Source organism: Tateyamaria omphalii, from assembly GCF_019802125.1.
Taxonomy (GTDB): domain Bacteria; phylum Pseudomonadota; class Alphaproteobacteria; order Rhodobacterales; family Rhodobacteraceae; genus Tateyamaria; species Tateyamaria omphalii_B.
The window spans coordinates 1-57,054 of the sequence record NZ_JAHVHT010000010.1 but is presented as its reverse complement, the minus strand read 5'-3'; the positions used below and the strand labels follow the sequence as shown (position 1 = coordinate 57,054).

57 protein-coding genes (1 of these 57 only partly in view) are annotated in these 57,054 nt (G+C 61.4%); 32 read left to right on the top strand and 25 right to left on the bottom strand.

Annotated features, from left to right (window positions below; all coding sequences use genetic code 11):
* The 13 genes from KUV51_RS22045 to KUV51_RS21990 form a co-directional block, all read left to right on the top strand.
* Positions 1–1,361, top strand: the 3' portion of a protein-coding gene (locus KUV51_RS22045; RefSeq protein WP_222523617.1) for a formate dehydrogenase subunit alpha. Its footprint begins 1,537 nt before the window's first position; 1,361 of the gene's 2,898 nt are visible here — the last part of the coding sequence; its start codon lies beyond the left edge, outside the window; the stop codon is at positions 1,359–1,361.
* Positions 1,362–1,373: 12 nt separating this feature from the next.
* Positions 1,374–1,982: a formate dehydrogenase FDH3 subunit beta gene (gene fdh3B / locus KUV51_RS22040; protein WP_039689579.1), complete on the top strand. Its 609-nt coding sequence runs from the start codon at positions 1,374–1,376 to the stop codon at positions 1,980–1,982.
* A 269-nt stretch (positions 1,983–2,251) separates the two neighbouring features.
* Positions 2,252–2,878: an FKBP-type peptidyl-prolyl cis-trans isomerase gene (locus KUV51_RS22035; protein ID WP_410001091.1), complete on the top strand. Its 627-nt coding sequence runs from the start codon at positions 2,252–2,254 to the stop codon at positions 2,876–2,878.
* A 36-nt stretch (positions 2,879–2,914) separates the two neighbouring features.
* On the top strand, positions 2,915–4,114 hold the full coding sequence (locus tag KUV51_RS22030) for a formate dehydrogenase subunit gamma (RefSeq protein WP_222523615.1): 1,200 nt from the start codon (positions 2,915–2,917) through the stop codon (positions 4,112–4,114).
* Complete coding sequence (locus KUV51_RS22025; RefSeq protein WP_222523614.1) at positions 4,095–5,408, top strand: c-type cytochrome; 1,314 nt, start codon at positions 4,095–4,097, stop codon at positions 5,406–5,408. The genes KUV51_RS22030 and KUV51_RS22025 overlap by 20 nt, the downstream gene beginning before the upstream one ends.
* On the top strand, positions 5,405–5,530 hold the full coding sequence (locus tag KUV51_RS22210) for a hypothetical protein (protein WP_261386007.1): 126 nt from the start codon (positions 5,405–5,407) through the stop codon (positions 5,528–5,530). Before KUV51_RS22025 ends, KUV51_RS22210 begins: the two co-directional genes overlap by 4 nt.
* Before the next feature lie 4 nt (positions 5,531–5,534).
* Positions 5,535–6,881 (top strand): sigma-54-dependent transcriptional regulator, encoded by a 1,347-nt coding sequence (locus tag KUV51_RS22020; RefSeq protein WP_222523613.1) that lies wholly within the window; start codon positions 5,535–5,537, stop codon positions 6,879–6,881.
* A gap of 84 nt (positions 6,882–6,965) precedes the next feature.
* Positions 6,966–7,073, top strand: a complete 108-nt coding sequence (gene pqqA / locus KUV51_RS22015; RefSeq protein WP_076630733.1) for a pyrroloquinoline quinone precursor peptide PqqA — start codon at positions 6,966–6,968, stop codon at positions 7,071–7,073.
* Between the two features lie 15 nt (positions 7,074–7,088).
* The gene (gene pqqB, locus KUV51_RS22010) at positions 7,089–7,976 is read left to right on the top strand and encodes a pyrroloquinoline quinone biosynthesis protein PqqB (RefSeq protein WP_222523612.1); all 888 of its coding nucleotides are present in this window, start codon (positions 7,089–7,091) and stop codon (positions 7,974–7,976) included.
* Positions 7,973–8,719 (top strand): pyrroloquinoline-quinone synthase PqqC, encoded by a 747-nt coding sequence (gene pqqC, locus KUV51_RS22005; protein WP_222523611.1) that lies wholly within the window; start codon positions 7,973–7,975, stop codon positions 8,717–8,719. Before pqqB ends, pqqC begins: the two co-directional genes overlap by 4 nt.
* Positions 8,716–8,994 carry a pyrroloquinoline quinone biosynthesis peptide chaperone PqqD gene (pqqD, locus tag KUV51_RS22000; RefSeq protein ID WP_315898865.1) on the top strand — a complete coding sequence of 93 codons (279 nt, stop codon included), beginning with the start codon at positions 8,716–8,718 and terminating at the stop codon, positions 8,992–8,994. Before pqqC ends, pqqD begins: the two co-directional genes overlap by 4 nt.
* Positions 8,978–10,063 carry a pyrroloquinoline quinone biosynthesis protein PqqE gene (gene pqqE, locus KUV51_RS21995; RefSeq protein ID WP_222523610.1) on the top strand — a complete coding sequence of 362 codons (1,086 nt, stop codon included), beginning with the start codon at positions 8,978–8,980 and terminating at the stop codon, positions 10,061–10,063. The genes pqqD and pqqE overlap by 17 nt, the downstream gene beginning before the upstream one ends.
* Positions 10,064–10,072: 9 nt before the next feature.
* On the top strand, positions 10,073–10,765 hold the full coding sequence (locus KUV51_RS21990) for a vWA domain-containing protein (RefSeq protein WP_261386006.1): 693 nt from the start codon (positions 10,073–10,075) through the stop codon (positions 10,763–10,765).
* On the opposite strand, the gene KUV51_RS21985 is transcribed toward KUV51_RS21990, so the two are convergent.
* Positions 10,762–11,526: an ABC transporter permease gene (locus KUV51_RS21985; protein WP_222523609.1), complete on the bottom strand. Its 765-nt coding sequence runs from the start codon at positions 11,524–11,526 to the stop codon at positions 10,762–10,764. The two genes, KUV51_RS21990 and KUV51_RS21985, sit on opposite strands and share 4 nt — an antisense overlap.
* A gap of 104 nt (positions 11,527–11,630) precedes the next feature.
* Between KUV51_RS21985 and KUV51_RS21980 the strand changes: the two genes are divergently transcribed.
* Both KUV51_RS21980 and KUV51_RS21975 read left to right on the top strand, forming a co-directional pair.
* Positions 11,631–13,739 (top strand): 4Fe-4S binding protein, encoded by a 2,109-nt coding sequence (locus tag KUV51_RS21980; RefSeq protein WP_222523608.1) that lies wholly within the window; start codon positions 11,631–11,633, stop codon positions 13,737–13,739.
* Entirely contained in the window at positions 13,736–14,605 is an 870-nt protein-coding gene (locus KUV51_RS21975) for an FAD:protein FMN transferase (RefSeq protein ID WP_222523607.1), read from the top strand. Before KUV51_RS21980 ends, KUV51_RS21975 begins: the two co-directional genes overlap by 4 nt.
* A 53-nt stretch (positions 14,606–14,658) precedes the next feature.
* Here the strand turns inward: KUV51_RS21975 and KUV51_RS21970 are convergent, their stop codons facing one another.
* From KUV51_RS21970 to pedF, 6 genes are all read right to left on the bottom strand, one after another.
* Positions 14,659–15,441: an FAD binding domain-containing protein gene (locus KUV51_RS21970; RefSeq protein ID WP_222523606.1), complete on the bottom strand. Its 783-nt coding sequence runs from the start codon at positions 15,439–15,441 to the stop codon at positions 14,659–14,661.
* Positions 15,442–15,540: 99 nt separating this feature from the next.
* Positions 15,541–17,904: a xanthine dehydrogenase family protein molybdopterin-binding subunit gene (locus KUV51_RS21965; RefSeq protein WP_222523605.1), complete on the bottom strand. Its 2,364-nt coding sequence runs from the start codon at positions 17,902–17,904 to the stop codon at positions 15,541–15,543.
* Positions 17,905–17,918: 14 nt separating this feature from the next.
* The gene (locus KUV51_RS21960) at positions 17,919–18,404 is read right to left on the bottom strand and encodes a (2Fe-2S)-binding protein (protein ID WP_222523604.1); all 486 of its coding nucleotides are present in this window, start codon (positions 18,402–18,404) and stop codon (positions 17,919–17,921) included.
* Positions 18,405–18,443: 39 nt separating this feature from the next.
* Positions 18,444–18,962: a CoxG family protein gene (locus tag KUV51_RS21955; protein ID WP_222523603.1), complete on the bottom strand. Its 519-nt coding sequence runs from the start codon at positions 18,960–18,962 to the stop codon at positions 18,444–18,446.
* Positions 18,963–19,049: 87 nt separating this feature from the next.
* On the bottom strand, positions 19,050–19,949 hold the full coding sequence (locus KUV51_RS21950; RefSeq protein WP_222523602.1) for a substrate-binding periplasmic protein: 900 nt from the start codon (positions 19,947–19,949) through the stop codon (positions 19,050–19,052).
* 4 nt (positions 19,950–19,953) lie between these two features.
* Positions 19,954–20,652: a cytochrome c-550 PedF gene (gene pedF / locus KUV51_RS21945; protein ID WP_222523601.1), complete on the bottom strand. Its 699-nt coding sequence runs from the start codon at positions 20,650–20,652 to the stop codon at positions 19,954–19,956.
* Positions 20,653–20,814: 162 nt separating this feature from the next.
* Here pedF and KUV51_RS21940 point away from each other — a divergent pair, with 162 nt between their 5' ends.
* The 5 genes from KUV51_RS21940 to KUV51_RS21920 are packed head-to-tail and all read left to right on the top strand — an operon-like array spanning position 20,815 to position 24,912.
* On the top strand, positions 20,815–21,978 hold the full coding sequence (locus tag KUV51_RS21940; RefSeq protein WP_315898864.1) for an ABC transporter substrate-binding protein: 1,164 nt from the start codon (positions 20,815–20,817) through the stop codon (positions 21,976–21,978).
* Positions 21,975–22,937 (top strand): YVTN family beta-propeller repeat protein, encoded by a 963-nt coding sequence (locus KUV51_RS21935; protein WP_222523600.1) that lies wholly within the window; start codon positions 21,975–21,977, stop codon positions 22,935–22,937. Before KUV51_RS21940 ends, KUV51_RS21935 begins: the two co-directional genes overlap by 4 nt.
* Before the next feature lie 24 nt (positions 22,938–22,961).
* Positions 22,962–23,411: a hypothetical protein gene (locus KUV51_RS21930; protein WP_222523599.1), complete on the top strand. Its 450-nt coding sequence runs from the start codon at positions 22,962–22,964 to the stop codon at positions 23,409–23,411.
* Positions 23,408–24,124, top strand: a complete 717-nt coding sequence (locus KUV51_RS21925) for an ABC transporter ATP-binding protein (protein ID WP_222523598.1) — start codon at positions 23,408–23,410, stop codon at positions 24,122–24,124. Before KUV51_RS21930 ends, KUV51_RS21925 begins: the two co-directional genes overlap by 4 nt.
* Positions 24,121–24,912, top strand: coding sequence for an ABC transporter permease (locus tag KUV51_RS21920; protein WP_315898863.1), 792 nt, complete (start codon positions 24,121–24,123; stop codon positions 24,910–24,912). Before KUV51_RS21925 ends, KUV51_RS21920 begins: the two co-directional genes overlap by 4 nt.
* 12 nt (positions 24,913–24,924) lie before the next feature.
* On the opposite strand, the gene KUV51_RS21915 is transcribed toward KUV51_RS21920, so the two are convergent.
* On the bottom strand, positions 24,925–25,548 hold the full coding sequence (locus KUV51_RS21915) for an ABC transporter ATP-binding protein (protein ID WP_315898862.1): 624 nt from the start codon (positions 25,546–25,548) through the stop codon (positions 24,925–24,927).
* Positions 25,549–26,517, bottom strand: coding sequence for an ABC transporter substrate-binding protein (locus KUV51_RS21910; RefSeq protein WP_222523597.1), 969 nt, complete (start codon positions 26,515–26,517; stop codon positions 25,549–25,551).
* 333 nt (positions 26,518–26,850) lie between these two features.
* Here KUV51_RS21910 and KUV51_RS21905 point away from each other — a divergent pair, with 333 nt between their 5' ends.
* The 4 genes from KUV51_RS21905 (at position 26,851) to KUV51_RS21890 (ending at position 32,875) form a co-directional block, all read left to right on the top strand.
* Positions 26,851–28,620 (top strand): PQQ-dependent methanol/ethanol family dehydrogenase, encoded by a 1,770-nt coding sequence (locus tag KUV51_RS21905; RefSeq protein WP_222523596.1) that lies wholly within the window; start codon positions 26,851–26,853, stop codon positions 28,618–28,620.
* A 109-nt stretch (positions 28,621–28,729) separates the two neighbouring features.
* Positions 28,730–29,431 (top strand): response regulator, encoded by a 702-nt coding sequence (locus KUV51_RS21900; protein WP_222523595.1) that lies wholly within the window; start codon positions 28,730–28,732, stop codon positions 29,429–29,431.
* A 31-nt stretch (positions 29,432–29,462) separates the two neighbouring features.
* Positions 29,463–30,659, top strand: coding sequence for an FIST N-terminal domain-containing protein (locus KUV51_RS21895; RefSeq protein ID WP_222523594.1), 1,197 nt, complete (start codon positions 29,463–29,465; stop codon positions 30,657–30,659).
* Positions 30,659–32,875 carry a PAS-domain containing protein gene (locus KUV51_RS21890; RefSeq protein WP_315898861.1) on the top strand — a complete coding sequence of 739 codons (2,217 nt, stop codon included), beginning with the start codon at positions 30,659–30,661 and terminating at the stop codon, positions 32,873–32,875. The genes KUV51_RS21895 and KUV51_RS21890 overlap by 1 nt, the downstream gene beginning before the upstream one ends.
* A 6-nt stretch (positions 32,876–32,881) precedes the next feature.
* Here the strand turns inward: KUV51_RS21890 and KUV51_RS21885 are convergent, their stop codons facing one another.
* The 11 genes from KUV51_RS21885 to KUV51_RS21835 all read right to left on the bottom strand — a co-directional run bounded on the left by KUV51_RS21885 (position 32,882) and on the right by KUV51_RS21835 (position 45,314).
* Complete coding sequence (locus KUV51_RS21885) at positions 32,882–33,241, bottom strand: type II toxin-antitoxin system RelE/ParE family toxin (RefSeq protein ID WP_222523593.1); 360 nt, start codon at positions 33,239–33,241, stop codon at positions 32,882–32,884.
* Positions 33,225–33,494, bottom strand: a complete 270-nt coding sequence (locus KUV51_RS21880; RefSeq protein ID WP_222523592.1) for a type II toxin-antitoxin system ParD family antitoxin — start codon at positions 33,492–33,494, stop codon at positions 33,225–33,227. The genes KUV51_RS21885 and KUV51_RS21880 overlap by 17 nt, the downstream gene beginning before the upstream one ends.
* 55 nt (positions 33,495–33,549) lie before the next feature.
* The gene (locus KUV51_RS21875; RefSeq protein WP_222523591.1) at positions 33,550–34,959 is read right to left on the bottom strand and encodes a PolC-type DNA polymerase III; all 1,410 of its coding nucleotides are present in this window, start codon (positions 34,957–34,959) and stop codon (positions 33,550–33,552) included.
* Position 34,960: 1 nt separating this feature from the next.
* Positions 34,961–35,479: a hypothetical protein gene (locus tag KUV51_RS21870; protein ID WP_222523590.1), complete on the bottom strand. Its 519-nt coding sequence runs from the start codon at positions 35,477–35,479 to the stop codon at positions 34,961–34,963.
* Positions 35,480–35,482: 3 nt separating this feature from the next.
* The gene (locus KUV51_RS21865) at positions 35,483–36,886 is read right to left on the bottom strand and encodes a DUF294 nucleotidyltransferase-like domain-containing protein (protein ID WP_222523589.1); all 1,404 of its coding nucleotides are present in this window, start codon (positions 36,884–36,886) and stop codon (positions 35,483–35,485) included.
* 107 nt (positions 36,887–36,993) lie between these two features.
* Entirely contained in the window at positions 36,994–38,778 is a 1,785-nt protein-coding gene (locus tag KUV51_RS21860) for a sodium:solute symporter family protein (protein WP_222523588.1), read from the bottom strand.
* Positions 38,779–38,783: 5 nt separating this feature from the next.
* Positions 38,784–39,068: a DUF4212 domain-containing protein gene (locus KUV51_RS21855; protein ID WP_222523587.1), complete on the bottom strand. Its 285-nt coding sequence runs from the start codon at positions 39,066–39,068 to the stop codon at positions 38,784–38,786.
* A gap of 249 nt (positions 39,069–39,317) precedes the next feature.
* The gene (locus tag KUV51_RS21850; protein WP_222523586.1) at positions 39,318–40,004 is read right to left on the bottom strand and encodes an adenylate kinase; all 687 of its coding nucleotides are present in this window, start codon (positions 40,002–40,004) and stop codon (positions 39,318–39,320) included.
* Positions 40,004–41,977, bottom strand: coding sequence for an acetate--CoA ligase (gene acs / locus KUV51_RS21845; protein ID WP_222523585.1), 1,974 nt, complete (start codon positions 41,975–41,977; stop codon positions 40,004–40,006). The genes KUV51_RS21850 and acs overlap by 1 nt, the downstream gene beginning before the upstream one ends.
* A gap of 370 nt (positions 41,978–42,347) precedes the next feature.
* Complete coding sequence (locus KUV51_RS21840; RefSeq protein ID WP_222523584.1) at positions 42,348–44,288, bottom strand: cache domain-containing protein; 1,941 nt, start codon at positions 44,286–44,288, stop codon at positions 42,348–42,350.
* Positions 44,289–44,297: 9 nt separating this feature from the next.
* Positions 44,298–45,314 carry a replication initiation protein gene (locus KUV51_RS21835; RefSeq protein ID WP_222523583.1) on the bottom strand — a complete coding sequence of 339 codons (1,017 nt, stop codon included), beginning with the start codon at positions 45,312–45,314 and terminating at the stop codon, positions 44,298–44,300.
* Positions 45,315–45,933: 619 nt separating this feature from the next.
* On the opposite strand from KUV51_RS21835, the gene KUV51_RS21830 reads away from it, so the two are divergent.
* From KUV51_RS21830 to KUV51_RS21810, 5 genes are all read left to right on the top strand, one after another.
* The gene (locus KUV51_RS21830) at positions 45,934–47,136 is read left to right on the top strand and encodes an AAA family ATPase (RefSeq protein WP_039689608.1); all 1,203 of its coding nucleotides are present in this window, start codon (positions 45,934–45,936) and stop codon (positions 47,134–47,136) included.
* Entirely contained in the window at positions 47,133–48,122 is a 990-nt protein-coding gene (locus tag KUV51_RS21825; protein WP_222523582.1) for a ParB/RepB/Spo0J family partition protein, read from the top strand. The genes KUV51_RS21830 and KUV51_RS21825 overlap by 4 nt, the downstream gene beginning before the upstream one ends.
* A 202-nt stretch (positions 48,123–48,324) precedes the next feature.
* Positions 48,325–49,029: an ABC transporter permease gene (locus KUV51_RS21820; protein WP_222523620.1), complete on the top strand. Its 705-nt coding sequence runs from the start codon at positions 48,325–48,327 to the stop codon at positions 49,027–49,029.
* Positions 49,023–49,739: an ATP-binding cassette domain-containing protein gene (locus KUV51_RS21815; RefSeq protein ID WP_222523581.1), complete on the top strand. Its 717-nt coding sequence runs from the start codon at positions 49,023–49,025 to the stop codon at positions 49,737–49,739. The genes KUV51_RS21820 and KUV51_RS21815 overlap by 7 nt, the downstream gene beginning before the upstream one ends.
* Complete coding sequence (locus KUV51_RS21810; RefSeq protein WP_222523580.1) at positions 49,736–50,551, top strand: substrate-binding domain-containing protein; 816 nt, start codon at positions 49,736–49,738, stop codon at positions 50,549–50,551. The genes KUV51_RS21815 and KUV51_RS21810 overlap by 4 nt, the downstream gene beginning before the upstream one ends.
* A gap of 96 nt (positions 50,552–50,647) precedes the next feature.
* Here the strand turns inward: KUV51_RS21810 and KUV51_RS21805 are convergent, their stop codons facing one another.
* From KUV51_RS21805 to KUV51_RS21790, 4 genes are read right to left on the bottom strand one after another with little or no spacing between them, the layout of a single operon-like run.
* Positions 50,648–51,133 (bottom strand): DUF6505 family protein, encoded by a 486-nt coding sequence (locus tag KUV51_RS21805; protein WP_222523579.1) that lies wholly within the window; start codon positions 51,131–51,133, stop codon positions 50,648–50,650.
* Entirely contained in the window at positions 51,130–51,837 is a 708-nt protein-coding gene (locus KUV51_RS21800) for a biotin/lipoate--protein ligase family protein (RefSeq protein WP_222523578.1), read from the bottom strand. Before KUV51_RS21800 ends, KUV51_RS21805 begins: the two co-directional genes overlap by 4 nt.
* Positions 51,834–52,895: an Mrp/NBP35 family ATP-binding protein gene (locus KUV51_RS21795; RefSeq protein WP_222523577.1), complete on the bottom strand. Its 1,062-nt coding sequence runs from the start codon at positions 52,893–52,895 to the stop codon at positions 51,834–51,836. The genes KUV51_RS21800 and KUV51_RS21795 overlap by 4 nt, the downstream gene beginning before the upstream one ends.
* A 3-nt stretch (positions 52,896–52,898) precedes the next feature.
* Complete coding sequence (locus KUV51_RS21790) at positions 52,899–53,090, bottom strand: DUF6494 family protein (protein ID WP_222523576.1); 192 nt, start codon at positions 53,088–53,090, stop codon at positions 52,899–52,901.
* Positions 53,091–53,153: 63 nt separating this feature from the next.
* Here KUV51_RS21790 and KUV51_RS21785 point away from each other — a divergent pair, with 63 nt between their 5' ends.
* A complete protein-coding gene (locus KUV51_RS21785; RefSeq protein WP_222523575.1) occupies positions 53,154–53,879 on the top strand; it encodes a hypothetical protein in 726 nt (241 codons plus the stop codon).
* Here the strand turns inward: KUV51_RS21785 and KUV51_RS21780 are convergent.
* Positions 53,873–55,819, bottom strand: a complete 1,947-nt coding sequence (locus KUV51_RS21780; protein ID WP_222523574.1) for a 4Fe-4S binding protein — start codon at positions 55,817–55,819, stop codon at positions 53,873–53,875. The genes KUV51_RS21785 and KUV51_RS21780 overlap by 7 nt on opposite strands.
* A 359-nt stretch (positions 55,820–56,178) precedes the next feature.
* Here KUV51_RS21780 and KUV51_RS21775 point away from each other — a divergent pair, with 359 nt between their 5' ends.
* Complete coding sequence (locus KUV51_RS21775; RefSeq protein ID WP_222523619.1) at positions 56,179–56,712, top strand: DUF3305 domain-containing protein; 534 nt, start codon at positions 56,179–56,181, stop codon at positions 56,710–56,712.
* On the top strand, positions 56,709–57,054 hold a 346-nt coding region (locus tag KUV51_RS21770), incomplete at its 3' end, for a DUF3306 domain-containing protein (RefSeq protein ID WP_222523573.1). The genes KUV51_RS21775 and KUV51_RS21770, both read left to right, overlap by 4 nt.

The following is a 57,054-nucleotide window of genomic DNA, read 5'->3' as shown; positions in this document are numbered from 1 at the left end:
ACCCCTTCCCGACCGTTTCCGCCGTGCTGCATGACCGCACAGATGGGGTGTACCTGCTGCCTGCCTCGACCCAGTTCGAGACGCGCGGGTCGGTGACCGCATCCAACCGGTCCATTCAGTGGCGTGAGCAGATCATCGAGCCGCTCTTTGAATCCAAGCCCGATCACGAGATCATCGCGCTGTTTGCGAAGAAGTTCGGGTATCACGACCGGATGTTCCGCAACATCCAGTTGGAAGAGGATGGTCTGACCCCGAACCCGGAAGATACGCTGCGCGAGATCAACCGCGGCATGTGGACCATCGGGTACACCGGTCAGTCACCTGAGCGGATCAAGACCCACATGGCCAACCAGCACACGTTCGACCGAACGACGCTGCAAGCCGTGGGCGGCCCTGCCGACGGGGATTACTACGGGATGCCATGGCCCAGCTGGGGCACGCCCGAGATGAACCACCCGGGTACGCCGAACCTGTATGATATGTCGAAGCCTGTGGCTGAGGGTGGTCTCACCTTCCGCGCGCGTTTCGGTGTTGAGCGGGACGGTGACAACCTGCTGGCCGAAGGGGTCTATAGCGTGGGCTCGGAAATTCAGGACGGATACCCTGAATTCACGATGCAGATGCTCATGGACCTTGGCTGGGAGGGTGATCTCACGGACGAGGAACGCGCGGCAATCGATGCCGTGGCGGGACCCAAGACCAACTGGAAGACCGACCTGTCGGGCGGCATCCAGCGGGTGGCGATCAAGCATGGCTGTGCGCCCTTCGGGAACGCCAAGGCCCGCGCGGTCGTGTGGACCTTCCCCGATCCGGTGCCGCTGCACCGCGAGCCGCTCTATACCAACCGCAGGGATCTTGTTGCGGATTATCCCACATACGAGGACCGTCACGCCTACCGGCTGCCGACCTTGTATGCGTCAATCCAGAAACAGGACTTTTCGAAGGACTACCCGATCATCCTCACCTCCGGCCGTCTGGTCGAGTACGAGGGTGGCGGGGACGAGACCCGTTCGAACCCGTGGCTGGCCGAGTTGCAGCAGGACATGTTTGTCGAGATCAACCCGCGTGACGCCAACAATCTTGGTGTGCGGGACGGCAGCCAGGTCTGGGTCGAAGGGCCCGAAGGCGGCAAGGTCAAGGTGATGGCGATGGTCACCAACCGGGTGGGCGAAGGCGTGGCCTTCATGCCCTTCCACTTTGGCGGTCATTTCCAGGGTGAGGATCAACGCTCGAAGTATCCCGAGGGTGCCGATCCATATGTGTTGGGCGAAAGCACCAACACCGCCCAGACCTATGGCTATGACAGTGTAACCCAGATGCAGGAGACCAAAGCGACTCTCTGCAAAATCTGGACAGCGTAAGGAGGAGACGACATGGCATTAGGAGGACAGGCGAGAGCCAAGTTCCTATGCGACGCCGAGCGCTGCATTGAATGCAACGCCTGTGTCACGGCTTGTAAGAACGAGCATGAAGTGCCCTGGGGCATCAACCGCCGCCGCGTGGTCACCATCAATGATGGTGATCCCGGTGAACGGTCGATCTCCGTGGCCTGCATGCACTGTTCCGATGCACCCTGTATGGCGGTCTGCCCGGTAGACTGCTTTTACCAGAACGAGGAAGGGGTGGTTCTGCACTCCAAGGACCTCTGCATCGGGTGTGGTTATTGCTTCTATGCGTGCCCCTTCGGCGCGCCGCAATTCCCGCAGGCCGGCAACTTTGGCAGCCGCGGCAAGATGGACAAATGTACCTTCTGCGCCGGTGGTCCCGAAGAGACCCACTCGACCGCCGAGTTCGCCAAGTATGGGCGCAACCGGATCGCCGAGGGCAAGCTGCCCATCTGCGCCGAGATGTGTTCGACCAAGGCGCTGCTGGCGGGTGATGGCGACGTTGTGTCCGCTATCTACCGCGAGCGTGTCGTGGCGCGTGGCTTCGGCTCGGGCGCTTGGGGCTGGGGCTCTGCCTACGGCCGTCAGGACGGCTAAGCGACGGGGGACCACTGGCCAGTGTGCTTAGCCAGCCGCGGTGATCCCCTCTGGCCCGGACGACGGCAAGGTCGTCCGGGCACTCACACACACAAAGGCGGGCACATGCCCGTTTCCGCACCGGCGTGCAGCGAGGTTTCGCGCGCTCCGCTTCTGTTGATTTGGGTTCGACCCCCGCAGGCACTAGCAACGGCGTCATGATGTTTTCTTATCCTGAAAGGTTCACCATGCCTCGTTTCATGTCCGCGCTGACTGTCAGCGCCCTGCTTATGTCTGCTGCACCTGTGCTGGCACAGGACGGCCCGCCGCTGGAGTCGGTGGATTCCCGTGTCAGCTACGGCTTGGGTCTGCAGATTGGCGAAAACCTTGCCCAGAATGACGAGTTGGAGTTTGACCTCGACGCCTTTGTGCAGGGCATCGCCGATATCGAGGCGGGGGCCGATCCGCGTCTGGACCAAGAAACGATTGTCGCAGCCTTTGAGGCGCTGAATGCCCGCGCGTCCGAAGCCAAGCTATCCGAAAACACGGAGTTTCTGGAGGAAAACGGCGCACGCGACGGCGTCACCACCACTGATAGTGGCCTGCAATATCAGGTGGTCGAGGAAGGCACCGGGGAAACCCCAGCCGAGACCGACACCGTGACCGTGCACTACGAAGGCCGCCTGTTGGACGACACAGTCTTTGACAGCTCGATCGAGCGTGGCGAGCCAGCGAGCTTCCCTGTCAATGGCGTCATCCAGGGCTGGCAGGAGGCTCTGCAACTGATGAAACCGGGTGCCAAGTGGGAGGTCTGGATTCCTTCCGAGCTTGCCTATGGCACCCAAGGCGCGGGTCAGGCGATTGGCCCCAACGAAGTGCTGAATTTCACCATCGAGTTGATCAGCATCGACAGTTAACGCCGCGTCCTCCCGCGGCAAATGGAGAGACATGACATGCTACGTGCATTTCTGATTTTTGTGCTTTGCCTGGGGCTTATGCCCCTGGCCGCACCTCATGCCGCGGCGCAAGATGCGCAACAAACCATCGACCGCTCCGCCACTGGCGGGGCGCAAACACTCGAAGATATTCTGGCCCGCCAACGCGGCGAGGAAGTCGCACCGAAGACCGGCGATGCCACGAGCAACGCGCGCGATCTGTCCGGTCAGCTTGGTACCCTCGGCGGCGCGTCCGACCCTGACCTGTGGCGCGCGCTGCGCTATGGGTCGGCCGACATCACCGTGTCAGCAGGGGGCGAGGTGGCCACCGTGCTGGTGCAGGATGGCGGTATGGCGTGGCTGGAGTTCCGTCAGGGGCCGCTGGCCAAATATGGTGGCTATCTGCTGCTTGGGACGCTTGCCCTGTTGCTCGTATTCTTTGTTCTGCGCGGCAAGGTGAGGCTGGACTATGAAAAGACCGGGCGCACCGTGACGCGCTTCAAGTCATTCGAACGGGCCGCGCATTGGCTGCTGGCGGGGTCGTTCATTTTGCTGGGCATCACCGGTTTGCTGACCTTGTTCGGGCGCATGTTCATCGCGCCATATATCTCCAAGGAATTCAACGCGACGCTGCTGATGGCGTCGAAGTATATCCATAACAACGTGGCCTGGGCTTTTATGGTCGCGCTGGTCGCGATCTTCATCATGTGGGTCTGGCACAACATCCCGAACCGCACCGACATCACGTGGTTTGCCCAGGCCGGCGGTATCGTCGGGTCCAAGCACCCACCCGCCAAGAAGTTCAACGGCGGGCAGAAGATCATCTTCTGGTCAGTGATCCTGCTGGGTGGGTCGATCTCCCTGTCCGGGGTGTCGCTGCTCTTCCCCTTCGAATTTCCGATGTTCATGAAAACCTTTGACCTGATGCGCAGCGTCGGGATCGAGAGCTTGCCGATCTACGGGCCACTGCCCACCGCAATGGCTCCGCATGAAGAGATGCAGTACGCGCAGGCCTGGCACGCCATCGTTGCCTTTGTCCTGATGGCGATCATCATCGCGCACATCTACATCGGCTCGGTGGGCATGGAGGGTGCCTATGACGCGATGGGGTCGGGCGAGGTGGACGAGGCTTGGGCCCGTCAGCACCATTCGCTGTGGCTGGAGGAACTGCAGGCAAAGGACAAGGCCGCGCCCAAAGATGCAACGCCTGCTGAGTAGCCTGTTTCTGTGTCTTGCCCTGCCGGTCGGGGCGCAGGAGTTCACCACATATAAGGGCCACGGCGGTCCCGTGATGGGGTTGGTCGTAACCGATGACGGCACGCTTGCGTCGGCCAGCTTCGATAATTCGGTCGGGCTGTGGGACGGTGTCGAGCCGTTGTGGCTTGAGGGCCATGACGCGGCCGTGACCACGGTTGAGCCGTTTCAGCCGGGCATCCTGTTATCGGGCGGCGACGACTTTGCGCTGTGGTTGTGGGAGGGCAACACGGGCCATCTGCTTGGCAAGCACAAGGGCAAGATACAGGACATTGCGACTGCCATGGCCCCAGATGGTCCGACCATCGCGACGGCATCATGGGACGGCAGCATTGGTGTCTGGAATGTTGGAAAGGTCGACGATGACGGGTCCTGGACCGCTGTGCGTCGGGACCTTTTAGGCCATGATGCAGGGGTCAATGCGGTGGCCTTTTCAGAGGATGGAACGCGCATCTACTCTGCGTCGAGCGATGGAACCGTGCGTGTCTGGGCGACCGATGGCGTGCCCCGCGTGCTCGCGTCCAACGGCTTTGCCGTCAACGAGATCGTCGTGAACGAGCCGCAGGGCTGGTTGGCCTACGGTGCGGTCGATGGGGTCACGCGCGTGATTGACGTCGAGACGGGTGAGCAGATCGCGGATTTCACCCTCGACCGCCGCCCGATCCTGTCAATGGAGCATCATGTCCCCACCGGTCAGCTTGCCATCGGCGATGGCGAGGGCCACATAATGATGGTGGATACGAACGAGTGGCGCATCACCCGCGATTTTCGCGCCATGCGGCAGGGGCCGGTTTGGGCGCTGGCGTTTTCCACTGACGGTACCGTGATCCATGCCGGGGGCATCGACGATGTGATCTATGCCTGGCCGGTGGCGCTGCTCGATACATATGATCCCGCAGGGGGCGACACGCGCAGCTTCCTGCGCGATGCCGAGACGATGAGCAATGGCGAACGGCAGTTCATGCGCAAATGCTCGATCTGCCATAGTCTTGAGAACGGGCCGTCGCGCAAGGCGGGGCCGACATTGCACGGGGTGTTCGGGCGGAAGGCGGGGGTGGTGCCAGGCTATCGCTACTCGCCAACGCTGGATGGGTCGGACATAGTGTGGGACGACACCACCATTGACGCGCTGTTTGACGAGGGGCCGGATCATTATATCCCCGGCTCGAAAATGCCGATGCAGGTGATTGCCGCACCGCAGGACCGCGCCGATCTGATCGCGTATCTGCGCACGGCAACCAAGGAGGAGAGACAATGAAGGCCATGATGATGGGCTTTGCCGCGTTGATCGTGATTTCTGTGGGGTCGTATTTCGCCCTGCAACAGCTTGGCCTGACGGCTGGGGCTGTGGGCTCGGGCGATGCGGTGAGGCTGGATTGATCCGATGAACGCCCCCCGCTCGACCCCGGACATTTACGGCAAGTCGCTGGCTGGCGCAAAGGTGCTGGTCATCGATGACGAACCGGGGATGCGCCATTTCCTGACCAAGACGCTGGAGCCGCGGGTCAAGCGGGTGGACGCGGTGGGTTCGCCTGCCCAAGCGACCAAGGCGTTGGATGAGGCGCAGTATGATCTGGTGATCCTCGACAACCTGATGCCGGGGGGTACGGGCCTCGATTGGTTGACTGAGCAGAAGCGCAAGGGGTTCTTTGCGGATGCGATCCTGATCACGGCCTATGCAGATCTTGAGACGGCGATTGCAGCGTTGCGGGCAGGCGTCAGTGACTTTGTGCTGAAGCCGTTTCGGGCCAACCAGATCCTGAGCGCGGTGGCGCGGACGTTGGACCGCAAATATTTGCAACGCGACAATACGCTGCTGCGGCGTGAACTGTCCTCGGGTCAGGGACACGGGAAGCTGCTCGGTAACTCCGAGCCGATGGAAGATGTACGCGCGATGCTGGCACGCTTGGCGCCATTGCCCACGCCGGTTCTGTTCACTGGCGCCAGCGGGACGGGCAAGGAGATGGCCGCGCGGCACCTACATGACCTGTCGGACCGGGCCGAGGCGCCCTTTGTCCCGGTGAACTGTGCCACGATCCAGCCGGATCGGTTTGCAGAGGAGCTGTTTGGCGTCGTCGAGGCGGAGGATCGGTTGAAGCCGGGGCTTTTGCTGCTCGCTGATGGCGGCACACTGCTGCTGGATGAGATTGCGCAGATGCCGGAGACGGTGCAGGCGGCCTTGTTGCGCGTGCTGGAGGACAAGAAGGTTCGCCCTGTCGGGGCCGAGCGTGAGATTCCGCTGAACGTCCGGTTTCTGTTCGCCACGAATGACGACATTGAAGCGTCGGTCGCTGCGGGTCGCTTCCGTGCGGACCTCTATCACCGCATCCACGTGGTCAAGATCGATATGCCGCCGCTCAAGGACCGGATGGATGATATTGTCGAACTGGCCGCGCATTTCATGGCGCAGTTTTCGGCCTCGCTCGCCATGCCGTCGTTGGAGCTGGACGAGGAAACGCTGCTGAAGCTGCGCCGCTATGATTGGCCCGGCAACGTGCGGGAGCTGCGCAACCTGATTGAGCGGTCGGTCATTCTGGGCGCCTTTCCGGAGGAGTTTTCCGGCCATGGCAGCGTGACTGGCGCGCAGGCCATCGAGAACCTCGAGCTTGTGGTGCAGCGCCACATCCTACGCATGATTGATTTGTGTGATGGCAACCGGGCCGAGGCGGCGCGGCGGCTGGGTGTGTCGCGCAAGACCATCGACCGTCGGATGGCGGCCTGGTCGGAATGACTGTGACGGTCCTAGGGCTAAAGTCGCATATGGCGCCGTTGGGTCCGGCGCTATCGTGTTCAAGTGAAAGAGGAGGAATCTGCAATGGCATGGACAAAACCCAAGGCGCGCGAAGTGAAGTGCGGCATGGAGATCAACATGTACGGCCCCGGTGAAGACGATGATCGCGGCGCTGAGCGCGACGTGATCTAAACCACCTATTGCTACATGAAACTGATTGTTCTTGGGGCAGCCGCCGGTGGGGGGCTGCCCCAATGGAATTGTGGCTGCCGCAATTGCGCTGACGCGCGTGCCGGGGTGATCCCGCGCATGACGCAATCCTCGGTCGCGGTGTCGGTGGATGGGGAGGCCTGGGTGGTCCTGAACGCCTCGCCTGACATCCGGGCGCAGGTAGACGCGTGTGCTGCGATGCACCCGCCTGCCTTGCGCGGTTCGCCCATTGCGTCTGTGGTGCTGACGAATGGGGATATTGATCATATCGCGGGCCTGTTGACCCTGCGGGAGAAGACGGGGTTTGATATTTATGCGACGGCGGCAGGTCTCGACATTCTGCGCTCCAATTCTGTGTTCGGTGTACTTGATCCGTCGCTTGTGGCGCAGCATCGGATCGCTTTGGATGTGCCGTTTGAAGCCGTGCCTGGTCTGACGGTTACGCCCTTCGCTGTGCCGGGCAAGGTTGCTCTGTTTCTGGAAGGGGACAGTTTGAACCTTGAGGAAGTTGGAGAGCAGACGGTGGGCTTGCTCTTGGAGGATGGAACGTCGCGGGCGGCTTATGTGCCGGGATGTGCTGCTATTCCCGACTGGTTGCTGGATCGGCTCGGTGGCGTTGATCTACTGCTGTTCGACGGAACGGTTTGGAACAATGATGACATGCAGCGCACTGGCACCGGCGAGAAGACGGGGGCGCGGATGGGGCATGTGCCGCTGAACGGGGAATTGGGCAGTCTTGATCGCCTGGCGGATGTTGAGGGGCGCAAGGTCTTCATCCATATCAACAACACGAACCCGATCCTGCAGCCGGATAGTGTTGAGCGAGCCGAGGTGCTGGCCAAGGGTTGGGACGTTGCCTTTGATGGGATGGAGATTGCGCTGTGATCGTTGAACCGGACAGCCAAGACGTGTTCGAAGCGCGGCTGCGCGCTGTGGGCGAGGCGCAGTACCACGACAAGCATCCGTTTCACCACAAGCTGCATTCCGGTGGCTGCACCCCGGATCAGGTGCGGGCCTGGGTGATCAATCGCTACTATTACCAGACGCGGATTCCGATGAAGGACGCGGCCTTCATGTCCCGTGTGAACGATCCGGCGCTGCGTCGGGCATGGCGGTCTCGGATCGAGGATCACGATGGGTCCGCGCCCGGAGAAGGTGGCATTGCGCGTTGGTTGAAGCTGGCCGAGGGTGTTGGGCTAGACCCGGATTATGTGGCGTCTGAAGTTGGCATTCTACCTGCCACCCGCTTTTCTGTTGATGCCTATGTGCGTTTTGTCCGGGACGAGCCGCTGCTGCCGGCGGTGGCCTCATCGCTCACAGAGCTCTTCGCCCCGGCCATCCACAAGAACCGGATTGCAGGTCTGTTGGAGCACTATGAGTTCGCGAATTCCGAGACCCTTTCCTACTTCCAGAACCGATTGAGCGAGGCGCCGAAGGATGTGGCCTTTGGTCTGCAGTGGGTGATGGATCATGCCGTAACCAAGGCGGATCAGGATGCCGCCGTGCGCGCGTTGACCTTCAAGACCGAGGTGCTTTGGGCGCAGCTTGATGCTCTTTGGTCAGCATATGTGGAGCCGGGTCGTATTCCGCCCGGTGGCTGGCAACCGGGCGAGGGGTTGGCGCGGTGACGCCGGACGATGTCCCATATCTGCCGCGCGGGGTGCGCACGCAGTTCGATGCGGTGCGCAAGGTCGATGTGATCCTCGGCCCCGAACGTGTGTTGGTGCTGGATCAGGTGGGCAAGGCTGTAGTGGGGCGGCTGGATGGGGAGGCGAGTCTGGCCGAGATTTCGGCTGATCTGGCGCAGGTTTACGATGCGCCTGTGGACGTGATCGCGCCGGATGTCACCGCCTTTGTCGAAGATCTGAGGGATCGGGGGATGGTACATGTCCGTCCGCGTTGATCCCCCCATGGCGATGCTGGCCGAGCTGACGCATCGGTGTCCGCTGGCTTGTCCCTATTGCTCGAACCCGACCGAACTGTTGGCGAAAGAGACGGAGCTGAGCACTGAAGCATGGGCCGACGTGTTTCAGCAGGCGGCCAAGTTGGGCGTGCTGCAACTGCACCTTTCTGGTGGCGAACCTGCGTCCCGTCGTGATCTTGCCGAACTGGTGATCGCGGCGCGGGAGGCGGGGCTTTATACGAACCTCATCACCTCGGGTATTGGGCTGACCGAGCGGCGGTTGCGCGAATTGGATGACGCCGGTTTGGACCACGTGCAATTGTCTTTGCAGGGCGTGAATGCCGTGATGGCGGACCGCATTGGCGGCTACAAAGGCGGGTTTGATCGCAAGATGCATGTGGCCGAAATCATCGCGGAAATCGGGTTTCCCTTGACCCTGAACGCGGTCATGCACCGCGAGAACCTTGATGATCTGCCGCAAACCATCGATATGGCCCTGCGTCTGGGCGCGAGGCGGATCGAGGTGGCGTGCGTGCAGTTCCAAGGCTGGGCGCTGGTCAATCGAGCGGCCTTGCAGCCGAGCTGGGAGCAGGTCGAGACGGCCAAGAAGACCGTGGCACGGGCGGTCGAGACGTTGAAGGGACGGCTGGTGATCGACTTCGTGCCGCCGGACTATTACGCGGACTTTCCCAAGGCGTGCATGAATGGGTGGGGCTCCACCGGGTTGAACATCACGCCGAACGGTACGGTATTGCCGTGCCACGCGGCAGAGACCATTCCTCATTTGCAGTTTGAGAAGGTTACAGATCGGGCGTTGACTGACATATGGTACGAGGGTGCCGCGTTTAATGCGTATCGCGGGACCGATTGGATGCCAGACCTGTGTCAGTCTTGCGAACGGCGCGACATTGATTTTGGCGGATGCAGATGCCAGGCGATGGCGGTTCTGGGTGATGCGGCTGCCCCGGATCCGGTGTGCACCAAATCGCCGGGGCGGGCGGCTTTGGACGCGCTTTTGGTGGAAGAGGTGCAGGAGGTTGCTGCACCTGAGTTTGTGTATCGTCGGTAGGGGGCAGACATGGGACGCAGGATTGCAGCGACGCTTGGGATTGCCGCCGTTCTTGTGTCCACTGCCGCGCGGGCGGACTGCACCGATGACGCGATGATCGTCTTTGACGGGTCCGGTTCCATGGCCGAGATGGGGTTCAACCAGATCGATGAGCCGCGGATTTTCGAAGCCCGCCGCGCGATGCGCACGGTCATGCCTCAGGTCGAGCCGTTTCGGCGCATTGGCTTGATTGTCTACGGTCCCGGTGGTGCCGGAGGTGTAGGCGAGTGTTCAGGCATTGAGCTGCGCTTTGGTCCGCGCGCTGGCGCGGCGGAGGCCGTGATTGCGGCAGTCGAGGACTTGCAGCCGGAAGGACGGACCGCATTGACCGAGGCGGTTGCGCTCGCCGCCAGGACACTCGGATCGCCCGAAAAGCCGGGGACGGTGGTGCTGGTCACGGATGGCAAGGAGACATGCGGCGGGCAGACCTGTGCCCTTGCCGCGCGACTGTCCGGCACTGCGCTGACCGTGCATGTGATCGGCTTCAAGGTGCGGGGCGAGCATTTCGGGTGGGAAACCGAAGGAGATACCGACTACCTGAACTCGGTCAGTGTGGCCCAGTGCCTCGCCACTCAGACTGGCGGGGAATATGTCGGTGCCGAGACGGTGGACGAGTTGATTGAGGCGATGAACCGGACGTTGGGTTGCAACCTGCTGTTCTAGGCGGTGCGTTGGCGCCAGCGGGTCGCCCGGGTTTCCATGGCGCGGAGCAGGGTGAACTCCAGAAGCAGCATGAACGCCACGAAGCTGAGCGCGTAGGCCAGCACGTAACCCGTTTCGAACAGCTGGAAGTAGAGGTGGATCTGGAAGCCGATGCCATTGCTGCGACCAAGGAATTCGACCACCAGCACGATTTTCCAGATGATGGCGAGCCCATTGCGGGTCGAGGTCGCGATATAGGGCCAAAGCTGCGGCAGGATCACATGGCGCAGCCGTGTCGCGGGTGACATGCGGAAGACCTGCGCCATGTCGCGCAGCTTGGGGTCGAGGGCGTGGACCCCTTCGCGGATTGCAACCGCGACCATGGCCGTTTTGTTGAGTGCAACGGCGGTGATGGCGGCCACTTCGTTTAGGCCGATCCAAAGGTAGCAGAGCACGATCACCACCAGCGCAGGCACGTTCAGGAGCACCACGAGCCAGGCTGAAAACCAGCGGTTGACCGTATCGTTGAAGCCCATGACAAGGCCGATCAGGCATCCAAATCCCATGGCAAGCGAGAAGGCCGCGGCGACGCGCAACAGCGTGGCGGTGAAGTGGAGTTGCATCTCACCATCTGCCACTTCGCGCAGGAAAATGCGCCAGACCTCGGCCGGGGAGGGCAGGATCGTCGGGTCGCTACCTAGCCACGCCGCACCCCACCACAGGGCAAGCATACCGAGCAGGGAGAGGGCGAGCGCCGTGATGTCAAAGCGGGCGTCTTTCATGGGGCGAGCCTGTCACAAATGTGATCGCGGCCAAAGGAGTGTTGGCCCTCGGTCATACCTTAGTCGCATAGGGTCGCATCGCGCAGCGGAATAGGCTGCGATGGATGTCAGGGATCAAACGCATATTTGCTTGTCTGCTCAGCGCCATACTGTGGTGTATGTCGCTGGTATCGGTGACGGCCGAACCGTTGCCGCGCGAAGTGCTGGCGCCCTATATCGTGCCGCCCATGTCCCTCGGCGAGCAGATCAACGATCAGGGCGTTTGGCAGCTGCTGAATTCGGGCGGGGCCGAGGCGGGTTATGTGTTTGAAACCGAACCGATGGCGCCGCTGCCGGGCTTTTCGGGGGCAGCCATCAACTTGCTGGTTGTCCTTGATCTGGAGGGCCGATTTTTGGACGTGCAACTGATCTCGCACAACGAGCCGATCTTTGTCTCCGGCCTGCCGGAGAAGCTGTTTTACGACTTCTTCAAGCAATATCGCGGGCATTCGATTTCGGACACTCTTGTGGTCGGCTCACCCTATGGCTCGGGCGGTGACGGATCGGCGCTGGTCTACCTGGACGGGGTGACGAAGGGCACGGCATCGGTGCGTATCGCGCACGAGAGCATCCTGGCTGCCGCACTGCAGGTGGCGCGGGAGAAGATGGGCGGGATTTCATCTGGACCGCCTGCTTACCCCGACCCGGAATATCGCGAGGACCTGACCTGGGACGACCTGGTGGCGCAGGGCATTGTCACGCGCAAGGTGGTGACGAATGCCGAGATGGACATCGCCTTTGACGGCACGCTTTGGGAGGATGACGACCCGGAGGCGAAGGACGACCCAAACGGCACCTATCTGGATCTGTGGGTCGTGGACATCGGTGCACCGTCGATTGCCGAGGCGGTGCTGAGCAAGAGCAGCTTTGAAGAGTTGCAGGGGTTCATGGAGATTGCAGACACGGACGAGCCCGTGCTGGTGATTGAAGCCGGACGGCACGGGTTGGTGACGGACGAGTTTGTGCGTAACACCGCGCCTGACCTGATCAGCGCGGAACAGGGCGGCTTTCCCATCGCGTTCCGTGACAGTGATATCTATGTCGAGCTGAACGACGCACTGCCAAATGAACTGCACAACGCCGTCTACGATGGCGCAGCACTGATCCTGCGAACGGACCGGCGTTTGGGCTTTGATCCGGCAAGTGACTGGGTGCTGAAGGTCAAGGCACTGCGCGAACACGGGTCGTTCCAGCCCGAGATCGGTTCGGTGACGCTGGATGTACCGCATGTGACGCCGGAGCGGTTTTACAAGCGTCCGGAAGTCATCAAGCCTGCGCCGCCTTGGGTCGATGCGCTGCGCAATCGGGCAGTAGATCTGGCCGTGCTGGGTGTGTTTCTTCTGGGCCTCGTCGCCATGCTCCTTGTGGGGCAGAACCGGCTGGCGGCATCACCATGTTTCACGCCATTACGCCTTGGTGTGTTGGCCTTTGTCGTCGGATTTGTCGGCTGGTGGGGGCAGGGGCAGCTGTCCATCGCGACCCCGCTTGCGGTCGGGCGAACGGCTTTGGATGGCGGTAGCTTTGCCTTCCTGCTCTACGATCCGTTTTCCCTCGCCGTATGGGGCGTGACCATTCTGGGGTTCGTATTATGGGGCAGGGGGCTGTTTTGCGGCTGGCTCTGTCCCTTCGGTGCGTTGCAGGAGTTTGCACATCATCTGGGTCGTTTGCTGCGCTTGCCGCAGATTGAGCCCAATGCGCTCTGGGACGCGCAGTTGAAAAACCTGAAATATGCTGTGTTGGCTGTGCTCGTGGCGCTCATGGTCACCGCACCTGCCGCTCTGGACAAAGCGATCGAGGTGGAGCCGTTCAAGACCGCGATTACGACCTTCTTTGTTCGCGAGTGGTATTATGTAGCCTACGCCGTCGCGTTGCTGGTCCTGTCCATGGTGCTGTTCAAGGGCTTTTGCCGATACCTTTGCCCGCTTGGGGCGGTGATGGCGATTGGCGGGCTGGTGCGTGGCCGTGATTGGATCGCGCGGCGGGCGGAGTGCGGATCACCCTGTCAGCTGTGCAAGGTCAAGTGCAGCTACGGCGCCATCAAGAAGACGGGCGAGATCCAGTATTCGGAGTGTTTCCAGTGCCTCGATTGCGTGACGATCCACGAGGATCAACAGCAATGCGTGCCACTGATCCTCGCCGCCAAGGGGCGCAAGATTGGGGTGGCGGCAGAATGATGGATCGTCGTCGTTTTCTTGCCGTTGCCGCCTGCTTTGCCGGGTCGCCTGCACTGGCGCAGCGGCATGGATGGACGGGCCGCGCCTTTGGTGCTGAGGCGTCGATCGAGTTGCATGGGCCGTCCGATGTTGCTGCGCGAGCGCTGGAGACTGCGCGGGCATTGATTGCAGAGGTCGAGGGCCTGTTTTCGCTTTATGATCCGAGGTCGGAGTTGGCGTTGCTCAATGCGCATGGCGCGCGGCAAGTGCCGGAGCGGTTCATGGATTTGATGCAACTCGCGGATGCGGCGTATCGCATGACCGATGGTCTGTTCGATCCAACGGTGCAGCCGCTGTGGCGTGCGCTGGTCGACGGTGGCGATGTCATGGCCGCTCGCGCACGCATCGGGTGGGATCAGGTCACGCTTCAGGGTCGTGAAGTGACACTTGGGCAGGGACAGGCGCTGACCTTCAACGGAATCGCTCAAGGGTTTGCCACTGACCTCGTCTCCGACATGCTGCGCAGCCGTGGCTTTGAGCGGACGCTCGTCAATATCGGGGAGCATCGCGGTACTGGCAGGCCGTGGCGGTTGGGCGTATCTGACCCGATCCATGGAATGCTTGCCATGCGCACCATTGAAAACAGGGCCGTCGCCACGTCGAGTCCCATGGCAACGCCGGTGGGTTCAAGCGGTCATATCGTGCATCCGGTGCAGTTGCCGCGCTGGTCTACGGTTTCCGTCGAAGCGGACACCGCCGCAATGGCGGACGCCTTGTCGACTGGGTTGGTGCTGGCGGATCTGGATTTGGTCAAACGTGTAAGCACCACGTCAGGCGTTCATAGGACTACGCTTGTCGATCCGGGCGGAGACCTGATCACGTTTTGAAACAAAAGAGGGCGGGGATAGTCCCCGCCCTTTTGCCGTTTGATGGGTAGTGATCAGCCCGCAGCGGTTACCGCCCGGCCCGTCATCACCTTGACCAGATGCGCGCGATAGGCGGCAGCACCGTGCAGGTCAGTGATCATGTTGTCGGGGTCTACCGTCAGCCCATCCAGGGCAGAGGCGGAGAAGTTGGTGCTCAGCGCCGCTTCCGCTTCGGTCCAGCGGAACACCCCCTCGTTCGAGGCGCCTGTGACCGCCACTCGAACACCGTCTGCGTATTTGGCGACGAACACACCGACCAAGGCAAAACGTGAAGCGGGTTGGACGAATTTCTGGTAGTTCGCAGCCTGCGGGATCGGGAAACTGACGGCGGTGATGATCTCGCCTTCTTCCAGAGCCGTGTCGAACATACCCTGGAAGTAGTCATCCGCCGAGATCTGGCGCGTGTTGGTCACGATGGTTGCACCCGAAGCCAGAGCCGCCGCCGGATAGCATGCCGCTGGGTCGTTGTTGGCAAGGCTGCCACCGATGGTGCCGCGGTTGCGCACTGCCGGGTCACCGATATGAGAGGCCAGCGCCGACAGGGCCGGATAGCTGCCATCGGCGGCAACGGTCGCGTGGGTCGTGGCCCCGCCAATCCGCAGCGTGTTTCCATCCTTGCCCATCCCCTGCATTTCGGCCACGCCTTTCAGCGACACCAGCTTGGACGGGCTGGCAAGGCGCTGTTTCAGCGTGGGGATCAGTGTTTGTCCACCTCCCAGTGCCTGTGCCTCGTCTGCTCCCATGGCGGCAGCGGCTTCGGCAATGGTGCCCGGCTTTTCAACATCAAAGTTGTACATTTCTTGGTCCTTTCATCTGAAACAGAGCGAAGTCATTCTTCTCTGCTTCAAAAAAATCACGGGGGTCCGGGGGCTGGCCCCCGGTCCTGCCCTTTCACATCATTGCATCGCTTCCCAAACACGGGCGGGCGAGACGGGCATGTCGATATGGGTCACATTCTTCCCACCTGATTGCAGAGCGTCGATCACGGCGTTTACGACCGTCGGGGGCGAACCGATGGCCCCGGCCTCACCGCAGCCCTTCACTCCAAGCGGGTTATGGGTACACGGCGTACCCTGACTATGATCCACGGCGAACATCGGCAGGTCATCGGCGCGCGGCATGGTGTAATCCATGTAGGACGCGCTGAGCAGCTGGCCGTTTTCATCGTAGGACGTGTTTTCCAAGAGCGCCTGCCCGATGCCCTGGGCCAGACCGCCCTGCACCTGACCCGTCACGATCATCGGGTTGATGACGTTGCCGAAGTCATCCACGGCCGTCATCCGATCCACGGTCACTTTGCCGGTCTCCGGGTCCACCTCGACCTCGCAGGCATAGGCGCCCGAAGGGTAGGTAAAGTTCGCTGGATCGTAGAAGGCTGTTTCCTCTAGCCCCGGTTCGATATCTTCGAGCGGGTACTCGTGGGGGATGTAGGCTTTCAGCGCGACCTCACCGAAGGTCACCGACTTGTCGGTGCCCGCGACCGAGAACACGCCGTCCGCGAGCGTGATGTCATGCTCGGACGCCTCCAACATATGGCCTGCGATCTTCTTGGCCTTGTTGATGATCTTTTCGGTCGCCCGCACCACGGCGGAACCGCAGACCGCCAAAGACCGCGAGCCATAGGTGCCCATGCCGAAGGGGATTTTGGACGTGTCACCATGGACGATGTCGATAACAGCAGGGTCAATGCCGAGCATTTCCGCCACCACCTGGGGGAAGGCGGTTTCATGCCCTTGCCCGTGGCTGTGCGCGCCGACCATGACGCTCAGGTTGCCGGTGGCATTCACGCGCACCGTGGCCGCATCATAGAGACCGACGCGAGAGCCAAGCACACCGACGAGGTTCGACGGCGCGATGCCGCAGGCCTCGATATAGGCGTTCACGCCGAAGCCGCGCAGCTTGCCGTTCTTTTCGCTTTCGGCGCGGCGTGCGGCAAAGCCCGCCACATCCGCGACCTCTTCCATCTTGTCCATCAGCGCGTCGTAGTTGCCCGCGTCATATTCCAGCCCCGCGGCGGAGGCGAAGGGATACTGGTTGGGCTTCACGAAATTCTTGCGACGCAGCTCGATGGGATCCATCCCCAACTCGCGCGCTGCTTTGTCGATGACGCGCTCGATGGAATAGGTCGCTTCGGGTCGACCTGCTCCGCGGTATGCGTCGACGGGGGCGGTGTTGGTGAAAACCGCCTTCACGTTCACATAGACCAGCGGCACCGTGTAGTTCCCGGCCATCAGCGTGCCGTGCAGGAAGGTGGGCGTCGCGGTTGAGAAGTTCGACAGATACGCGCCCACATTCGCCTTGGTGTCGGTGCGGAAGGCGAGGAATTTGCCGTCCTTGTCCAATGCCAATTCAATCTTGGTCACGTGGTCGCGGCCATGGGCGTCGGTCAGGAAAGACTCGGTCCGATCCGCTGTCCATTTGACGGGGCGGTTCAGCCTTTTGGCGGCGGCCAGCACCAGCGCCTCTTCCCCGTAGTGGTAGATTTTGGAGCCGAACCCACCGCCCACATCTGGTGCGATGACGGTCAGCATGTTCTCTGGAATGCCGAGGACAAAAGCCGAGATCAGCAGCCGCGTCAGGTGCGGGTTTTGCGAGGTCGTGTGCAGGGTGTATTCACCCGTGCTCGCCTTGTAGCTGCCGATGGAGGCGCGCGGCTCCATCGCGTTGGGGACGAGGCGGTTGTTCACCAGCTCCAGCGTGGTCACGTGATGCGCGTTCTTGATCGCGTTGTCCGTCGCTTCGCGGTTGTCTTCGATCCAGCCCCAGTCAAAGCACTGGTTCGTGCCGATCTCGTCATGTACGAAGTTTGACCCGGAGAGCGCCGCGTTCATGTCGACGATGGCGTCGAGTTCTTCGATATCCACCTCGATGGCCTCAACCGCGTCACGCGCTTGCTGCACGGTTTCAGCGATCACAGCTGCATAGGCGTCACCCACGTGGCGCACTTTGCCGTGCGCCAGCACGGGGCGCTTGGGCTCTTTCATCGGCTCGCCATCGCGCGAGTTGATCAGCCAGCCGGCGGGGTTGCCACCCACGTCGGCGAAATCCTCGCCCGTGAACACGGCCAGCACGCCGGGCATCGCTTCGGCAGCGGAGGTGTCGATGGATTTGATCGTGCCATGGGCGACGGTCGAGCGGGCAAAGACCGCGTATGTCTGTTTCGCCAGCGTGATGTCATCGGTGTATTCGCCGGTTCCGGTCAGGAAGCGGACGTCTTCGCGGCGCACGGTGGCGGCGCCAATCCCTGTATCCTTGGGCATCGTGTCTCCTCCCCTTACTCAGCGGCGATCGCGGTCACGTCCTGTCCGGACGCTGCCATGATCGCTTTGACGATGTTGTGGTAACCGGTGCAGCGGCAGATGTTGCCTTCGAGGTACTCGCGCACTTCCTGTTCGGACGGCTTCGGGTTTTCCTTGAGGAGGGCCGCAGCCGACATCACCATCCCCGGCGTGCAGAAGCCGCATTGCAGACCGTGGTGATCCTGAAAGGCCTGCTGGATCACGTTCAGCGATCCATCGGCGTTGGCTTGTCCTTCGATCGTGTCAACCGTCGCGCCATCCGCTTCAGCCGCGAGCATCGTGCAGGACTTCACGGCCACCCCGTCCACATGCACGACACAAGCGCCACATTGCGATGTATCGCAGCCAATATGTGTACCGGTCAGGCCCTGATCGTCGCGCAGAAAGGACGCCAGCAATGTGCGCCCCTCCACGTCGCCGGAAACGGTCTTGCCGTTCACCGTCATGGTTACCTTGGTCATTCGTTCCTCCCTTGGAATGTCTGATGTGTTGGTGTGCGCCTAGCTGACGAGGCGCTTGAGCCAGCCCTTCTTGGGTGCGTCTTCTGACGTTTCCGGCTCGGATTCTTCGATGTGCGCAGGCGCACCTACGTGATCCTGGAAATTGTTGAAAAACTGGTCAGCCATCTTCTTGGCGAAGCCGTCGATGATGCGGCTGCCAAGCTGGGCGAGCTTGCCGCCGACCTTAGCTTCGACATCGTAGTGCAGGACGGTCTGATCGCCTTGCGCCTCAAGCCGCACCTTGGCGCCGCCTTTGGCAAAGCCCGCAGCGCCACCCTTGCCTTCGCCCGCGATATTCACGCTTTCGGGGGCCTGCATGTCGGACAGAGTGACAGCGCCTTTAAACGTCGCCTTCACGGGACCGACCTTTTGCACCACGGTCGCGGTGAAGCCGCCCTCGGGCGTGCCCTCCATCTCCTGACAGCCGGGCACGCAGGCCTTCAGCACCTCCGGGTCGAGGATCGCTGCCCAGACCGTGGCCCGGTCGGCGTCGATCAAACGTGTGTCGCTCAGGTTCATGGATTGCCCCCCTTTGTCTTGATGGAAAGCCTATGACGCAGGGTTGCCACGCACCATTCGACCAAGTGTGTACGACCAAAGTCGTGCTTATCTTTCAGGGGTTTGGTGGGTCAGTCCGTATTTCTCGTAAATCGCCGGAATCCGCCCGTCTTGCAGCGCATAATTGATCGCATCATCGACGGAATAGGACAGCGGTCGGTAGCGGAAATTGACCGCCACGCCGAGCGTCCATTGGCTGACAGCAAAGCCTGCGAGCGGGGGCTGATGCACGCCGCTTGTGTCGCTCAACCCGTGCTCCAATTCGCCCAGGGGGCCCATCACCGCCTTCACCTCACCCGCGTTGAGCGCGTCCATGGCGGCGGCGGTCGTCGGGAAGCGGCGGATGTTCGGCTGCAACTGCCCACCCACGAAACCGGACAGGTAGAAATCAGAGATCGAATCATTTTCGACCCCCACGGTGTCGAAGCGGAAATAGGCTGGGACGGGTTTCTCTTCGGGGTAGGTCGCCTTGTCATAGGCAATCGCAATGCTTTCGCCCGCATATTGGCCCGTGAACACGACCTGCTCGACCCGACACTTGAAGGCGCTGTCGTAAGGAATGCGCATCATGACGTTGGCAATGCGGCCCCCGATCAGCGCGCCGCGCCAGATGTTGTTGCGCAGGTCCGCGTCTAGGTTCTCGCCCGCAGCCACGAAGTTGAACCGGGCCTCAACACCCAGATCCTCGGCGATGATGCGGGCGATTTCGATGTCCACGCCCATGGGATCACCGCCCTCTTCCCACGAGTAGGGCGGGTAATCCTCGTAGACCGCGAACAGCATGTGCCCTTGGTCCTGGATCTGGTCCAGCTCCTTGCCAACGATGTCCCGCCCCACATTCTGGGGCTTGGGTTGGGGCACGTAGTCGGCACAGGGATCAGCAGCGTGGGCCTGCCCAATGGACAGACCCACCACCACCAGGGAGAAGATCGTTTGTCGAAATGTCATGCCGTCAGTTTGCGGCCGACAATCCGATGGTCAAGACTTCGGACGCTGACTTGTACGAACCTTGCGAGCCGTCAATCAGGTTGGCCGCGCGGTAGGCGACGCTGTCGGCGACCGGAGCACCCGAAAGGGTCGGGATGTCGTTTGCAATCTCGGTCAGCCGGTTCTTGATCCCGTCAGCATCCGCGCCATTGGCATCGGCGGCATAACCCGCAAGCTGGTCGCGCATCGCTTTCAACTCGTCGGCCACTTCCTCCATGGCGACATCATCGGGACGCGCTTCGATATAGGTGCGGATGGCCCATGCCGCTTCTTGGCCAAGGAGCTCGCCAAAGGCAGGCATCTTGGTGATGCCGTTCTGAGTGTATCCTTCGACAAAGCGCTCGACATACCATTCGTCGCCGTATTCTTCGGCTTCAAGGAATCGCAGGTCGGGGGCAAGGCCGCCGGACACGCCCTCGAGCCCGTGGCAGCGTGCGCAGTTCTGGTTGTAGCCTGACGCGCCAATCTCGACCGCGCGCAGCCAGGTTTCCTCTCCCACCTTGTCGGCGCGGTAGGGGTTTTCGGTCAACCACTCGCCTTCGATTGCAGGCAGGCCGGTGGTGTCCACCGCTTGCGGGGCGACGTCGCCGTGGGCGACGGCAAGGGTTGCGATGGCAGTCAATGCGCCAGCCAGCAGAAATTGTTTTCGGGTCGTGCTTTTCATCACATGCCTCCCTGACATGAATGCTCCTCTTGCCCTGTTCGTAAGGCAGGAGAACCGGCCATCATATTGGACTTTGGTTGTGCGCCTAAGGGAGTAAGACCATGGTCCTATACCGACCCCTTTACCCGCCAAGGTAGCGTTGTGGTATTGGGAGGACTTTTCGTGAAACACCTTGTCTCAGGTGCGCTTTTTGGGTGCGCGCTGACCACGTTTGCGTCGGCGGAAACGACCCTGACCATAGGGTATCTGCGTGTCGAGCAGCCTGCGCCACCGACCCTGTCGAACCTTGATCCGATCCCGGAAGACAATGGGCTTGCCGGGGCGCAGACCGGGCTGGCGGACAACCTGACGACAGGCAAGTTCCTGGGTCAGAATTATGAGCTGACAGTGGCCGAGGTGTTCGAGGGCGACGATCCGCTTGCAGCCGCGCGCGATCTGTTGAGCGCTTCTCCCTATCTGGTGATTGACGCTGCACCGAAGGACATTACCGCCATCGCTGATATGGCAGAGGCCGAGGGTGCAGTATTGTTCAATACCTCTGCAGGTGATCTGTCCTTGCGTGATGCAGAGTGCCGGGGGAATTTGCTGCACACGATCGCTTCAGATGCGATGCGCACGGATGCACTTGCCCAAGTGCTGGTCAAGAAGCGCTGGGACGATCTGGTCATGATCACCGGAACGCACGCTGCCGACACCAGCTATGCCGAGGCGATGCGCCGATCGCTCACCAAGTTCGGGCTGTCGCTGGAGGCGGAAAAGGAGTGGGCCTTCGACGCCGATATGCGCAGGAACGCCAGCCAAGAGGTGCCACTGTTTACTCAGGATTTCGGCGACTACGACACGCTGATCATCGCGGACGAGGTACATGATTTCGGGCGCTACGTCCTCTACAACACCTGGCAGGCGCGGCCTGTGGTCGGGTCCGAAGGGTTGACTGCCGTCGGCTGGTCCCCGGTGATCGAGCAGTGGGGCGCGGCCCAACTGCAATCGCGGTTCGAGGAAGAACACGCCCGCGAGATGACCGCGCAGGACTATGCCGCCTGGGCCGCCGTGCGCACACTGGGCGAAGCAATGACCCGCACCAATGCGACCGATCCAGAGACACTGCGCAGCTACATCATGTCCGACCAGTTCGAACTGGCGGGTTTCAAGGGCCGCCCGCTGACCTACCGCGACTGGAACGGTCAGCTGCGCCAGCCCATCGCCATCGCGCACCCCCGTGCGCTGGTGGCCCAGGCCCCGCTCGAGGGGTTCCTGCACCAGACCAACGAACTTGACAGCCTGGGGCTTGACCGCCCCGAAAGCAAATGCGAGGCCTTCCAATGATCCGTTTGACTGCGATGTTTTCCCTGCTGGCGTCCACCGCGATGGCCGGAGAGATTTGGGTGACGAATGAAAAGGATGACACCATCTCGGTGATCTCCACCGAGACGCTGGAAGTTGTCAGGACCTATGAAACGGGCGAACGCCCGCGCGGTATCTTGTTCAATAGTGACTACAGCCGCGTCTATATCTGCGCATCCGACAGCAATGCGGTGCAGGTGATGGACCCCAACTCGGGCGAAATCCTGCACGAGTTGCCCTCGGGCGACGACCCGGAACAGTTTGTTCTGCATCCAGATGATCGGCACCTCTACATCGCAAACGAGGATGACGCGATCACAACGGTCGTTGACGTCGAAACCCGTAAGGTAGTGGCCCAGATCGACGTGGGCGTGGAGCCGGAGGGGATGGCCGTATCCCCCGACGGCAAGATCGCCATCACCACGTCCGAGACCACCAACATGGCCCATTGGATCGACACCGAAACGCAAGAGCTGTTCGCCAACACCCTCGTTGATAGCCGCCCCCGCCATGCCGAATTCATCAAGGACGGCGCCGAGATGTGGGTGAGTTCCGAGATCGGTGGGACACTGACCGTCTTCGATACGGCCACTCAAACTGAAAAGGCCAAGATGAGCTTTGAGGTGCAGGGCGTGCATCCCGACCGCGTGCAGCCCGTGGGCTTTGAATTTACAGCAGGCGACACCCATGCCTTTGTCGCGCTTGGGCCGTCGAACCACGTGGCCGTGGTCAATGCCGAAACCTACGAGGTCGAGGATTACATCCTTGTCGGCCGCCGCGTCTGGCACATGGATTTCAACGAGGACCGGTCGATGCTGTTCACGACCAACGGTGTGTCCGGCGATGTGACCGTCATCGACGTCGAAAAACGCGAAGCCATCAAGTCCATCAAGGTTGGCCGCTTTCCCTGGGGGGCCGCTTTCCGGCCGACCGGGTCCTAGTCAAAACATCTCGGGAGGAACCCAATGAAAACCCTGGCTCTGATCGCCGCGATGGCGCTTGCCGTGCCGACATTTGTGCTTGCAGACGACGATGATGGTCCCAGCTTCGGCGCCGCTGGCCTGCTTGGTGGCAGCAACAAGGAAGACCTGCCGCCGATCATCCTGTCGGCGGGCGAACCCATCGCACCCGAAGGTGCGTGGGAGCTGAAGTCGGGCACCTACTACGAGTTCGAAATTCAGGGCGACGGCAGCCAGGAACTGGCGCTGGTCGGCCCCGAGTTCTTCCGCGCCATCTGGATCGACGAGATCGTGGTGGAAGGTTTGGAAATCCGTCCCCTTGGCCTCGACAGCATCGAGTTTGACGAGGCGGGCGAGATGGAGATTGGTTTCGTCGCGATCAAACCCGGCGCATACTACATCAAGATCCCGGGCACATCGGGCGAAACGCAACGGTTGGATATCACCATTAAATGACAGGGCTTGAGGCGCACGGCCTCAGTTATTCCTACGGAAAGAAAAAGGCGCTGGAGGATGTTTCCTTCAGCGTCTCTTCTGGTGCATTCTGCGCACTTCTGGGTCCAAACGGGGCGGGGAAGTCTACGCTGTTCAACCTGCTAACCCGGTTGTTTGTGGCGCCCGAAGGGCGGATTGTGATCGCTGGGCACGATCTGCGCAGCAACCCACGTGCGGCACTTGCCGAGTTGGGCATTGTGTTCCAGCAGACAACCCTCGACCTCGATCTGACCGTCCAACAGAACCTGAATTACTTCGCAGCGCTGCATGGCCTGTCCGGACGAAACGCGCGAAGCCGAATTGACGCAGCGCTCGATCAACTCGACATGCGCGAGCGGGCAGGGGAGAAGGCCCGCGCCCTGAACGGCGGGCACCGTCGCCGGACCGAAATTGCGCGCGCCTTGCTGCATGACCCGAGCATATTGCTGCTGGATGAACCAACTGTGGGTCTGGATGCTGCCGCGCGTGCGTCGATCACCGACTATGCCCACGCACTTGCCGAGCAGGGCAAGACCATCCTGTGGGCCACACATCTCACGGATGAGGTGCGATCCGAGGATGATCTGATCGTGCTGCACTGCGCCCACGTCTTGGCGCAAGGCAAAGCGCGTGACATTGCGGGTGACCAGCCCTTGCAAGACCGCTTCCTCGCCATGACGGGAGAAGATGCGTGACTGCCTACCTCACCTCCATGCGCGCCATAGTGCTACGCGAGGCGCTGCGGTTTATCCACCAGCGCGAACGGTTCATCGCGGCCCTTGTCCGCCCGCTGGTTTGGCTGCTGGTCTTCGCCGCCGGGTTCCGCGCGGCCCTGGGCCTCAGCATCATCCCACCTTACCAGACCTACATAACCTACGAGACTTACATCGTGCCCGGCCTGTGCGGCATGATCTTGCTGTTCAACGGGATGCAATCATCGCTCAGCCTCGTTTATGACCGCGAGATGGGGTCGATGAAACTGCTGCTGACCTCGCCTCTGCCGCGCGGATGGCTGCTGTTTTGCAAGCTGCTCGGATCGACAGCGATTTCTATTCTGCAGGTCTATGCTTTCCTCGCCATCGCTGCGGTGTTCGACATCCGGATGCCCGCGTGGGGCTACGTCACCGCACTGCCTGCTTTGCTTGTCGCGGGGCTGATGCTGGGCGCGCTTGGTCTGCTCCTGTCGAGCTTCATCAAGCAGCTCGAGAACTTCGCGGGCGTGATGAACTTCGTCATCTTCCCGATGTTCTTCCTGTCCTCAGCACTCTACCCGTTGTGGAAAATGGCTGAAAGCTCGGAACTGCTGCATGACATTTGCGCTGTGAACCCGTTTACCCATGCGGTCGAACTGATCCGCTTTGCACTCTACGCCGAACTCAACCCCAGCGCACTCGGGTGGACTCTGCTCGCCGCCGCCATCTTCGCTGCTGCTGCGCTTATTGGCTATGACCCGGCACGCACACGGATCGGTCGACGCGGTTAGCCGCGCACTACGTTACGCTTTCAGACTTCTGGTGTCGTCGACAATCGTTGCGGGCTGGCCGCCAAGCGTCACAATCCGGCTCGCGAGACGTTTAGCTTCGCTTTCGACATGCGTCACAAGGATCGTCGTGACGGAATACGCGGCGCGCAGGCGAAGAAAGAGTGCCATCATATCTTCGACCAACTCCGCATCAAGCGAGACAAAAGGTTCGTCCAAGAGCAACAGATCAGGCTTAACCGCAAAGGCGCGGGCGAGGGCAAGTCGACGCTGCTGGCCGAGAGACAGCTGATCGGGGAAGTCTTCGGCGCGGCCCTCAAGTCCCACATCGTGCAGGACCGCCTCGATCTCCTGATCGCCCGCGCCAGTTGTCAGACTGATGTTTTCTGCAACACTGCGCCACGGCAGCAAGGTCGGCTCCTGAAACACCATCGCGCAGGTGCCGTGCAATGCGCAGGTGCCGTCAAACCGGGTATCCAACCCGGCGATGACCCGTAGGAGAGATGATTTTCCGATCCCGGACGGCCCAACCAGCGCCAGTGTATCGCCGCGTGAAAGATGCAAGGACACATTGCTCAGAACAGGCGTGTCGCCGTGGGCGAGCGCGTGCAGGTGCAGGTCAAGCAGAGGATTAGCCACCTAGCTGCCGGACGGCAGGAACGTGCCTGATGGCAATTCGCGTGCGTCGCCCATCAGATCCTGGCCCCCAAGCTCTACCATCAGAGCCAGCATGCGCGCTGCGGCTTCCTCGTCCACCGGACCGGGAGCGGGAATACCGGCGCGAAATCCGGCCTTGAGCGCTTCGAACTGTGCGTCAGTTTTGGCATTCATGCGGTCACGCAAGCGGTCCCACTCGGTGTCATCCGACGCCAACAGGTCCTTGGCATCGCGGGACGCGGCAGCCAAACCGTTGACCAGTTCAGGATTGTTGCGCAGCATCTCACCCTTGACCACATAGCCCAGAAGGGGCGTGTTCGGATCAAGACCGAGAGCCGTGGCAGCCTTCGCCACATCCACCAGCTTGCGCATTCCCGATGCTTCCATCTTGGCTAGGAAGTGCCAGAAGTTGATGGCGGCATCGACCTCACCGGAAAGCGCGGATTTGAAGATCAGCGGCGGGGCAGCAAAGACCTGTTCGGTCTGCGCCTCAAGATCGATGTTATGCGCCTGCGCAGCGTAGGCTTGAAGGATCAGCCAGCTCTTGTCCAAGGGACCACCCGCGATACCAATCTTGGATCCAGCCAGGTCGGCAAGCGACTGCGTGGGGCTGCCTTGGGGCACCATTACACCGCCGACAGCTTTAGAATAGGGGATGAAAACATAGTCCTTTCCCGCTGCACGCTGCCGCGCGACCCAAAGCCAGTCAGAGACGATCACGTCCGCCTCGCCACCCTGAAACGCAACCTTGGCAGCGGACCCGCCCGCCACGCCCTGCACCACCAAGTCGAACCCGCGTGCAGTGTCGAAACCGTGGTGTTTGATCGTGTCCAGCTCCCAATTCACTGTACCGAACTTCAGGACCGACGCGCGCAGCGTCGGGGTTTCGGCAAGAACGGTGGTGGCTAGGACGGCAGCCGCAATGGCACCGCCAAGTGCTTTGAAAAACATGCGTCGATCCTCCCGTATCACCTTCAGCCTAGCAGTATCGGCGGGCGTCGGAATACGACCAAAGCCGCACAAACACCCGTTCACCAGATGCCTGAACAGGTTGCCGCCGATGCGTGGTTAGGTCGTGTTCACTTGGAGCAGGACCCCCAGGTCGCGAGTCGCTGCACGACCAAAGTCGCACGCGATCTGTCAAGTTCCTTGGGGTCTTACGACCATTGGCCAATACCTGCGCAACCGGTTTGCGCAAATAATTGCGGCAGGGCGAGGGCTGTGCCGCATCTGTTCACCGCTTTCGCAAGAACTGCCCAGCAACGGGTTTTGGGAGGAAAACACATGAACAGATTTATCGCAGCCGCTGTTGCGGGGGTCCTTGCGACCACGCCTGCATTTGCCCAAGGCGTCACAGAGGAGATGCTGGCAAATGACGCAGCCTCGACCTCGGACGTGCTCACCAACGGCATGGGCCGTCACCTGCAGCGCTATTCACCGCTCGAGACCCTGAACAAGGACAACGTCAAAAACCTTGTGCCTGCGTGGGCCTTCTCGCTGGGTGGCGAAAAGCAGCGCGGCCAGGAAACGCAGCCCATCGTGCATGATGGTGTGATGTATATCACCGGCTCCTATTCCCGGATGTATGCGATCGACGTGAAAACGGGTGAAGAGATCTGGCAATATGACGCCCGCCTGCCCGAAGGGATTCTTCCCTGCTGTGACGTGGTGAACCGGGGTGCCGCCATATATGGCGACAATGTCTATTTCGGAACGCTTGATGCCCGCATCGTCGCCTTAAACGCCAAGACGGGCGATACGGTCTGGAACAAGAAGATCGCCGACTACAAGGCGGGCTACAGCTACACCGCCGCGCCGCTGATCGTGAACGGGCTGGTCATCACCGGCAACTCGGGCGGCGAGTTCGGGATCGTCGGTGCCGTCGAAGCCCGTGACGCCGAGACAGGCGAACTGGTTTGGCATCGCCCGGTGATCGAAGGTCATATGGGGATGCTCAACGGCGAAGAAAGCACCATGACCGGCACTCTGAACGCAACATGGCCCGGTGATATGTGGAAAACGGGCGGCGGTGCCACCTGGCTTGGCGGTTCCTATGACGCTGACACAGACACGCTGGTCTTTGGCACCGGCAATCCGGCACCCTGGAACAGCCACCTGCGTGGTGCGGGTGCACCCAGCGAAGATGGTATGGGCGACAACCTCTATGCTGCGTCCCGATTGGGGATCGACCCGGCAACGGGCGAGATCAAGTGGCATTTCCAGACCACACCGCGCGAAGGCTGGGACTATGACGGCGTGAACGAGGTCGTGGCCTATGAAAACCGCGCGGGCGAGCAGCGTTTTGCGACCGCCGACCGGAACGGGTTCTTCTATGTCCTGAACCGCGAAGACGGCAAGTTCGTGCGCGGCGTCCCATTCGTCAAGGACATAACCTGGGCCGAAGGACTTGACGAAAACGGCCGACCGATCTTTGCCGAAGCCAACCGTCCCGGTGATCCCGCGGCCTCTGCCGATGGCAAGAAGGGCGAGGTTGTGTTCTCCTCTCCAGGCTTCCTGGGTGGCAAGAACTGGATGCCCATGGCCTTCAGCCAGCGCACCGGCAACTTCTATGTGCCCTCGAACGAGTGGGGCATGGATATCTGGAACGAGCCGATCACCTACAAGAAGGGTGCCGCTTATCTGGGCTCCGGCTTCACCATCAAGCCGAACTACGAAGATCACATCGGCAGCCTGAAGGCGATCGACCCGGACACCGGCGAGACCAAGTGGGAGTTCAAGAACGACGCACCGCTTTGGGGTGGTGTGATGACAACCGCAGGTGGCCTGGTGTTCACCGGCACGCCCGAAGGCAAGTTCATCGCCTTTGATGATGAGACGGGCGAAGAGCTGTGGTCCTTCCAGACCGGCTCGGGCATCGTGGGTCAGCCCATCACCTGGGAACAGGATGGCGAACAGTACGTCACCGTGATCTCCGGCTGGGGTGGCGCGGTTCCGCTCTGGGGTGGTGAAGTGGCCAAAAAAGTCAACTACCTGAACCAAGGTGGCATGCTCTGGACTTTCCGTTTGCCGGAACAGTTGGCTTCTGCGAACTGATTTGTTGAAACACTGTGAAACGCCCCTGCAAATGCGGGGGCGTTTTGCATTCGGATGTAAGACCTTTTGGCAGGTGACCCGCGGAAGTAGCGTGGGCTAAGCTGAACCCATGTCGCTTCAAACTTCACCACTGTCCGATCCGCCCGAAACCAAGATGCCGCAAGGCTGGGCGTTGGTGATCGACGATCACCCGCTGTTCTGCGACGCGCTGGAACTGACGCTGCGGTCGGTCGCGAATTTCGACAAGGTGGTGACAGCCGATAGCCTGGAACGGGCACTTGAACGGTTGGGTGACGATACGCCGCCCGCTCTGATCCTGCTGGATCTGAACCTGCCCGATGTCGATGGGCTGGACGGATTGATGAGGCTGAAACGCACCGCCGACGGAACGCCGGTGATCATCGTGTCGTCTATGACCGACAATTCTATCATCGCCAATTCCATCGTGGCCGGTGCCCAAGGCTTTGTGCCAAAGCATTCCCACCGCTCGGTCTTCCGCGACGCGATCGAAACGATCGCAGCCGGCGACATCTACAAACCCGCCGGTTTTGTCGAAGGCAACGGTGCCGAAGGCAAGGACGACCACCTTGCCCGCCTGTCCTCCCTGACGAACCAGCAGGCCCGCATCCTGGACCTCATTTGCGAGGGCAAGTTGAACAAGCAGATCGCGTTTGACCTGTCGATTGCCGAGACCACGGTCAAGGCGCATGTGACGGCCATCATGCGCAAGCTCGGGGTGCAAAGCCGGACACAGGCGGTGCTTGTGGCGCAGGAAGCCAAGTACTCAAATGTCTTGCCAAGCGGCGACTGACGCTCATATTTTAGCGTCAGGGAGAGAGTAAATGACATTGCAGTCCAAGGCCGGAAGGCTCGAAGGACGTGCTGTGGCAGACCGGTATGACATCCTTCGTACCGCAGAAGTGCGCGCTTCAACGACGTCACCCGTCAAGCATCTGAAACGAAAGCTGGGTGAAGGCCCGTTTGCGCTCGTCGCACTTTTTGTCACCCCAGCCGTCGACTTTCATGGCGTTGTGGCCGAGGCCGACACGCTGTTTCCAGACGTTGACGTATTGGCCTGCACCACCGCAGGAGAGATCGGAACAACCGGGTATGAAGAAGGGCTGGTTGTGGCGGTCGCCTTTCCCGAAGATGGGTTCGCCACGACGTCCTTGCTGTTCGAGGATATCGACGCGCTCGACATGCAGGCGACCATCGACCAGATCACCCTGGAACGCATCGCGCTACGCGACAGAACACCCGGACTGGACGACAACTTCGCCTTTCTGGTTGTGGACGGTCTGTCGCTTAGCGAAGACACATTGACCGCCACCATCGCGCCCGCCCTGCGCGACTTCCCGATATTTGGCGGTTCGGCCGGGGACGGCACCGCGTTTTCCCAGACCTTTGTGGCACTCAATGGCAACGTGGCCAGCAATGCCGCGATCCTGACGCTGGCGCGCAGCAAATATCACACCCGGGTCTTCAGCCTGAACCACCTTGTGCCCGGGGACACGCAGATGGTCGTTACAGGCGCCGACCCGGCACGCCGCATCGTCAAGGAAATCAACGCCGAACCCGCGGCCCGCGAATATGCGCGGCTGGTGGGCAAGGATCCTGACCAGCTCGACCGCTTCACCTTTGCCTCGCACCCGGTGGTCGTGCGCATCGGCGACACCCACCATGTGCGGGCCATCCAGCAGGTCAACGAACATGGCGAGCTGGTGTTCTTCTCCGCCATTGACGAAGGCATGGTGCTGACCGTGGCATCGCCGGAAAACCTTTCTGCGCATTTGCAATCGAAACTATCCGAACTCGGCCGCCCCGAGCCGCCTGCAAACATCATCGGCTGCGACTGCATCCTGCGCCGGATCGAGGCTGAGCAATCGCAACAGACCCGTCAGATCTCTGACGTGCTGCGCGCGCATCGCGTGACCGGCTTTTCCACTTACGGCGAACAGATCGGTCCGCTGCACGTCAACCACACCATGAGCGGCGCTGCGTTCTACCACCCCACGCCCGAAGACGAGGCGGTCAGCTAGTGTCGCTGGTCAACCCGAACGACTCGCTTGAGCGGCAGAACGAAAAGCTGCTGCAAATCTCGCACGCCCTGATGCGGCGGGTCGAGCAGAAGACCGAGCAGTCGGGCTTTGCCTATCAACAGTTCGAACGTGCCGCCCTGCTCGAATCCGAGGTGCGTGACCGCACCCGCGATCTGGAGCGCACATTGGATCTGTTGCAAGATTCAAATGCACGGCTCGAACAAGCCAATCGCGAGACCGAAACGGCCCGGTCGAACCTCACCGAAGCCATCGAAACAATCAACGAAGGGTTTGCGCTCTTTGATCAGGACGACCGGCTTGTCCTCTACAACAGCCGTTTTTGCCGTGACCTGCAGGATGTCGAACCGCTTCTGAAAGAAGGTCTGACATTCAAGGACTACGTAAATTACCTCTCGACAAGCCGCTTTCTGGCGCTGCCCGACGGACAGACCGCTGCCGACTGGGCGCAGCTGCGCCTCGAACGGCACCGCGAGGAACACGTGGTGTTCAACGTCAGCCTGATCTGGGACCGTTGGCTGCAAGCCTCTGAACACCGCACGTCGCGCAATGGCACCGTGATCCTGCAAACCGACGTGACCGACATCATCCGGATGGAGCGGCAGGAACGGGACAAGATGCGCCACCAGGAGGCGCGCAAGCTGCAAGCCACGCTTGACCATCTGAATCAAGGCGTCTGCATCTTTGATCACGACAAGACGCTGGTGGGCTGGAACAAGCGGATGGACCGCTTGCTCGATATTGCCCCGATCCGGCTGCGCGACACACTGAACTTCGACGACCTGATGGAGCAGTTCCGCGAGGAGCTGATGTTCGACGCCAGCTTTACCGCCGAACGGTTCATCGACTGGACCAACCGCACCCGTACGCGCGAACCCATCGCGTTTGAAGTGACACGCAAGGGCGATCAGATCTACAGCATCTTTGCGCAGGAAATGCCTGACTGCGGCTTTGTCATCAGCCTAACGGATGTCACTTCGGAACGCGCCGCCACTCGCGCGCTGTCCGAGGTGAACGAGAGGCTCGAAGGGTGGGTTGAGGAACGCACGGCCGAGCTGGAAGAAGCACTTGGCGAAGCCGAACGCGCCAACGCCTCCAAGTCGCGCTTTGTCGCCGCCGCCAGCCACGACCTTCTACAACCGCTCTCCGCGGCCAAACTGTTCGTATCCTCCATCGCGGATCAGACGGACAACCGCGCGATCAAACAGGTGGTCGCGAAAACGGAAACCGCCCTGCAAGGCGTCGAACAGATCATCGAGGCGCTGTCGGCCATCTCGAAACTCGACGCGGGCAAAGCAGTGTTTGACGTCCAACCCGTGTCGCTGACCGGGATCTTCAACCCGCTGCGCGACGAACTCGCTCCGACGGCGCGGGCCAAGGGGCTCACGTTCTCGATGGTGCACAGCGATCTGACGGTCGTCAGTGATCCGGGTTACCTGCGGCGCATCGTGCAGAACCTGCTGTCGAACGCCATTCGCTACACCGACAGGGGGCGTGTTCTGGCCGGGGTGCGCCGCGTCGGTGACTTTGCACGGATCGAGGTCTGGGACACCGGTTGCGGCATCCCCGAAGAAGATCAGGACGCGATTTTCCAAGAGTTCAAACAGCTTGCACCGGGATCCGCCAATGCGGGCCTTGGCCTCGGCCTCGCCATTGTTGAACGGGCGTGCAAAGGCCTGCGCCATCCGCTTGAGCTTTGGTCCAAGCCGGGGACGGGCAGTTGCTTTTCGCTGGTGGTGCCGGTGTCGGCCCCAGCCGCACGACTGCTGGACCCGCGTCGGGCAGCGCCTTCACATGCCTTGCGCGACCTGAGTGGCCTGCTGGTCATGCTGGTGGAGAACAACCGCAGTGTCGCGCAGGCCATCATGCACCTGATTGAAAGCTGCGGCGGTGAAGTCATTCTGGCAGAGACAGGCGAAGAGGCGATTGAAACCATCTCGGAAATCGACCTGGTGCCGGATGTGTTCCTGCTAGACTACCAACTTGGTGCTGGCATGACCGGCATCGAGCTTTACGAGGACATCCTGTGGCGCTACGGCGATGTGCCCGCCGCTATCGTATCGGCCGACCGCACCACTGAACTCAGGGCGCATTGCAAACGCCTTGGGATCAAGTTGCTTGCAAAACCAGTAAATGCGCAGCGCGTCTGCGATTTCCTGAGCGAAGGCTTCAAGCCTCCAACCCAGGATTTTACATAAATCGTATTACCGCTCGCTTTCGACAATACGGCGCAGAATATGGCGTCGATGGTCCTGCCCACCAAAAAACACACCCAGTACACGCACATCGCGACGCGCATCATCTGAGATGAAATAGAACACCGCCTGGTCCTTGGTCACGTGCCGCAGGCCGTCCATGATCTGCGGCACCAGGGTTCCCTGAAACGGTACATCACCAAGGCCTGCCAGCGCATCCTCAATCCCGCGCACGCGCGCTGCCGCCCGGTTCAGTGCATCTTCAAGCGGATCGCCAAGATCGCGGTACGACTGAAAGAGATGGTCAAAGATAACTTCGATGTCGGCATCGCAGGCGGCGCTGCGCAGAACCCTATAATCTGTGGGCACGAGATTTGGCCGCAATCATATCCTCGGTCCGGCGGCGACCGTCCTCTGCCGTCACGAAAGGTCCCTCTGCCCGTTCGGCAAAGAACGCCTGCAAAGCCGCCAACTCGGCCCGCTCCCGCGCATCTTCGGTTCGGACCAGTTCCAGCCCACGCTGCACCACGGCACTCAGGCTCGCATATTGGCCATCCGCCACAAGCCGACGGGCAAATTCATCCTGCTGATCCGTGATCGAAACCGAGGCTTTGACAGACATCACATGCTCCCATTGCTACTGAGTAGTATATGGGCGTGAATGCCAACCATGCAAGTCAGTTCAAATCCTGCAACAGGCGGCCATGCTTCTTGCTCTCGGCAATGACGTCCCGCAGCGTACGCAACCCTTTGCCCTCAAGCAGCGGGATCAACCGCACCAGCGCCTCCGCCGTTACCTGTGCATCACCAAGAGCGGTGTGCCGCCGCTCAGGCGAAATCACGATGTCGAGCCTATTGCAAAGCGCATCCAGCGTGTGTTCTTCCGTCGTGCCAAAGACGATGGCGGACAGCAGCACTGTATCCAGCACCGGATGATCCCAATCGACCTCCATCGCCTCCGCCCCACGACGCAAAAACGCGATGTCAAAGGGCGCATTGTGCGCGACAAGAACCGCGTCCCGGCAAAAGCCGTGCAACGCGCGCCCTGCCGTCGCAAAATCAGGGGCGCCTGCCACATCCGCATCGGCCACATGATGCACAGCGGTGGATGCAGGTGGAATCGGGCGACCGGGGTTCACGTAGCTTTCCAGCACTTCGCCGTCGACGATCCTGCCGTTCAGGACACGTACGGCGCCCAGTTGCACAACATCATCATCGGTCGTCGACAAACCCGTGGTTTCGGAATCGAAGGCGACGAAACACAGCTCGGACAGGACGGTGTCCTGCACATCTGTGCTGTCCCCCTCGCTCAGCAGGTCAAAATCGTAGACCAGCGGACGGGCCGCCTTGGGCGACAGGGGTACCTCCGGCACGTCGATCAGCAGCATGTAGCCCGCCCCGTCCAACGGCTTGAATTTTGCAGCAAAAGTGGTCGTCGCATCCTTGTCCCGCAAATCAAACGCCACCTCGGCCCCGGTCTGATTCATCGTCGACTTCGCGCGCCCCAGATCAGCGGCATAGAAATAGTCGACCAAGGGCGCCTTAAGCCGCGGCGGCGCGATGGCCGCGAGGATCTCGGCCGCCTGCCCGTCATAAAGAACGATGCCCATGCGCTCGTTCACCATGATGGTCGCCACGGGAATTTCAGTCAGAAGCGCGGTCAAGCGCTCGGCCTCTGCCTGCAGGCGCGCGGTCTTGTGCGCAACCGCGGTTGCGCTGTCCATCACACTTGTGCTCAGGGTCTGCGACACAGCCTGCGCAGCGGGGGCGAGGTCACCCAGATAGCGCGCCACCTCCGCGTCCACCTCACGGTCCACGCCTGAATGCGCACGCAAGCGCAACTCGGCTGCCAGCGCATTGATGGGCTTGGCGACATTCTCGTCAAACAGCAGCCAGACCACCGCTGCCAGACCTGTGTTGAGGAAGGCGAAAAGGACAAAGGCAGTCACAAAAGGCCCGCCCGGCAAAGCACCGTCGCCCCGCGCCCACCCGAAATAGAGCGCCCCAGCCGCCAGCGCCGCCCCGCCTGCCGCCAAGAGGCAGAAGAACAGGAATATGCGCAGGCGCAGGGACAGGCGGGTCAGCATCTCAGGCCTCGCACACCATACTAAGGATTGGATCGTCGCCCGGCATCGCCTGCCAGTCGGCATCGCTCACGCTGCCATCGGCGGCAAACTCCGCCCCGTCGATCAGCACCGCCGACCGCGACCCGGCGCAATCCAACAGCATCGGCGTCTGGTTCACCGGCGACCAGCGGCCAAAAAAGTACAGATCCACCATCCGTTGATCCGGCTGCGCATCGTTCCGGCGCAAGTTGGCGACATCCACAGCAACAAAGCGCTTCGTATAGGGCGCGACCTGCGTCCAGGGCCGCCACCAGCTTTGTTCATCGACGGTCATGGCAATCTCGATCCCCTCTGGCAGTTGCTCCGCCGTCCGGTCAAACCAGGTGTATTCGTTCGAGATGGTCATGCCGATCATGCCCGCGCCCGCTGCCACCGGCATAAGCCATTTCGGCAGGTGCCGCCCGGTCATCAGGTTCAACACCATGACGATCCCCGCGGCACCGATGCCCGCGAAAACCGTCGCAATCAATTCCACAAACATGGCCTACCCCAGTGCTCCCTTGCCCGTCCCCAGCGCCGATTGCATGGTCTTGACGACGACAAACGCCTCCCGCAAGTGGCTGCGCTCAAACCCTGACAAGACATCGGGCGGCAGCGTATTACCCGGCGCCTCGCCCTCCCTGATCTGCCGCGCCTGCCGCCGCAGCCGCGTGGTTGCAATCATATCATAGGCGTCAATCAAATCCGCCCCGCCGCCGGGCGACAGCGCCCCCGTTTCCAGAGCAGCCTCCAGCCGCGCGCGCGTGTTCACGGCCGTCACCTGCCCCTGCAGGGCATAGACCCGGCCCAGATCGACCACCGGGACCACACCGCTGTGCTTCAGATCCAGCGGCGTGCGCGGCAACCGGTTGAACAGGCCCAGAGGCGGCGCGTGTTTCAGCGAGTTGGCGATCAGATGCGCCACGAAAATCGAATTGCCCGCAGCCTTGGCAAGCGTATCTTTCTGCAAGTCGGCGAACAGGGTCTCATCCCCACCAATCGCCCGCAGATCGAACATGACCGAGGCCAACATCTGCGCCTCCGGGTTTGGCTTCGCGATCCAGCCGTCGAAATAGGCGCGCCACTTGGACAAGGGCTGACACCAGCGCGGGTTCGTCGCCATCATGTCGCCGGGGCAATAGACATAGCCGCAAGCATGTAGCCCATCGCTCACGATCTGCGCCAGCTTGGCAAAATACGGCATATCGGCGTCAGAGACATCATCCGACAGGATCAAGCAATTATCCTGGTCCGACACCCCCGTCTGCTCGCGCCGCCCCTGGCTGCCGCAGGCGAGCCAAAGGTACGGCACGGGCGGCGCGCCCAATTCCTCCTCGGCCATCGTGAGCAACCGGCGCGTCACCGTATCGGCAATGTCGGTGATCAGGCGCGTCACTCCATCGTGTCGTGTCCCCGCCCCGACCAATTGCGCCAACAGACCGGGGATGCGACCCGTCACCTCGGTCATCGCCGCCACGTCAGACGCTTCGGCCACCGAACGCACTAACTCTGCCGAGGACAGCGCCTGAAACCGGGTCAAATCGGTCTGGGTGACAATGCCGACAAGCTGCTCACCCTCGACAATCGGTACATGACCGATATGGCGCTCCATCATCATGTGCAGCACGTCCAGACCCAGCGCATCTGGCGGCAACGTTAAAGGCGCAGGCGTCATCACCCGCTCCACGGGCACGTCAGGGCTCATTCCCCCAGCGACGACCTTCGCATTGATGTCCCGCACGGTCACGATGCCACGAAAGCCTTCAGCATCAACGATACAAACCGATGAAATGCGACGCGCCGCCATCAACTCCGCCGCCGCCCGGATGGTCTCGCCCGGCGCGCAGATGACCGGGTCGCGCGTCATCAACTGATCCACCGGCAATACGGTCAGATCCTGCGATGCCATGAGCTACCTCCCGATCAAGACGATGGCCTGCCCACGAACATCGCGGACAGGCCGTTGAGTTCAAGGCGCATCGCAGGGAAGAGAAGCTGCGATGCACCCAAAGGGCCTTAGTGGTCGGCCGCTGCGGCACCCGCTCCACGCGGGATACGCACGCTTTCCACCAGGTCCTTGATCTCTTGCGGGGTTTCCTTGGTCATGCCGGCCACCACGTAAGCGACAGCAAAGTTGACCATGGCCCCGATCGCACCGAACGATGTCGACTTGATCGGCCCCAGGAGCGGGTTGTCATCCGTGAACGAATTGGTGTCCGGGATAAAGAACCAGCCCTTGTGCAGGAAGATGTACAGCAGGGTCACAACCAGACCGGCCAGCATCCCGGCAACCGCCCCCACATTGTTGATGCGGGTCGAGAAGATGCCCATCATCAGCGCGGGGAAGATCGAGGCCGCCGCAAGGCCAAAGGCAAGCGCAACCGTCTGGGCCGCAAAGCCCGGCGGGTTCAGACCCAGCAGAACCGCAACCACAATCGCCGCCGCCATCGAAATCCGCGCTGCAAGCAGCTCGTTCTTCTCTGACATGTTGGGTGTCAACTGGCCTTTCAGCAGGTCGTGCGACACCGCCGACGAGATCGCGAGCAGCAGACCCGCGGCCGTCGACAGCGCAGCCGCCAGACCACCCGCCGCGACCAGACCGATCACCCAACCGGGCAGGTTGGCAATCTCCGGGTTCGCAAGCACCAGGATGTCACGATTGAAGTTGGTCAGCTCATTGCCTTCCCAGCCATTGGCCGCTGCACGTTCCTGCAACTCGGCATTCGCGTCGTTGTAGTACTGGATCTGGCCGTCGCCGTTCTTGTCTTCCCAATCCAGAAGACCGGTCTTCTGCCACGTCGCCATCCAGGCATATTCCGGATCGCTTTCGATGGCTTCGACGCTTACCGCCTCACCGGACGTGCCATTGGGCCACATCAGTTCGGAAATGTTCAGACGCGCCATCGCACCAACGGCAGGCGCCGTCAGGTACAGCAGGGCGATGAACACCAGCGTCCAACCGGCAGACCACCGCGCATCCGACACCTTGGGCACGGTAAAGAAGCGCATGATGACATGGGGCAGGCCCGCGGTCCCGATCATCAGCGACAACGTGAACAGCACCATGTTAAGGGTCGAGCCATGCGCCGCCGTATACTCGGCAAAACCAAGGTCGGTCACGATCTGGTTCAGTTTCGCCAGAAGCGGCTCACCGCTTTCCGTGCTTCCGAATAGGCCCATGGCCGGGATCGGGTTGCCGGTCAGTTGCAGCGAGATAAAGACCGCCGGAATGGTGTAGGCAGTGATCAGCACGCAGTACTGCGCGACCTGGGTGTAGGTCACACCCTTCATCCCGCCAAACACGGCATAGGCAAACACCACACACGCCCCGATGAGCAGACCCCAGAAGGCGTCAATCTCAAGGAAGCGACCAAAGGCGATACCCACCCCCTGCATCTGACCGATCACATACGTAATCGACGCGACCAGCAGACAGATCACGGCCACCATACGGGCCGTCCCGGAATAGAACCGGTCGCCGATGAACTCTGACACCGTGAACTTGCCGAACTTCCGCAGATACGGGGCGAGGAGCAGCGCCAGTAGCACGTAACCGCCCGTCCAGCCCATCAGGTAAGATGAGTTATCATATCCGGTGAAGGCAATAAGACCCGCCATCGAAATGAACGAGGCTGCCGACATCCAGTCGGCGGCGGTAGCCATCCCGTTCGTGACAGGGTGCACGCCGCGACCGGCCGCGTAGAACTCGCTCGTCGACCCCGCGCGGGCCCAGACGGCGATGCCGATGTAAAGCGCGAAGGACGCGCCCACAAACAGCAGGTTGAGTGTAAACTGATCCATGGCGATTACTCCTCGTCCACGCCGTATTGCTTATCGAGCTTGTTCATCCGCCAGGCGTAGAAAAAGATCAGCGCCAGAAAGACGAGGATCGATCCCTGCTGCGCGAACCAGAAGCCCAGGTCGGTGCCGCCAACTTCAATACCGCTCAGAAGCGGACGCAGAACGATGCCAAAGCCAAAGGACACGAGCGCCCAAATGACCAATGATATCAGTATCATGCGGACGTTGGCCGCCCAATAGCCCTTGTCCGCCTCGGACGCTCGGGCAATGTTTGTGGTTTCTTCCGCCATGGCGGCTCCTCCTTTGGTTTCGATGCGGGGCCGCGCGGGACCCCTTCGGTCGGTGCAAGCGACCGGGCTGTCCAGTCACCGCGTATTTCCTCCAGTCTGCGCACCCCGTTGCGACATGCGTTGATGCAGATCATGGGGCAGCGCGTACAAAGCCCCGGACACGCCGGGACCACCCCGCTCCCCACGCACACGGGGAACAGGCGCGGCAAAACACGTGCCGCGAAAAACTCTGTCAGGACAAGCCGGTCGTCAGGTGGCGGCGTCCTTCACCATCCCCGACAGGGTCGCCGCAATCGCGTCGATCTCTCCCATCGCGTCGAGGGATTGCAGCACACCCTTGCCCTCGTAGTAGGCAATCAGGGGCGCTGTCTGGTTATGATATTCGGTCAGGCGCTGAGACACCGTTTCCGCATTGTCGTCGGCCCGGCGCTTCATGTGGCTGCTGCCGCACTTGTCGCAAATGCCAAGGGCACGCGTCGGCTTGTTCACATCGTGATAGCCCTCACCGCAATTTCCGCAGGTGAAACGACCCGAGATGCGGGCGACCATGGCACTGTCGTCAACCTCAAGGCTGATGGCGGCATTGATGCGCTGCCCACTGTCAGCCAACAGATCATCCAGCGCTTCGGCCTGCCCGGTCGTACGGGGGAAGCCATCGAGGATCACACCACGCGCACAATCATCGTCGGCTAAACGGTCCTTGAGTATCGCGATAACAATGTCATCACTCACCAGCCCACCGGCTTCCATGACAGCCTTCGCTGCCTTGCCAGCGTCGGTGCCCGCCGCAACAGCGGCGCGCAGCAAATCACCCGTCGAAAGCTGCACGAACCCTTGGGCCTCCTGCAACATCCGGGCTTGCGTCCCCTTGCCCGCCCCCGGAGGGCCAAGCAGGATGAAAACGGGGGCCGCCACTGTAACCACAGCACCGTCCATCAGTCGTCACTCCGGTTCATGCGGTTCTCTATCAGGTCATCGACCACAGACGGATCGGCCAGTGTCGACGTATCCCCAAGCGACCCAAAATCATCCTCGGCAATCTTGCGCAGGATGCGGCGCATGATCTTGCCCGAACGTGTCTTGGGCAGACCCGGCGCCCACTGGATCAGGTCGGGCTTGGCAATCGGGCCAATCTCTGTCCGGACCCAGGTTTCCAGCTCCTTACGCAGCGCGTCACTCGGCTCCTCACCGTTCATCAGGGTGACATAGGCGTAGATGCCCTGCCCCTTCACATCGTGCGGATAGCCAACAACAGCACTTTCAGCGACCTTGGCATGGGCAACGAGGGCACTTTCCACCTCGGCCGTCCCCATCCGGTGACCAGAGACGTTGATCACATCGTCCACACGACCCGTGATCCAGTAATCGCCATCGTCATCCCGGCGACAGCCATCGCCCGAGAAGTAATAGCCTTTGTAGTCACCGAAATACGTCTTCTCGAACCGCTCATGGTCGCCCCACACGGTCCGCATCTGACCGGGCCAGCTGTCTTTGATACACAGAACCCCTTCGATCCCGTTGCCATCCAGTTCGATCCCACTTTGAGGGTCCAGAACGACGGGCTGCACGCCAAAGAACGGCTGCTGCGCAGACCCGGGCTTCAGGTCCGTTGCACCCGGCAGCGGGGTCAGCATGTGACCACCGGTTTCGGTCTGCCAGAACGTATCGACAATCGGGCACGCGCCCTTGCCGACAACTTCGTGATACCAGGTCCAGGCCTCTGGGTTGATCGGCTCACCGACGGAACCCAGCAAGCGCAAAGACGACAGGTCATACTTCTCGACCCACTCATTGCCCGCGCCCATCAACGCTCGAATAGCCGTCGGCGCGGTGTAGAATTGCGTCACCTTATGACGCTCGCACACGTCCCAGAACCGACCCGCATCGGGGAAGGTCGGCACGCCCTCGAACATGATGGTTGTCGCCCCGTTGGCCAGCGGGCCATAGACGATGTAGCTGTGGCCGGTCACCCAACCCACATCAGCGGTACACCAGAACACATCACCCTCGTGATAGTCGAACGTGTACTGATGGGTCATCGCCGCATAGGTTAAATAGCCACCCGAAGTGTGCACAACACCCTTCGGCTGACCGGTCGAGCCGGACGTGTAGAGAATGAACAGCGGATCCTCGGCGCCCATCTCGGCGGGTGCGGCATAGTCCGACGCTTCCAACGCCATCTCGTTGTAATCGTAATCGCGGTCGGTCCAGGTCGTCTGACCGCCTGTCCGCTTCACCACCAGACACTTCACGCTGTCCTTGCAGTGCAACAGGGCCGCGTCCGTGTTCGACTTCAGCGGGGTCTCCCGTCCGCCTCGGGGCGCGTAATCGGCGGTAATGACAACCTTGGCGTCACAGCCGTTGATCCGCGCCCCGAGCGCGTCCGGGGAGAAGCCGGCAAACACGATGGAATGGATGGCGCCGATGCGGGCGCAGGCCAGCATCGCATAAGCGGCTTCCGGGATCATTGGGAGGTAAATGATGACCCGGTCGCCTTTGCGAACGCCCAGCTCTTCGAGGATGTTTGCCATCTTGCAAACCGAGCTATGAAGTTCGCGGTAAGTGATATGTTTCGGTTCGACCTTCGACGTGTCATCCGGTTCCCAGATGATGGCCGTTTGATCGCCGCGTGTTTCCAGATGCCGGTCGATGCAGTTGGCCGACACGTTCAGCGTGCCATCCTCGAACCAGCGAATATCGATATTGCCCGGCGCGAACGACGTGTTCTTCACCTTGGTGTAGGGCTTGATCCAGTCCAGCCGCTTGCCCTGCTCACCCCAGAACGCTTCGGGGTCGGCAACGGACGCGGCGTACATCTTGGCATAGCCGTCCGCGTCCAGATGTGCGCGGGCCTTGGTCTCTTCCGACGGCGGGAAAACGGCCGAATTCGGCGTGCTTTGAATATTCATGGGTCTCCTCCGGTTTGGGCTCGGATCCGCTTTGCATCGGCTTCTTCACCCGGGGCGTTTTGATATGCGCCTGTTGAGGGTCACCATACACGTTTCTGTAAAATCGTGCTTTGCCTGCTGGTGTTATTGGATTTTTTTGTAAATTTTTGATCTATAGACCGAGGTGTCTTGTAAATCGTTTTATATTTGTCTCATTTTTTCCAATTTTTTCTGCGCTCTAGCAATTTCCCGCAAAACGGGAACGGTATCCATTTGCATACTGTTAGCGGACAACAGCGCAGACCCCTGCCCTGTGACAAATTGTCAATCTGAACTGACAGATCAGGCTCATACCCAGAATCACGTAGTTTTCGATAGGATGAGTCGAGGGTCAGGCGCTGTGGGTCAGCCGGGTTTCATCCTGCTCCGCAGCCGGCAACCACACCTCGAAACAGGCCCCACCGGCATCACGATTGCGCGCCCGGATCAACCCGCCCGCGCGCTGGATCAGCGTTTGCGAAATCGACAGACCCAGGCCCGTCCCCTCCGCCTGCTTGGTGGTGTAGAACGGGGCAAAGACATCGTCGACCCGCTCCGGCGCAATGCCCGGCCCGGTGTCGGACACAGCAACCCGCACACCCGGCACCCCGTCCTGCGCAACATCCTCGGCGCGGATGGATAGCGTGCCCTGCCCGCCCATCGCCTGCACCGCATTCATGATCAGATTGATCAGCACCTGCTGCATCTCGCCCGGATCAATCCGCACCTCGTTCAGCGCGGTCAACTCCGTCTTCACCTCAATCTCGGTTTGCGAGATGACATGATTGACCAGCACAAGGCAGTCCGAAATCACCGGCGCCACCGGCACTGTCTGTTCCAGATCCGCGAACTCACCCGGCCGCGCGAATTGCAGGAGCTTGCCCACAATCGTCTGAATGCGCGCGACCTGCCGGTCCACCAGACCCAACTCGGTCCGGATCGCGTCACTGCCCTCGCCCAGCGTCTCGCGGATCACATCGACATTGCCCTGAATGACAGCCACGGGGTTGTTGATCTCATGCGCAACACCCGCCGTGATCTCCCCGATCGAGGCGAGCTTTTCGCTCATCACCAACTGTCGAAACGTCTCTTCCAGCTTCTCATTGGCGCGCTGCAATTCTGCGGTCCGCTTGGCGACCCGCACATTCAACTCTTCATCCCGCTCCTGCACCTGGTCCAGCAGGTCATCAAGGTGCCCCGCCACCTCGCCAATCTCACCCGTACCGCCGCTCTGCCCGTTCCGCGCCGACAGGTTGCCGCGCCGCACTAGGAACATGGTGTGCGTCATGCGTTCGAGCGGGGCAAAGATACCCTTGGCGAGCCGCAGGAACACCGGTGCCGACAGAAGAAGCACCGCGACGAAGGCCGCAATAATGACAAGGAACGCATTACGCTTGGCGATGGTAAAGGGCTCTTCCAGCACACCGACATACAGCATACCGACATACTCGCCAAAACTGTCCGTCAGCGGCAGGTAGCCCGAAATATACCAGTCATTCACCACAAACGCCCGGTCGAGCCATGTACGCCCCTCCCCCAGCACCTTGCCCCGCACGGCCGCAGACACGCGCGTCCCAAGGGCGCGGACATCTTCGAACAGGCGCACATTGGTGGAGACGCGCACATCCTCCAGAAACAGTGTCGCCGTTCCCTGCCGCAACCCTCCCGCGGACCCATCCTGATAAACAAGCGCGTTGATCGTATCGATGAAGCTGAGGTTCCGGTTCAGCAGAATCCCTCCCACCAGCACGCCATCCCGGCCGGGCAATGTCACGGGTGTTGCAGAATGAATGACCATCCCCCGATCCTCGACCACACGGTCGGTCGGCACAGCAGCTTCGGTGTCGATCAAGGGGATGCGCGCCTGCTCGGCGAGGTCTGGCGAAATTGCCGCCAAATCGTCTGCCGAAAAAATGTCGATCTCGGTCCGCCCCTGCCCCGTCGCAGCGCTTTGTGCGACGGGCCACCGATCCGTGACCTCTGATCGTGGCAGATAATAGAGGAAATCCAGCTCAAGCGCCGCGCGCTTCTCTTCAAAGAACGCATCGCGCCCCGATGGCTGCGTCTGCGCGAACTCGACCGAGCCCGCCACCGCCTGTAACTCGTCCCCCGTCTGCACCATCAACCGCGACAGGTACTGCTCCGCGATCCGCAGGTCGCTTTCGACATTGGCGATCAGCACCTCGTCATAATCCGCCGTCCACCGCGTCATGCCCAGAAACAGCAAGAGCGGCATCAGCACGACCATCGGCGCAAGGGCCAGGATCAACAGACGGAAACGGACGGAGTTCATGGCGCTACGCTAGCGCAGCGGGTTGTTTTCCGCAAAGCTCCGGAAAAAGGCGAGGTAGGCGCGGTCGGCATCCCGCGGCGGCTCTTTCGTGGCGGCCCAGGCCCGCCACTCCTTTTCCACGTGGTAGATGTCGTAACCGGGATATCGCAGCCGCGCAGTCTCGTAAGTCTCGGTCCGCAGCGCGGGGCCTGCGGCTTCCAACCAAGCGGGTCGGGGCTTCAACTCCTCGGTCGTGTTCGCCATCCGCGCCTTGCGCCCGACCTTGGAAAAGGTCAGCTCCCGCTCTGCCTCAACCGTCCCTGCCCCATCCTTGCGCCACCATTTGAGTTCGATATGCGTCACCCGCCGCCCGGTCTTCACCGGCTCAATCTCGACCACATAATCCGACAGCATATTCACCTCGGCCACCGCCGGTTCAATCGCCCGCAGCTTGAGGTTCGACCATGAGATCAGCTTGCCCTTGGGCACCCCCAGCACCCCGCGCAGGTCATCCAGCGCAAATTTCTCCGATGACCGATAGCGCAGGTTCCCCCGCTTCTGGATCATCTCGTATAGGGTCAGCGCATATTTGGAACTGAGCGCAAACATGACCTCGCGCTGCAGGCGGGCAAAGACGGTCGAGTCCTTGATGATCTTTCGCAGCCGCTGTGGGATCTCGTATTCCAGCACCCCGTCACGGCGCGTCGTCTCGATATTGCCGCCCAGCAACTGCACCCGCTCGATGGCATCCTCGCCCTCATGCGTGACCTTCACCTTGACGATGGCCGACATCAGCCTCTCGACGGACTCCCCTACCCTGTCATTGGAGTTGTGAGAGCCACGCAGATCCGACTTGGAAATCACGTGCGTCACCGGCTTTTCAATCGCGTCCCACGCATTCTCAAGAAGCTGGTTATAGATGCGCCGGTCGGCCAGCGTCAGCGGGGTGACCTCGACAAGGTCCACCAGTTCACCCGGCTTCACCAGGCTTTGCGCGTTTGGCCGGGCGTCAATGGTCCGGTAGGATTGGGTTGGGCGTTCCGCCATGCTGCTCTTCTCTTACCTCTGACGGGCAGTGTGACGTAAGAATAACGGTGCGCGCCGGAGGCGTCTACAAAAAGCGGGGCACCCAATTTGTAAGGTTAAACGGGCGATATGGAATCGAAGCATCGTGCAAGTGATTCGAAATACGCCAGAAAATCAACGGTCTGAGTCGGACCGCAGACTCACCCAAAACGTAAGGGTTAAAGGCCACCCGAGACGTAAGAGTAAGCGCCCCGAGACGTAGGAATTGCCATCCCGATGCGTAAGCCAAACCACCCCGGAACGTAAGCGATAGAGCCGTTTGAGCCTTGCAATACAGGGGTTTTAGCAGCCCGAACAGTGAACACTAAGAATCCTGAATAGGGCGTGTTTTTAAATCTGGGTTTTTGAGTGTTTCCGACGCAACCGTCAGCGACACTATTCCAAAGACGTACATTTCGGGTAACTTCAGGTATCAACAGCCTCAGAGTTCCATACATCGAGGCATCCGGGCGCAGCTTCTGACCATTTGCGCCCCTCCCGCAAATTTCCGCTTTTTTCGCCCTCTCCGCCAAAAGTTTGTACTTGAGGCAACCGCCCGCACCCGTCATGATTCGGACCAACGCCCCTTGAAGAGGTCCATATGGAGCAGTCCGCCCTACCCCCCGTCTCCCTCGAGGAGTTGGACAAACTCGCCACTCGAGCCTCGACCGTGATCGACCGGCTGCGCGACAGGCTTTATGCCCCCGGCGCGCAAAAGTCGCTAGATCTGCGGTTCAACGTCAAACGCGCCGCAGACATGGTTGGTCGCAGCGACAAGCTGATCCGCGACGCGGAGGCTGACGGCCGTCTGCCCATGCCTGAGAAAGATCCGACAACGGGGCGCCGCACGGGCTACAGCCTTGCTGACGTGAATCGCATGCGGCAGGTGTTTGGCACCCTACCCCACCGCGCGGACAGTGACCCGGCGATGGTTCTTGCCATCCAGAACTTCAAGGGCGGCGTGGGGAAGTCCACGATGGTCTGCCACTTCGCCCAGCATCTCGCGCTGCAAGGCTACCGCGTTTGCGTCGTGGATTGCGACAGTCAGGCGAGCACAACGTCAGTCTTCGGCCTCAATCCCGATGTGGATGTGGACGAAGAGGAAGACACGCTCTACCCCTTTTTTCGCCATGGCGGGCCGCAGGATCTGTCCTACGCCCTGCGCGCGACCTACTGGCCCAACATCGCGCTGATCCCCGCTAATCTCGGGCTCTATGACGCCGAATACGAATTCGCCGCCCGCATGGCCCGCGAACAGGTGTTCGTGCTGGACCGCCTACGCAACGGGTTAGAGACGATAAAGGACCGCTTCGATGTCATCCTGCTCGACCCACCGCCTGCCCTCGGGATGCTGTCGCTATCGGTCCTGCGCGCGGCGGATGCGCTCGTCATCCCTGCCCCGCCCAACAACATCGATTTCGGCTCGACCGCGCATTTCCTCAAGATGCTTGGCGCCACGCTCAACGAGCTCGCGCGCCACGGGGGTACGCGCGATTATGCCTTTGTTAAGATCCTCGCAACCAAGATGAACGACTCGAAATCGGCGCATATGGCAATCAAACGGATGATGGACGCGGTCTTTCCCATGGACATGTTGCAATCGGTGCTCAAGGACAGCGCTGAGATCGACAATGCCGCGGCGAACCTGTCCACCGTCTACGAGCTGACCGGCCCGGCCACCCGGACCGAGACGCACAAACGCTGCCGCGCTTACCTGGATGCTGTCTGTCGCGAGATCGAAGTGCTGATCCGCAAGACCTGGCCAAGCCATCACGCGCAACTGCGCAAGGAGGGACTGCTATGACCCGCAAGTACGATGCAATCTTTGACGATGTTTTAAGCGATCTGGAGGCTGTGCCGGATGCCTCCGACCGCGCCGGTGCGCGCTTTCTGAAACGGACCACCGCCATCAGCGATCGGCTGGCCGGCGAAGTCGAGGAAAAGACCTTGCGCTGGGTCGATCCGGCCCGTTGCCGGATGTGGGAACGACACAATCGCGATTACGCGCTGCTGACCGAGGACAATTGCCGCGACCTGATCGACGGCATTCGCTCGCAGGGCCAGCAGGAATTTCCAGCCATTGTCCGGCCCGTGGATGATGAAGATTACGATTTCGAAGTCATCTGCGGTGCGCGCCGTCACTTTGCCGTCTCATGGCTGCGCAACAACAACTACACGCAGTTCAAATACCTTGTCGAAGCCCGCCAGCTTTCGGACGAGGAAGCGTTCCGCCTCGCCGATATCGAGAACCGCGACCGCGAGGACATTTCGGACTATGAGCGCGCGCTGGACTACGCAGATGCCGTCGCGCGCTACTACGGTGGTAAGCAAAAGGCGATGGCGGAGCGGCTGGAGGTCAGCCAGCCCTGGCTGTCGCGTTACCTGCAACTGGCAAAGCTGCCGCAGGCCATTGTCGATGCTTTCCCAAACATCCGCGAAATCCGCGAACGCAATGCGCGCGAGTTGAAGCCGCTTTTGTCGCAACCCGATACGTCTCGCGCCGTGCTGGAAGAGGCCGGCGCCATCCGGCGCGAGCAAGAACGCGCGCGGGCCGGGCGCGGGTCCTTTGTTGATGCCGCCAATGTAATGCGCCGTCTGACCCGCGCTGGAAAGCCGGTGCAGCCCAAGCCTGAAACAGAAGGCAAAGTCTATCGCCGCAGCACCCATGACAAGGGCATCGCTGTGGTTCAAAAGGGCCGCAAGGTCCGGATCGAGTTCGAAGCGGGCATGACCAAGGCGCAGCTCAAAGGTGCGTTTGATGCGTATCTGAACGCCGAATTCGGCGATTGATCCAAAAAATTGCCCATGGGCAATTCTCGGTCGCTGCGTTGGTAAATTGCCCATGGGCAATTTTTCACGCTGGACAGTTTGACCACAGGATAGAGGGTTGCATGACCCGCCAGCGACAAGCTGGCGTTTGCTGAGAACAGGGCTGGTATCCCCCCGCAAAACCGGCCACTTTCACGCAAAACAAGCAAAGGGAGGATCGGCCATCGTCGATCTTTGGGAGGGGCTGCGCCACGCATTCTGGCTGGTCGTCACGTTCGATGCCGAACTGGCGGACATTGCGCTGCGTTCGCTCCGCGTCACCCTCACCGCCCTTTTCATTGCGTGCCTGATCGCCTTGCCCCTCGCCGCCCTTTTGGCCGTCCGCCGCTTCCGGTGGCGGCGCGCAACCATTGCCATGCTGAACGCTCTGATGGGCCTTCCGCCCGTTGTCGTTGGCCTGATCGTCTATATCTTCCTGTCCCGCTCCGGCCCATTCGGCGCGCTTGGCCTGCTCTTCACCCCAACGGCCATGATCATCGCGCAGGTGATCATTATCGTGCCGCTCATTGCCTCTATCGCGCACCAGTCTCTGCGCGAGCTGTGGGCCGAATACCACGACCTCCTCATCTCTCTGAACGTCACGCAGATGCAGAAGATGTGCACGCTGCTATGGGACGCGCGTAGGGCGCTGCTGACGGCGGCCCTTGCCGGCTTTGGCCGCGGGATCGGAGAGGTCGGCGCCATCATGATCGTCGGCGGCAATATCGACAACGCCACGCGGGTGCTGACCACTGCCATCGCGCTTGAGACCGGCAAAGGCGAATTCGCCCTGGCATTGGCCCTTGGCTTTGTGCTCATCGCCTTGGCCCTCGGCGTGAACCTGTTGATCCACTGGATTGGCCAGACAGAACGAGACAGCAGATGGTGAGCGACCTGTTTCCACTGACGCTGAAGGGGGCAGAAACGTCCCGGCGTGGCAAACGTCTGGTCGGGCCCATCGATCTGTCGCTGGACGGGCAGGGGCTATGCGTTGTCATAGGGCCCAACGGATCCGGCAAAACCACCCTGCTGCGCCTGATGCACGGCACGGCCCGCCTGACGGGCGGAGAGGTGAGCTGGGCCTGCGATACCGCAACAGCCCGGCATCATCAGGCTTTCGTCTTTCAACAGCCTGTGGTGCTGCGCCGCACGGTCGAGGAAAACCTGACCTACCCGCTACAGCTGCGCGGTGTTGCGCGGAAACAGGCGCGCGCGGCCGCGCGAGAGTGGGCCGCGAAGGTGGGGTTAGAGCCGCATCTGACCCGCCGCGCCATGGTGCTTTCGGGTGGTGAACAGCAAAAACTGGCGATCGCCCGAGCGCTGATCACGGATCCAGCCTTGGTCTTTCTCGATGAACCAACCGCGTCCCTCGACGGCCGCGCCATGCGCGAGATCGAAGCGATTCTTCTGCAGGCCAAGGCGGATGGCACACGGTTAATCCTCTCGACACATGATATGGGTCAAGCACGGCGCATTGCGGATCAGATAGTGTTTATGTTGGGCGGTAAAGTTCATGAAACCGGCCCGGCGCCCGCATTTTTCGAGGCCCCGCAAACCCCCGAAGCGCGCGCCTTTTTGCAAGGAGACATCGTGGAATGAAACAGACACTGTTGTTGGCTTTTCTGGCGGCGATCACCGCCGGTATTGCGCAGGCCGCCGATCAGATGCGCATGGCCGTCACGACCTCATTCCACAACTCCGGGCTTGCCGATGTGCTCTTGCCCGAGATTGCCAAAGACTTGGACCTCGAAGTTCAATTGCTTGTCGTCGGAACAGGCCAGGCGCTGAGGTTGGGTGAGGCGGGCGATGTAGATGCGATCCTCGTCCATTCTCGCTCGGCGGAGGAGGCGTTTGTCGCCGATGGCTTCGGGACGCACCGACGCGAAATCATGTACAACGACTTCATCATCGTCGGCCCCTCGGATGATCCGGCAGGCACTGCAACCGCTGAAACGGCTGCCGAAGCGCTTCAATCCATCGCTGCGTCCAATGCTGCCTTCGTCAGTCGCGGGGACGACAGCGGCACGCACAAGAAGGAGCTGAGCCTATGGGCTGACGCCGATCTTGCTGCCGATACGTTCGGGGAATGGTACCGTGCCGTAGGTGCGGGCATGGGCGCCGCTCTCAATACAGCCTCCGGCCTTAACGCCTACATCCTGTCGGACCGCGCGAGTTGGCTGAACTTCGGCAACAAGGGCGATCTTGCGATGCTTTTTTCCGGCGACCCGGTGCTTTTCAACCAATACGCCTATTTGCCGGTGAACCCCGAACTACATCCACATGTCAAAACCGACCTGGTGTCCAAACTGGAAACGTGGCTCACGTCCGACCGGGCGCAAGCGTTGATTGATGGGTACACCATCGACGGTGAAACCCTGTTCGTTTTCAACGCCGAACCTGTGTCTAACTAGGCGATTTTGGCTTCTTCTGACTGAAAATACGACGGGGGTGCGGGGGCTGGCCCCCGCGTTGGTCGGATTGGCATCGCCAATTCGAAATCGAGGATCTTAGTGCTTGTGCCCGGTATCCCCATGGATCGCAAACTGATCCAGACCTGCGTCTTGCGGCTGGATGGTCCGATACGCCTCGCGCACGCCAGCTTCCGTCAATTCACGAGAGACGGTGAGTAGGGTGTTTGCATCATGGTCCTCGCACAGCTCGATCATTTGCGACAGCTCCTCGGCCGCCACGGGCCGCGCCGCTTCGGCGGAAGGTGCGCCGTAATAGGTCACGAAATGCTGCGCCAGCAGGTCGGTCAACGTCTCTAACTCGGGCGTTTCAAGCTGTGTCACCGCGACAAAGGTCACACGCCCGCCCGTCTCCAACCCGAACCAGCCATTGGCAAAGGCCTGGCGCGCTTTTCCGGTCAGATCGCCTTCGCCCCAATTCGAAAACTCGAACCCGCCCGAGATGCACCACTCACCGGTGCGGGCAGGGGAGGCGAAGACGTTCATGTCGCTTTCGTCGAAATGGATCGCGCGGGCGAGTTTCATGTCTGAGCCTCCAGCACTTGTGTCAGCGGGATCAGGTGGGTTGTCTCCGTATCGCGCAGAAGCATGCCAAAATCCTCATCCACACCCAAAAACGTCCCGTTTAGAGACTGATTTTCTACATCTTCGCCGATCCCGTGCGCCAATCCTCGCCATTCCGAATGCAAGGGCGCGGATCCCTCATCTTCCCATCGGTTCAACCAGTTGAGGGTATGCCGCGCCCAGGCTTCCAGAAGGGTAGGGGGGTCCACCTCGGCGCAGCCCTCGGCAAAAAGGGCAGTGTCGTCGGGGGTGTGGCCCAAATCCTCAGAGGCCGGGATTAGCGGCAGTGTGAAACCAATCACCAGCCAATCCGGCACGGCCTCCGGGTCTGTGCCAGATGCCATTGCCCGAAACCCGCCGCAGCGTGCGCCGTTCACGCGGATGCCGCCCCACCAGTCCAGATGCACGGCGACCTCGGGCGGAGCCAGCGCGCCAAGCGCGTTTTGGAAGCCCACGCCGCACAACGGCAGCATCGTCATCGCCTTGGATAGCGGCACTTCGGGCGCGAAAACCAACGCCGCTTCCATCTCTGCCGCACCCAATTTGTAAGCGATCAGGCCCGCGTCACAGCCCAGCGTCGCGCGCATGACCGCATGGTCGAATGCGCTGTCCGGCGCTGCCTCGCCCCACATCAGCGGTGGGAAGGTGATGGCGGCATCGCTCATGCAGCCCCCTGCGAGACGAGACCGGCGGCAACATCCTGAAACGCGCGTGCCTGCGCGCTGTCGGGCTGGCTGACCGTGATCGGGGCACCGCCATCAGCGGCGAGACGGATCTGCAGGTCAAGTGGCACCTCGGCGAGCAGGGGCACGCCCAGCTTCTCGGCCTCCGCTTTGACACCTCCATGTCCGAACACGTGTTCCTCGTGCCCGCAGTTGGAGCAGATATGCGTGCTCATATTCTCGATCATTCCGACGATGGGCACGTGCAGTTGCTGGAACATGTCCACGCCCTTGCGCGCGTCGAGGAGGGCGACATCCTGCGGTGTAGAGACGACAATTGCCCCGTCGACAACGAATTTTTGCGCCAGCGTCATCTGCACGTCACCCGTGCCGGGCGGCAGGTCGACAATCAGCACATCCAACGCCCCCCACTGCACCTGGCTCATCATCTGTTGCAACGCGCCCATCAGCATCGGGCCTCGCCAGACGACCGCCTGATCGTCATTCATCATCAGGCCGATGGACATCATCGTGACGCCGTGATTGCGCATGGGCAGGATCGTTTTGCCATCAGGTGAGGCGGGGCGGCCGGACACACCCAGCATGCGCGGCTGCGACGGGCCGTACACGTCTGCATCCAGCAGACCCACGCGCCGCCCCTGTTGCGCCAATGCGCACGCCAGGTTTGCCGACACGGTCGACTTGCCCACGCCGCCCTTGCCCGAGGCCACTGCGAGAATGCGGTCGATGCCTGGCACCTTCTGCGGTCCTTTCGGCTCGGCTGGTCTCTGCGGTTTCAGATCGGGTGGAGGCGCCTTTTCTGTATGTCCGGTCAGCACAATCGACACGCTTTCGATGCCGTTGAGCGCACCCAGCGCTGCTTCGGCCTGTGCCTTCACGCCCTCATAGGCGGAGGCCTGCGCCGGGTTGATCTCCATCACGAAGCGCACCGTGCCGTCGTCCACGTTCAGCGCACGCATCACACCAGTCGATACGATGTCACCGCCCGGTGCTTCGATCCCTTTCAGAACCTCCAGCACCTCATCCCTGCTTGTCGTCACGTGTCAGTCCTGTCCGGTGATCTCGCCCGACACTTCATGTGTCATGCCCAGCTCTTCGATGGTGACCACGGCCTTGACCTTGTAGGTCTTGCCGCCCGTCTCGGCCCCGCGCATCGCTTCTTCGATGGCCTGTTGGGACGTCACGCCCACCTGTTTCAGGAACTTGCGCATGGACATGTTGAAATCGTCGCTCATGGGGCTTCCCCCTCCCTATTGTTGACGCAGCGCCGGGGCGGACCGTAGGCTGACCCAATGCGCATGTTGGTACTGATCTTGGCCCTGTTGCCGGGTTTGGCAATGGCCGATGACAAACGGGTGGTGTTCTATGCCCCGCCTGCGCTGGTCGAAAGCGGGTTGATCAAGCATATCGCGCCGCGCTTTTCGCTGAAAACCCAGGTTAGGGTCGAAATTGTGGATGACCCTGCTGCGGCCGATCTCGTGTTGGGCCCGGATGGACGGGCGCTGTTTTCGGGTCTCGGTCAGACTTGGCATATGGATTTGCGCGGTGACGGGAAGGGTGCGCAGCGCTTTGCCGACTGGCTGACGTCCGATGTTGGGCGTCGCACGGTGCAGGGTTTTGCGCCCGACGGAGAGCCGCTGTTCACCGAGCCGCAGGTGCAGGAGCGCGTCGTGGCGAAGGTCGAGATGACCGGTGACGCCATAGCGGGGCAGGGCGTGTCTTGGGACAAATGCGGGCGCTGTCACGTGACCGAGCGGGGCAAGGACAGCTTTGGAATAGGCTCTACGCCGAGCTTTTTCGTCATGCGCGGGTTTGAGGATTGGCAGGCGCGCTTTGCGGGCTTCTACGCGCTGAAACCCCATGCGGCCTTTACCCAGCTTGAGGGTGTGACCGACCCATTCCCCATCGACCGCCCGTCGCCCATCGCGCCGATCGAGCTGACGCTCGACGACCTTGAGGCGATCCTGGCCTATGTGGCCGTGCTGGACCCTGCCGATCTGGGCAAGCCGCTCGAACATCAGTGATCGCGCCGCTTTGACAGGTAGTCGTCCGTGGTCCGCACGCGGGGGCGTTCGCCGCCCTGGAACGGGTTGTCGTCGGCGTGGAACTGCGCAGTGACCCGGCAATTGTCGCACATCTGGATCATCCGCAGCTTGTCGCCCGAGAACATGGCGTGATCCTTCAGCTTGTCCGTGATCCGGTCGATGGCGGATTTGGAGCCAAAGAGCGCGCCGCATTCGATGCATGGGAAGGGCTCTTCCTCGTTCAGGATGGTCTGGGTCAGCGCCGCGTCCGTGAGGTTCAGGCGCGGTTCATAGGTGATCGCGTCTTCGGGGCAGATATTGGCACAGAGGCCGCATTGCAGGCAGGCGTCTTCCTGGAACCTGAGCTGAGGCTTGTCGGAGTTGTCGCCAAGGGCACCCGACGGGCAGAGTGACACGCAGGACAGGCAGAGCGTGCAGGCGTCGGTATCGACCAGCACGGCCCCGTAAGGCACGCCGTCGGGCAGCGCGATGCTGTCGGTGTCGGGATGCAGCGCCTTGGCCGCTTGCCGGGTGATCTGCCGCCGCGTGCCCATGGGGCGGACTGGGGTAGCGACCGGGGCAGGGGCCTCGGCCCCGTAGAGCGCGTCGCTCATCGCGTCGGGGTCGGGTGTGTCGAGCAATGTGGCTTTGCCTGCGCCTGCAATGGCGTTGGTGAGCGTGATTTGCGTCTCTAACGCAGGGACATCCGCCTTCGGGCCCGGCAGCAGCGTAACGCTTGCGAAGCCTGCGGCGAGGGCGGCAATGGCTTCGGCGTGACCGAACGCGCCGATGGCTGACATCTCCAGTGGGATGACATCGGCGGGCAGGCCGCGGCCGTGGCGTGCCGACAGGCGGATCATCTCAGACCCGTGGCTGTCATGGACAAGCAAGCGTGGGGCGGTGCCTCCCGCATCAAGGAACGCCTTGGCCATCGCCTGCACCCGCCGCATCGTCAGATCGACGGGCGGCGCGTCGTAGGTGATGGCGCCCGAGGGGCAGGCGGCGGAACAGGCGCCGCAGCCCGCGCAGATCATCGGGTCGATGGCGACGTGCTCGCCTGCGGAGGTGATCGCACCGGTGGGGCAGAGGTCGAGACAGTTGGTGCATCCGGTCTGTTCCGCGCGGCTGTGCGCGCAGAGCAGGGGGGTGGTTTTGACGTAGAGCGTCTTTTCAAACGTGCCGGTCAGGTGCGAGGCGGCGAGGATGGCTGCAGCGATGCCCGGCGCGTGGCCAGGTTCGGCGCGCAGGTAGCCGTCGCGCTTTTCATGTGCGGGGAACAGGGGCGTGTCGCCGCGCAGATCGAGGATGATATCGCATTGCGATTTGGCGCCGTCCTGCGGGTCGGTCAGGGTGAAGGCCCCGCGTCCGCCGGGTTCGATTTGTTGCAGCGCGTCGATGACCACTTCGAAATTGGCGAAGGCGCCTGATGCGCGCCGCAGCTTGCCCACGACCACGTCGAAATCGCGGGTGTCGGGTACGTCGCTTGTATCGCTCAGTAGCACGGTGACGCCCAGGTGATCCTTTAGTTGCGCGGCGGCGTCCAGCGCCACCTCTGCGGGTCCGAGGATCAGGCACAGCCCCTCGCTGACCACATCCAGCGTCTTTTCCGGCTCCCCGGGCAGCATGGCGTCGGCAGTCAGTGCGGACATTTTGGGCAGTTTTGGGAAGTCATCGTCGCTCCACCCCGCCCGGTCGCGCAGGTCGAGGGTGGGGGGTGCGGGCAGGTCCAGACCCTCCGCCAATTCCTCGAAAACGCGGGCTTCCTGGGTACAGCAAAAAACTGCATCGCCCCCCTCAAGTGCGGCCTGGACGCGGTCCAACTGGGTGGTGCAGAGGGCCGAACAGGGGGGACGGACATCCAGGCCGGTGGCCTGCGACAACCCTTCGGCGTCGATGGTCTGGGTGCCCAAACAATCGCATGTAATCAGTGACTTGGCCACGTATTTTCCCCTTGCTGCGACGGTTCAAAACCCCGTCGTCCGGCTGGTTGTTTGGCCTAGCGTAGCCGCGATTCGCAGCCGTTCACAAACCGATTTCTTGTGTCGAGGCCCGCCCAGACGGCCCCGAATTGGCGTGGGTGATTCGTACTTCGGTATACGGCGGTATTCCCGACAGAAACGCTCATGATGGACAATTCGTCCCTTGCGCTGTGGATCGGTGGGACAAGGTGGCCAAATTGCCTGTGCTTCCGCAAACACCGCGAAACCTCACATAAGACGCTTCTCGGATCAGAAATTAGGCAGTTTAATAACCACACGGAGGAAATAGGTTGATCCGAAACCCAGACAAGTACCAGTCCATGCCTTTGGGCGTTGTTTTGCGACGACTGCCCGGCGTGACGCAGTGGGCCGCCTATTCCTGGAAAGCTGTTGCCGTGTTGCCGGGTGCCGGTCCTGCTGATTGGCAGGAGTTGCGGCGCGAAGGCGAGGCGGTGGAATACCATGCCGCGACACTGCCGTTGGACCTGCACGGGGCTGAGACTGAGGCGTATCTGCATGGCCTGTCTGCCGAGGTGCCCAGCATCTACGTAGTGATGCGTGAGGGTGTGAGTGATCAGCCGCTGGACGTCGTGCTGGTCACGGCGTCGCCTTATGAGGCGCAGGACTACACCGACAGCGGTGAAGAGATTGTCGAGAAGGTGCCGATGCCCGCGGGGCTGGTGGCCTGGGTGCAGAGCTTTGTCACCAACTTCCACGAGGAAGAGGTGTTCATCAAACGCAAGCGCGACAAGAAGCGGACGGACCTGACGCAGGACGGCATTGGTGATCCACGTATTGCGACAGCAGCCGACATCTATGCGTCCCCCGCGCGGCAGCGGAGGCGGGTACATTGAGCGGCCGGGATTTCTGGTCCCGGCGCCGTGCCGGAGTGGAGGCCGAGGAGCAGGCGCTGGAGGCGCGTGTTGCCGAGGCTGAAGCGGCGAAGCTGGAAGAGCGGCCCGATGAAGAGATCCTCGCAGAGCTGAGCTTGCCGGAACCCGAAACGCTGGACAGCCCTGATGCGGTGCGTGATTTCCTGAAAGCTGAATTGCCCCAACGCCTCAAGACCCGCGCGCTTCGCCGCTTGTGGCGGTTGAACCCGGTGCTCGCCAATCTGGATGGGCTGGTGGACTACGGTGAGGATTTCACCGACGCGGCCACTGTCATCGAGAAGATGCAGACCGTGTACCAAGTGG

Coding starts and splice junctions, on each gene's coding strand:
- KUV51_RS21840 (WP_222523584.1), bottom strand. CDS start 44,288: ATGAACTCCGTCCGTTTCCGTCTGTTGATCCTGGCCCTTGCGCCGATG.
- KUV51_RS21900 (WP_222523595.1), top strand. CDS start 28,730: ATGTCGCTTCAAACTTCACCACTGTCCGATCCGCCCGAAACCAAGATG.
- pqqE (WP_222523610.1), top strand. CDS start 8,978: ATGTCCGTCCGCGTTGATCCCCCCATGGCGATGCTGGCCGAGCTGACG.
- KUV51_RS21985 (WP_222523609.1), bottom strand. CDS start 11,526: ATGAAAGACGCCCGCTTTGACATCACGGCGCTCGCCCTCTCCCTGCTC.
- KUV51_RS21805 (WP_222523579.1), bottom strand. CDS start 51,133: ATGAAACTCGCCCGCGCGATCCATTTCGACGAAAGCGACATGAACGTC.
- KUV51_RS21850 (WP_222523586.1), bottom strand. CDS start 40,004: ATGGACGGTGCTGTGGTTACAGTGGCGGCCCCCGTTTTCATCCTGCTT.
- KUV51_RS21800 (WP_222523578.1), bottom strand. CDS start 51,837: ATGAGCGATGCCGCCATCACCTTCCCACCGCTGATGTGGGGCGAGGCA.
- KUV51_RS21835 (WP_222523583.1), bottom strand. CDS start 45,314: ATGGCGGAACGCCCAACCCAATCCTACCGGACCATTGACGCCCGGCCA.
- KUV51_RS22035 (WP_410001091.1), top strand. CDS start 2,252: ATGTCTGCTGCACCTGTGCTGGCACAGGACGGCCCGCCGCTGGAGTCG.
- pqqA (WP_076630733.1), top strand. CDS start 6,966: ATGGCATGGACAAAACCCAAGGCGCGCGAAGTGAAGTGCGGCATGGAG.
- acs (WP_222523585.1), bottom strand. CDS start 41,977: ATGAATATTCAAAGCACGCCGAATTCGGCCGTTTTCCCGCCGTCGGAA.
- KUV51_RS21870 (WP_222523590.1), bottom strand. CDS start 35,479: ATGTTTGTGGAATTGATTGCGACGGTTTTCGCGGGCATCGGTGCCGCG.
- KUV51_RS21955 (WP_222523603.1), bottom strand. CDS start 18,962: ATGAACCTGAGCGACACACGTTTGATCGACGCCGACCGGGCCACGGTC.
- KUV51_RS21910 (WP_222523597.1), bottom strand. CDS start 26,517: ATGTTTTTCAAAGCACTTGGCGGTGCCATTGCGGCTGCCGTCCTAGCC.
- KUV51_RS21935 (WP_222523600.1), top strand. CDS start 21,975: ATGATCCGTTTGACTGCGATGTTTTCCCTGCTGGCGTCCACCGCGATG.
- KUV51_RS21785 (WP_222523575.1), top strand. CDS start 53,154: ATGTTGGTACTGATCTTGGCCCTGTTGCCGGGTTTGGCAATGGCCGAT.
- KUV51_RS21790 (WP_222523576.1), bottom strand. CDS start 53,090: ATGAGCGACGATTTCAACATGTCCATGCGCAAGTTCCTGAAACAGGTG.
- KUV51_RS21930 (WP_222523599.1), top strand. CDS start 22,962: ATGAAAACCCTGGCTCTGATCGCCGCGATGGCGCTTGCCGTGCCGACA.
- KUV51_RS21895 (WP_222523594.1), top strand. CDS start 29,463: ATGACATTGCAGTCCAAGGCCGGAAGGCTCGAAGGACGTGCTGTGGCA.
- KUV51_RS21965 (WP_222523605.1), bottom strand. CDS start 17,904: ATGCCCAAGGATACAGGGATTGGCGCCGCCACCGTGCGCCGCGAAGAC.
- KUV51_RS21960 (WP_222523604.1), bottom strand. CDS start 18,404: ATGACCAAGGTAACCATGACGGTGAACGGCAAGACCGTTTCCGGCGAC.
- KUV51_RS21905 (WP_222523596.1), top strand. CDS start 26,851: ATGAACAGATTTATCGCAGCCGCTGTTGCGGGGGTCCTTGCGACCACG.
- KUV51_RS21875 (WP_222523591.1), bottom strand. CDS start 34,959: ATGCTGACCCGCCTGTCCCTGCGCCTGCGCATATTCCTGTTCTTCTGC.
- KUV51_RS21950 (WP_222523602.1), bottom strand. CDS start 19,949: ATGACATTTCGACAAACGATCTTCTCCCTGGTGGTGGTGGGTCTGTCC.
- KUV51_RS22025 (WP_222523614.1), top strand. CDS start 4,095: ATGCAACGCCTGCTGAGTAGCCTGTTTCTGTGTCTTGCCCTGCCGGTC.
- KUV51_RS22020 (WP_222523613.1), top strand. CDS start 5,535: ATGAACGCCCCCCGCTCGACCCCGGACATTTACGGCAAGTCGCTGGCT.
- KUV51_RS21970 (WP_222523606.1), bottom strand. CDS start 15,441: ATGTACAACTTTGATGTTGAAAAGCCGGGCACCATTGCCGAAGCCGCT.
- fdh3B (WP_039689579.1), top strand. CDS start 1,374: ATGGCATTAGGAGGACAGGCGAGAGCCAAGTTCCTATGCGACGCCGAG.
- KUV51_RS21880 (WP_222523592.1), bottom strand. CDS start 33,494: ATGTCTGTCAAAGCCTCGGTTTCGATCACGGATCAGCAGGATGAATTT.
- KUV51_RS21815 (WP_222523581.1), top strand. CDS start 49,023: ATGGTGAGCGACCTGTTTCCACTGACGCTGAAGGGGGCAGAAACGTCC.
- KUV51_RS21775 (WP_222523619.1), top strand. CDS start 56,179: ATGCCTTTGGGCGTTGTTTTGCGACGACTGCCCGGCGTGACGCAGTGG.
- KUV51_RS21975 (WP_222523607.1), top strand. CDS start 13,736: ATGATGGATCGTCGTCGTTTTCTTGCCGTTGCCGCCTGCTTTGCCGGG.
- pedF (WP_222523601.1), bottom strand. CDS start 20,652: ATGAAAAGCACGACCCGAAAACAATTTCTGCTGGCTGGCGCATTGACT.
- pqqB (WP_222523612.1), top strand. CDS start 7,089: ATGAAACTGATTGTTCTTGGGGCAGCCGCCGGTGGGGGGCTGCCCCAA.
- KUV51_RS21865 (WP_222523589.1), bottom strand. CDS start 36,886: ATGGCATCGCAGGATCTGACCGTATTGCCGGTGGATCAGTTGATGACG.
- KUV51_RS21925 (WP_222523598.1), top strand. CDS start 23,408: ATGACAGGGCTTGAGGCGCACGGCCTCAGTTATTCCTACGGAAAGAAA.
- KUV51_RS21990 (WP_261386006.1), top strand. CDS start 10,073: ATGGGACGCAGGATTGCAGCGACGCTTGGGATTGCCGCCGTTCTTGTG.
- KUV51_RS21855 (WP_222523587.1), bottom strand. CDS start 39,068: ATGGCGGAAGAAACCACAAACATTGCCCGAGCGTCCGAGGCGGACAAG.
- KUV51_RS22210 (WP_261386007.1), top strand. CDS start 5,405: ATGAAGGCCATGATGATGGGCTTTGCCGCGTTGATCGTGATTTCTGTG.
- KUV51_RS21980 (WP_222523608.1), top strand. CDS start 11,631: ATGTCAGGGATCAAACGCATATTTGCTTGTCTGCTCAGCGCCATACTG.
- KUV51_RS21860 (WP_222523588.1), bottom strand. CDS start 38,778: ATGGATCAGTTTACACTCAACCTGCTGTTTGTGGGCGCGTCCTTCGCG.
- KUV51_RS21825 (WP_222523582.1), top strand. CDS start 47,133: ATGACCCGCAAGTACGATGCAATCTTTGACGATGTTTTAAGCGATCTG.
- KUV51_RS21830 (WP_039689608.1), top strand. CDS start 45,934: ATGGAGCAGTCCGCCCTACCCCCCGTCTCCCTCGAGGAGTTGGACAAA.
- KUV51_RS21810 (WP_222523580.1), top strand. CDS start 49,736: ATGAAACAGACACTGTTGTTGGCTTTTCTGGCGGCGATCACCGCCGGT.
- KUV51_RS22030 (WP_222523615.1), top strand. CDS start 2,915: ATGCTACGTGCATTTCTGATTTTTGTGCTTTGCCTGGGGCTTATGCCC.